At 54.2% G+C, this 57,671-nt stretch carries 38 protein-coding genes (1 of these 38 only partly in view); 31 read left to right on the top strand and 7 right to left on the bottom strand.

What is annotated here, in order from left to right; all coding sequences use genetic code 11:
* From FE783_RS01090 to FE783_RS01075, 4 genes are all read left to right on the top strand, one after another.
* Positions 1-803, top strand: the 3' portion of a protein-coding gene (locus tag FE783_RS01090; RefSeq protein WP_138877465.1) for an adenylosuccinate synthase. Its footprint begins 475 nt before the window's first position; only the last 803 of its 1,278 coding nucleotides appear in the window; the start codon falls outside the window, past its left edge; it ends in the stop codon at positions 801-803.
* Positions 800-1,033: an HAD family hydrolase gene (locus FE783_RS01085; protein ID WP_158301560.1), complete on the top strand. Its 234-nt coding sequence runs from the start codon at positions 800-802 to the stop codon at positions 1,031-1,033. Before FE783_RS01090 ends, FE783_RS01085 begins: the two co-directional genes overlap by 4 nt.
* 535 nt (positions 1,034-1,568) lie before the next feature.
* A complete protein-coding gene (locus tag FE783_RS01080; RefSeq protein WP_138877463.1) occupies positions 1,569-3,500 on the top strand; it encodes a ligand-binding sensor domain-containing protein in 1,932 nt (643 codons plus the stop codon).
* A gap of 15 nt (positions 3,501-3,515) precedes the next feature.
* Positions 3,516-6,551 (top strand): FIMAH domain-containing protein, encoded by a 3,036-nt coding sequence (locus tag FE783_RS01075; protein ID WP_138877462.1) that lies wholly within the window; start codon positions 3,516-3,518, stop codon positions 6,549-6,551.
* Between the two features lie 69 nt (positions 6,552-6,620).
* On the opposite strand, the gene FE783_RS01070 is transcribed toward FE783_RS01075, so the two are convergent.
* Positions 6,621-8,030: an extracellular solute-binding protein gene (locus tag FE783_RS01070; protein WP_238402816.1), complete on the bottom strand. Its 1,410-nt coding sequence runs from the start codon at positions 8,028-8,030 to the stop codon at positions 6,621-6,623.
* Positions 8,031-8,227: 197 nt separating this feature from the next.
* Here FE783_RS01070 and FE783_RS01065 point away from each other — a divergent pair, with 197 nt between their 5' ends.
* Positions 8,228-8,776, top strand: a complete 549-nt coding sequence (locus FE783_RS01065) for a DUF3862 domain-containing protein (protein WP_238402815.1) — start codon at positions 8,228-8,230, stop codon at positions 8,774-8,776.
* A 144-nt stretch (positions 8,777-8,920) separates the two neighbouring features.
* Here the strand turns inward: FE783_RS01065 and FE783_RS01060 are convergent, their stop codons facing one another.
* A complete protein-coding gene (locus tag FE783_RS01060) occupies positions 8,921-9,685 on the bottom strand; it encodes an AraC family transcriptional regulator (RefSeq protein ID WP_202916106.1) in 765 nt (254 codons plus the stop codon).
* A 348-nt stretch (positions 9,686-10,033) separates the two neighbouring features.
* On the opposite strand from FE783_RS01060, the gene FE783_RS01055 reads away from it, so the two are divergent.
* Positions 10,034-10,231 (top strand): phytanoyl-CoA dioxygenase family protein, encoded by a 198-nt coding sequence (locus FE783_RS01055; RefSeq protein ID WP_138877459.1) that lies wholly within the window; start codon positions 10,034-10,036, stop codon positions 10,229-10,231.
* A gap of 160 nt (positions 10,232-10,391) precedes the next feature.
* On the top strand, positions 10,392-10,604 hold the full coding sequence (locus FE783_RS01050) for a hypothetical protein (RefSeq protein WP_138877458.1): 213 nt from the start codon (positions 10,392-10,394) through the stop codon (positions 10,602-10,604).
* Between the two features lie 489 nt (positions 10,605-11,093).
* On the opposite strand, the gene FE783_RS01045 is transcribed toward FE783_RS01050, so the two are convergent.
* Positions 11,094-12,029 (bottom strand): AraC family transcriptional regulator, encoded by a 936-nt coding sequence (locus tag FE783_RS01045; RefSeq protein ID WP_158301559.1) that lies wholly within the window; start codon positions 12,027-12,029, stop codon positions 11,094-11,096.
* Between the two features lie 126 nt (positions 12,030-12,155).
* Between FE783_RS01045 and FE783_RS01040 the strand changes: the two genes are divergently transcribed.
* From FE783_RS01040 to FE783_RS00980, 14 genes are all read left to right on the top strand, one after another.
* Complete coding sequence (locus FE783_RS01040) at positions 12,156-13,544, top strand: ABC transporter substrate-binding protein (protein ID WP_158301558.1); 1,389 nt, start codon at positions 12,156-12,158, stop codon at positions 13,542-13,544.
* 162 nt (positions 13,545-13,706) lie between these two features.
* On the top strand, positions 13,707-15,242 hold the full coding sequence (locus tag FE783_RS01035; RefSeq protein WP_138877455.1) for a glycoside hydrolase family protein: 1,536 nt from the start codon (positions 13,707-13,709) through the stop codon (positions 15,240-15,242).
* 140 nt (positions 15,243-15,382) lie between these two features.
* Positions 15,383-16,918: a glycoside hydrolase family protein gene (locus FE783_RS01030; RefSeq protein ID WP_138877454.1), complete on the top strand. Its 1,536-nt coding sequence runs from the start codon at positions 15,383-15,385 to the stop codon at positions 16,916-16,918.
* Between the two features lie 15 nt (positions 16,919-16,933).
* Positions 16,934-17,710 (top strand): alpha/beta hydrolase family protein, encoded by a 777-nt coding sequence (locus FE783_RS01025; protein ID WP_138877453.1) that lies wholly within the window; start codon positions 16,934-16,936, stop codon positions 17,708-17,710.
* Positions 17,711-17,778: 68 nt separating this feature from the next.
* Positions 17,779-18,789: a D-2-hydroxyacid dehydrogenase gene (locus tag FE783_RS01020; RefSeq protein ID WP_138877452.1), complete on the top strand. Its 1,011-nt coding sequence runs from the start codon at positions 17,779-17,781 to the stop codon at positions 18,787-18,789.
* 25 nt (positions 18,790-18,814) lie between these two features.
* Positions 18,815-20,032, top strand: a complete 1,218-nt coding sequence (locus FE783_RS01015; RefSeq protein ID WP_138877451.1) for a mandelate racemase/muconate lactonizing enzyme family protein — start codon at positions 18,815-18,817, stop codon at positions 20,030-20,032.
* A 36-nt stretch (positions 20,033-20,068) separates the two neighbouring features.
* On the top strand, positions 20,069-20,524 hold the full coding sequence (locus FE783_RS01010) for a NanQ anomerase/TabA/YiaL family protein (protein ID WP_138877450.1): 456 nt from the start codon (positions 20,069-20,071) through the stop codon (positions 20,522-20,524).
* A gap of 78 nt (positions 20,525-20,602) precedes the next feature.
* A complete protein-coding gene (locus FE783_RS01005) occupies positions 20,603-22,546 on the top strand; it encodes a hypothetical protein (protein WP_138877449.1) in 1,944 nt (647 codons plus the stop codon).
* A gap of 67 nt (positions 22,547-22,613) precedes the next feature.
* Positions 22,614-23,423, top strand: a complete 810-nt coding sequence (locus FE783_RS01000) for a helix-turn-helix domain-containing protein (RefSeq protein ID WP_138877448.1) — start codon at positions 22,614-22,616, stop codon at positions 23,421-23,423.
* Positions 23,424-23,619: 196 nt separating this feature from the next.
* Positions 23,620-24,993: a glycoside hydrolase family protein gene (locus tag FE783_RS00995; protein WP_138877447.1), complete on the top strand. Its 1,374-nt coding sequence runs from the start codon at positions 23,620-23,622 to the stop codon at positions 24,991-24,993.
* Between the two features lie 129 nt (positions 24,994-25,122).
* Positions 25,123-27,045 carry a hypothetical protein gene (locus tag FE783_RS00990; RefSeq protein WP_138877446.1) on the top strand — a complete coding sequence of 641 codons (1,923 nt, stop codon included), beginning with the start codon at positions 25,123-25,125 and terminating at the stop codon, positions 27,043-27,045.
* 31 nt (positions 27,046-27,076) lie between these two features.
* Positions 27,077-28,420 (top strand): glycoside hydrolase family protein, encoded by a 1,344-nt coding sequence (locus FE783_RS00985; protein ID WP_138877445.1) that lies wholly within the window; start codon positions 27,077-27,079, stop codon positions 28,418-28,420.
* A gap of 213 nt (positions 28,421-28,633) precedes the next feature.
* Positions 28,634-28,783 carry a hypothetical protein gene (locus FE783_RS37345; RefSeq protein WP_158301557.1) on the top strand — a complete coding sequence of 50 codons (150 nt, stop codon included), beginning with the start codon at positions 28,634-28,636 and terminating at the stop codon, positions 28,781-28,783.
* 555 nt (positions 28,784-29,338) lie between these two features.
* The gene (locus FE783_RS00980; protein ID WP_138877444.1) at positions 29,339-30,664 is read left to right on the top strand and encodes an ABC transporter substrate-binding protein; all 1,326 of its coding nucleotides are present in this window, start codon (positions 29,339-29,341) and stop codon (positions 30,662-30,664) included.
* A 22-nt stretch (positions 30,665-30,686) separates the two neighbouring features.
* Here FE783_RS00980 and FE783_RS00975 read toward each other — a convergent pair whose 3' ends face one another.
* Positions 30,687-31,583: an AraC family transcriptional regulator gene (locus tag FE783_RS00975; protein WP_158301556.1), complete on the bottom strand. Its 897-nt coding sequence runs from the start codon at positions 31,581-31,583 to the stop codon at positions 30,687-30,689.
* Between the two features lie 130 nt (positions 31,584-31,713).
* Here FE783_RS00975 and melA point away from each other — a divergent pair, with 130 nt between their 5' ends.
* From melA to FE783_RS00955, 4 genes are all read left to right on the top strand, one after another.
* Positions 31,714-33,012: an alpha-glucosidase/alpha-galactosidase gene (gene melA / locus FE783_RS00970; protein WP_138877442.1), complete on the top strand. Its 1,299-nt coding sequence runs from the start codon at positions 31,714-31,716 to the stop codon at positions 33,010-33,012.
* Between the two features lie 15 nt (positions 33,013-33,027).
* Positions 33,028-34,104, top strand: a complete 1,077-nt coding sequence (locus tag FE783_RS00965; protein ID WP_138877441.1) for a sialidase family protein — start codon at positions 33,028-33,030, stop codon at positions 34,102-34,104.
* 38 nt (positions 34,105-34,142) lie between these two features.
* A complete protein-coding gene (locus FE783_RS00960) occupies positions 34,143-36,245 on the top strand; it encodes a glycosyl hydrolase family 28-related protein (RefSeq protein ID WP_238402814.1) in 2,103 nt (700 codons plus the stop codon).
* 201 nt (positions 36,246-36,446) lie between these two features.
* Complete coding sequence (locus FE783_RS00955) at positions 36,447-37,304, top strand: glycoside hydrolase family 43 protein (RefSeq protein WP_138877440.1); 858 nt, start codon at positions 36,447-36,449, stop codon at positions 37,302-37,304.
* 83 nt (positions 37,305-37,387) lie between these two features.
* Here the strand turns inward: FE783_RS00955 and FE783_RS00950 are convergent, their stop codons facing one another.
* On the bottom strand, positions 37,388-37,840 hold the full coding sequence (locus FE783_RS00950) for a NanQ anomerase/TabA/YiaL family protein (RefSeq protein WP_158301555.1): 453 nt from the start codon (positions 37,838-37,840) through the stop codon (positions 37,388-37,390).
* Between the two features lie 125 nt (positions 37,841-37,965).
* On the opposite strand from FE783_RS00950, the gene FE783_RS00945 reads away from it, so the two are divergent.
* The 4 genes from FE783_RS00945 (at position 37,966) to FE783_RS00940 (ending at position 50,520) form a co-directional block, all read left to right on the top strand.
* A complete protein-coding gene (locus FE783_RS00945) occupies positions 37,966-38,310 on the top strand; it encodes a hypothetical protein (protein WP_138877438.1) in 345 nt (114 codons plus the stop codon).
* A 7-nt stretch (positions 38,311-38,317) separates the two neighbouring features.
* A complete protein-coding gene (locus tag FE783_RS38640; RefSeq protein WP_274381423.1) occupies positions 38,318-38,449 on the top strand; it encodes a hypothetical protein in 132 nt (43 codons plus the stop codon).
* A complete protein-coding gene (locus FE783_RS38635; RefSeq protein ID WP_274381422.1) occupies positions 38,434-38,562 on the top strand; it encodes a hypothetical protein in 129 nt (42 codons plus the stop codon). Before FE783_RS38640 ends, FE783_RS38635 begins: the two co-directional genes overlap by 16 nt.
* Positions 38,563-38,934: 372 nt before the next feature.
* Positions 38,935-50,520 (top strand): fibronectin type III domain-containing protein, encoded by an 11,586-nt coding sequence (locus FE783_RS00940; protein WP_138877437.1) that lies wholly within the window; start codon positions 38,935-38,937, stop codon positions 50,518-50,520.
* Between the two features lie 123 nt (positions 50,521-50,643).
* On the opposite strand, the gene FE783_RS00935 is transcribed toward FE783_RS00940, so the two are convergent.
* Positions 50,644-52,521, bottom strand: coding sequence for a hypothetical protein (locus FE783_RS00935; protein ID WP_138877436.1), 1,878 nt, complete (start codon positions 52,519-52,521; stop codon positions 50,644-50,646).
* Positions 52,522-52,847: 326 nt separating this feature from the next.
* Here FE783_RS00935 and FE783_RS00930 point away from each other — a divergent pair, with 326 nt between their 5' ends.
* Positions 52,848-55,013, top strand: a complete 2,166-nt coding sequence (locus FE783_RS00930; RefSeq protein ID WP_138877435.1) for a Sip1-related alpha-galactosidase — start codon at positions 52,848-52,850, stop codon at positions 55,011-55,013.
* A 6-nt stretch (positions 55,014-55,019) separates the two neighbouring features.
* Here FE783_RS00930 and FE783_RS00925 read toward each other — a convergent pair whose 3' ends face one another.
* A complete protein-coding gene (locus FE783_RS00925; RefSeq protein ID WP_138877434.1) occupies positions 55,020-55,916 on the bottom strand; it encodes an AraC family transcriptional regulator in 897 nt (298 codons plus the stop codon).
* Between the two features lie 202 nt (positions 55,917-56,118).
* Between FE783_RS00925 and FE783_RS00920 the strand changes: the two genes are divergently transcribed.
* Positions 56,119-57,444 carry an ABC transporter substrate-binding protein gene (locus FE783_RS00920; protein ID WP_158301554.1) on the top strand — a complete coding sequence of 442 codons (1,326 nt, stop codon included), beginning with the start codon at positions 56,119-56,121 and terminating at the stop codon, positions 57,442-57,444.
* Positions 57,445-57,671 lie beyond the last annotated feature (227 nt).

Raw genomic sequence — 57,671 nt, 5'->3', positions numbered from 1 at the left:
GGCTGGAAACGGCGCTCGAAGCGAAAAACGTGCTGCTGCGGCAATTGTATGGCAAGTCGGAGCTTGATGCGGCGTCTGTGGCGGAGCAGCTGCTCCGTGATGCGGAGCGGTTAAAGCCTTACGTATGCGATACGACGGAGCTGCTGCAGTCGGCTTGGAAGCGCGGCGAGTCGATACTGGTGGAAGGTCAGCTGGGGGCGCTCCGCGACCCGGATCACGGCATATATCCATTCTCCACGTCCTCCTCGACATTGGCCGGTTTCGCTTCGGTCGGAGCGGGCTTGCCCCCCTATGCGATCGATCGCGTCGTCGCCGTGACGAAGGCGTATTCGAGCTGTGTCGGGACCGGTCCGTTCGTGACCGAGCTGCACGGCGCGGAAGCGGAGGAGCTGCGCAAACGGGGCGGGGACGCGGGCGAGTACGGAGTAGTGACCAAGCGGCCGCGCCGGGTCGGATGGTTCGACGCGGTAGCGACCCGATACGGCTGCATGGTGCAAGGGGCGACCGAGGTTGCGCTGACGAATCTCGACGTGCTCGGCTATTTGGATGAAATTCCGCTGTGCGTCCAATACCGGACGGAAAGCGGAACGACCGGCTCCTTTCCGGTCAATGCGCAGCTGGAAACGGCGCAGCCGGTGCTGGAGAAGATGCCGGGCTGGCGAACGGCGATATCGGACGTGCGCTCGTTCGACAAGCTCCCCCGTGAAGCGCAAGCCTATGTGCTGCGGATCGAGGAATTGATCGGCGTACCGGTGCGCCGGGTATCTGTCGGACCTCACCGGGATCAGATGTTCGAGCGGTGAGCTGGGGGTGCCGGGAAGCGGGCTGCTGCGGCTTGGCGCCGGAGGATGCGGCCGTGATCGGCGACCTTTGGGACGTTGACATCGCGGGGGCTCGCCATGCGGGAATTCGCGCGATCTGGTTAAACCGCCGGAACGACCCGATTCCGGACCCGACGCTTGCCGAGGTTATTACTGAACCGTTGGCGGCGTGGCCTCTGCTTTTTCCCGGTTTATGCGCTATCGGCCGGTAGCAGTTGTATGAGAATGACCGTCCCTTTTTGCAAGGGGACGGTCTTTTTGCTGCTCAAGCATATATGGGTATCTCGTTGACATGGATAACAGTCTTTACAAGCTCGTATTTGCCGCTTTCCGCGTCCACATTCGCAATTCACGCATCCTCCAAGGGCAAGCTGCACAAGTGGAACGCTCTTCAAAGTCGAGTCCCGCTGTTCGTTTAATAGTATCCTTAGGTGTATAAATAAACGAATGATCAGATTGATTAAAGCTTATTAAATATGGATTGACAATAATTTCGGCCGTACTTATACTTTTTGTATACCAAAGGATACCAATACACAATCGCGTCATGAACTCATTTAGCCCGAAAGGAGGTGGCCGGCGTTAACGAGACGCGTGATCGCACGACCGGATAGCTGTCGGCAGGCAGCCTTCGGTTCAGACGATTCACCGCGTTCATGCTGTGGAATACATGGATATTCGTACGAATATCCGGACAGAACGCTTAACTAGCGTTAGCTCTCATTTCTTACATCGGAGGATTCGGGTATGGGGACTTTAGTAGACCTGGGAACGGCGCTCACATTGGTGATCAACAACGGAAGCGAGATCGGCCGTGACCAGAGGGGCAACGTTGTGATCTATACCGTTATTAAAGGAGGGAACGACAGCGCGGCATTTGCAGTAGTCGACGCACTAAGCGCGGAAGTATTGACGTCGATCGATATGCCCGGGGTCAGCGGGTCTTGGGGGTTAAAGGCGGCGAGTGACGGATCGGTGTATATGGGAACATACGGAAACGGCCGGATGTACCGGTACGTGCCGGGCAGTGACCGCATCGAGGATTTGGGCCGGCTCGGCGAAGAGACGTTCGTCTATTACTTGACGGAAGGCAAAGACGGCATTCTTTATACGGGGACGTATCCGAATGCAACCCTATTCGCCTATGATCCGGCCGCGAAGCAAATTCGCAATCTGGGGCGGGTGCACCCGACGGAGAAGTATCTCGATTCCCTCGTCTACGATCCGATCCGGAATGTGCTCTATGCGGGTTTGGGCAGACAAACGGCCAGATTGTTCCGCATCGATCCCGCCACCGGAGAGCGGGAGGAGCTGCTCGCCAAGCTGCTTCCGGACGACTATGCCCGCTACCAATCGGTATTTTGCATGGGCTACGGGCTCGGAAAGCTGTTTATCCGGCTGAGCAAACCCGATCATCTGCTTATTATCGATACGGCGACGGAAACGGTCGAGTATTATGATCCGGGCGGCGGCCTCGGACTCGGCTGCAAGACGGTGGCGGTCATGCCGGGAGACGACGAGCATATTTATTTCGGCGGTAAAATGCTGCGTTCGTACAACGTGAAAACCCGGACGTTTGCCGACAAGTTCCCCGCCGATCCCGTGAAAGCGCTTCATTATCAGGATGCGAAATTTATGGAGCTGCATCATTCGCAATGGCCCGGCTATACGATGGTTTCCGCAGCAGAGGGCGGACGGATTATGCTGTTCAATAAGGACACGGGACGAACGGCCGAGTCGCGCTTCCGTCATAACGGGACTCCGGTTCAGGTTCGCAGCTTGTGCGCCGCGGCGGACGGCCGTGTGTACACCGGCGGATATATGATGGGCTTCTCTTCTTACAGCGACGTTGACGGTACGTTCTCCGAAACGCATGAATTCGGCCAAGCCGAATCGATCGCCGACTTCGGAGGGAAAGTATACGCCGGGATATACGGCAATGCCGGGCTATACGAGTACGATCCCGCCAAGCCTTGGGGGGGCGGCAACCCGCGCAAGCTATGGGATTTGATGAAGGAGGGTCAGGACCGGCCGTTCGCGATCGTCGGCGCGGAGCGGCTGAACAAGCTGTTTATCGGTACCGTGCCCGATACGCATTCGCTTCAAGGGGCGCTGGCGGTATATGACTTAACGACAACGGAGCTGCAAGTTTACAAAAATATCGTCCATAACCAAGGAGTCGTCTCTCTTCTGTACAAAGACGGCCTTCTATACGGCGGTACGACGATATACGGAGGTTTGGGCACGAGCGGTCCGACGGAGACCGCGGGCAAGCTGTTCGTCTTCGATCCGGCAACCGGCGAGAAAGTGTTTGAACTTGCTCCGGCCGCGGGCTGCGGAACCGTAAGCGGTTTAATCGACGGTCCGGACGGCTTGATTTGGGGGATTGCGGAAGATTGCGTGTTCCAATTCGACCCCGGGTCCCGGAAAATCGTGTACTGCGAATCCAAGCTTCTGCGTAACGAAAAGAGAGAGACGGTATGGGCCGACGCCTCGCTCGCGATCGGCAAAGACGGCAACGTATACGGAACGAATGTGGCCAGGCAGTTTTTCATGATCCGCCCGGCTACGATGGAGCTGACAAAGCTGGGGAACGGGCTGCGCTATTTAACCGCTGACGTTAACGGCACCATGTATATGTCCGATGAAACGAATTTGTGGAAATATACGCCGGAATGAAGGAGTGAGCAACCTATGGCGGCAATTCGGAGCAGGTACGGCAAAAGCGCGAGTCGGTTGGCCATCCTGTTGACGATGGTGTTGGCATTCTTGACGGTTCTGAATGTTTCCTATCCGGGCATTGTCCGATCCAACGGAAGTTTACTGGCAAACAGAGGCTTCGAACAACCGCTTGGACCGGCAGGAATACCCGGATGGACGCCGTATATCGGTACGGAAGCGTCTCTGTCGAGCGCGATCCGGTTCGAAGGCAATTATTCATTGCGAATCCAGGATACTTGGAGCGACAAGGGCGGCGGCGTATACAGCGATAAAATACCCGCGCTGCCGGGGGAAATATTCCGGGCCACGGTAAATGTCAATGTAGTGACCGGCGGCGGACAGCTGTATCTGGAATATTTGGATGCGGCGGGCGCAAGAATCGGCAGAGACGGCATGTACACCCCGGTGACGAACGGAGCTTGGTATACGCTGCAGACGGATGGCACGACACCGGAGAGGACGGCGTATATCCGCGTGAATATGATTTGCGGAACGAGCGAGCTGTGCGACGCATATTACGATCAAGTCGAGCTTGTCCGGAGAGACTCGAGCTTTCGCAGCAAGTTCGGCAGTCCCGTCGTCATTCCGGATGCCGTTCCTCTGCAGCTCGGTCAGGCCGCCGCTATCGGAATGACCGCGGAAGGCCGCATGGAGACGTACTTTTATTCCAACGGCTCGCCCGGCACGTTTTATGCGCTCGATGCATGGACCGGGGAGAAGTTGTTTTCCAAGCAAGTTCAAGGAACGAACATCGTCTGGGCCATGACGATCGGCAGCGACCGTAACGTTTATTTCGCCAGCTCCAACAACGGCCGGTTGTACAAATACGATCCGGCAGCGAAAGCATTGACCGATCTCGGCGTCAATCCGTCGGGCAAATTCGTCTGGTCGCTGCAGCCTTCTCCGGACGGCAGCTTCTTGTACGGCGCTACTTATCCGGGAGGCAAAGTATTCGAATACGCCGTCGGCACGGGCGCGATTCGCGATTTGGGCAATATGAAGCAAGGGAAAGAGTACGCCGAAGGGGTAGGCGTGACGGATCGGTACTTGTATGTAGGCGTAGGTCCTTATACAGGCACCGAGACGAGGATGCTCGTCCGATATGACCGTCAGACGGGTGAGAAGACCGAAATTCCGACGACGAGCAAAGGGACTTTCATTCAGGATACCCGAATATACGGCGGCAAATTGTTCGTGGAAAGCAGCAGATTCGCATTCGTCCTCGATGAAGCGACCCATCGGACAATTGGCGGTTTCCCGTACAGCGGGGAAGTATCGCCCCCGTACCCTCTCGACAGCCGGTATTTGTATTACAAATACACGGATAAAATGTACCGCTACGATCTCGTTACGGATACGCGCACGGAGACGGCGACTTTGCCCGATTATATGCAGGATTCGGATATTAAAGCGTTCGCTTGGGGAGTTCCCGAGACGGGGCCTTTCGCGGGGCAAACGGTGCTGCTCGGCATTACGCTCGACGGCGAATATTTCATATACGAGCCTCGGAGCGGGCTGGTTGAAACGCCTAAGCTGGATATGTCGGCTCAAGGGGTTACGATCCAGTCGATGAGCTACGGACCGGACGGCAGCTTGTACGCAGGCGGCTATCATAAAGGGTTGTCCGTGTACGACACGGTATACCGGCGCTTCGACGTGCAGGAGCAGGGGCTGCATCAAGTGGAAGGCGTCGGCTATTTGAACGGCAAAGTATATTTCGGCGTGTACGCCGGAGCGCGCATCTACGAGTATAACCCGGAGCTGCCATGGAGCATCGGCGGCAGCGCCGCCGCGAACCCGCGTCTTGTGCGCACCGTTGCCGGGCAAGATCGTCCGTTCATCTTCGAGCCGGGCGGCAATAAGCTGTTTATCGGTACGATTCCGGCATACGGCAAGCTCGGCGGAACGTTGACCGTATACGACGGCGGCACCCAGTCGTGGAAGGAATATGATCATAGCCGGGTTGTTCCGAACCAAAGCATCGTCGGTCTTGCGTACAAGGACGGCAAACTTTACGGCAGTACTTCCATATTCGGAGGACTCGGAATCGATCCGACGGAAGCCGCCGCGAAAGTATTCGTATGGGATGTGGCGGGCGAGAGGAAACTGATCGACAAGACGCTGTCCATACCGGGAATAGCGAGCCCGATCGTCATCGGCGATTTGGAGTTCGGCCCTGACGGCTTGTTATGGGGAGCCAGCGTCGGCACGATATTCGCCCTCGATCCGGTTACGCTCGATGTCGTCAAAAGCCGGGTGATCTACAATATCGCTCCCGACAAAAGCCAGTGGCGCCCGATCTACTTATATTTCGGCGCGGACGGACTGCTGTATACGAATGTCGGCTTGACCGTAACGGTGATCGATCCGCAGACGCTCGATTACGAGCAACTGGCCAAATCTACGACGCTGCTGTCGATGGATCGCGAAGGAAGCTTGTATTACGCATCCGACTTGAAAAATATCGGATATTTGCCGATCCGGCTTGGAGAAGTCGCTGCCGAAGCCGGTGACGGCGTTGTCGAATGGGGAGCGAGCAGAACGGTTCGGCTGACGGCAACCTGGATGAGCGGCCGCCCCGTCGATTTGGCGGAAGCCGAGACGCGATGGGTCGTAAGCGATCCGAGTGTCACGAGAGTCGTCTACGGCAAGCTGGAGGGACTTACTCCTGGCAGAGCGACGGTGTATCCGGAAGTAACGGTACGGGGTCAAACCGTACGGGGCAACACGCTGGAAATCGTCGTGCAGGCGTCGGTGGATAAATTGGAAGACGAGCTCGAGAAGCTGCATGATCGCGGAGTCGTATCGCAGCCGTTGTATGTACAGCTGAGAAACGACTTGCGCCAAGCCGACCATTTCGCGGATAGCGGGAAGATGGAGAAGGCAGGCGAGTTTATGCGCAGATTCAAGGAGCTTGTGGAACAGGCCGGTTTAACGGGAACGGCTTGGACGGAAGCGAAGCGGATATTGCTTGCGGCATCGAACGATTTGCTGGAACGCTGGAAGTAAGGGCAAACGCGGTGACGGGAAAGGCTTGCAGGATGCGACAGACGCATCCTGCAAGCCTTTTGTGTTCCATCATGATCGCGCGTCATTGCCGGCGGAAAACTTCGCCGCAAGCTTCTCCAGTATCGGCTCCAGCTCTTCCAGCCGGGACCAATACAGCTTCAGATCCTGGCCCATTTGGAGCAAGTAGTCGGTAGGCAGCCCGAGAGTAGAGGCAAAGCGGAAGGTCGGGATAATATCGCGGTACATGTGAAATCGGTAGGGACGGTTCGCAACGCATTCGCCTTCTCCTACCCATTCCGCCGCGCGTTTCAGGCTTGGAATGCTGAGCGTATTCAAGCGGATGAACATCTGGTTCCGATGCGACAATAAATAATCGATGAACAGCTTGGCTGCATGCTTTTTGTCGGAGCGGGCGTGCATGGCGAGCGCGATGGCGCCGAGCAGCGTCCTCGATTCGCGATAATGCGGCAGCGGCGCGATGTCGTAGACGAACGGGGCGCTGCGGAAATCGTTCAAACTGTCGTACGTACACAAGATCATCGATACTTTCCGGTTCAAAAACAAAGCATGGGCATCGCTGTCGTTCTCCGACAAGAAGACCGGAAAAAGCTGCGGATCGCGAACAAGATCCCTGCAAACGGACAGTGCTTCTTTCAGCTTCGGATCGTTCAGGACGTAGCCGCCTTCCCCGTCCTTGCGGAAGACGATGTCGTTCTGCAACAAGAAGATCGGCCATCGGTTGCCGGAAGGAAGATGGAAGTAGAAGCCGAAACGGTCGCTGCCGTTGGACAACGCCCTTCCTGTCGCGCGCAAATCTTCCCAGGTCCAGCTGCTGTCCGGCTCGGGCAAATGTTGTTCCAGAAAGTGCTCCTTGTTGTAGCAAAGGATGACTGGAGTGAAGACGAGAGGCAGCGCATACAGCTTGCCATCCGTACGGAACGGCTGCGCAAGAAATGGATAGAGGCCGTCGTTCGGCGCAAGAGGCTCAAGCGGACATGACTCTTGTTCCGGAGCGGCAAAATATTCGAAGTCATGTGCGTTTATCGTAACGACGTCCAGATTGTCGGTCCGAAGCCGTTCCGCATTGAACGCCGGATCGTACCGGTGAGAGACGGGAACCGCTTGAACGCGTATGTTCGGATACTGCTGCTGGAAGGCGTCGATCATGTCGAGCAAGTTGATTTCACGCACCATTTTCGGGTAATAGCCGAACTTCAATACGACGGTTTCGTGATGGACCGATCCGATAATACGCGCGCCGATCCTCGGGACTTTCTCGATATAGCCTTCGTCCACGAGCACCTCCAGTCCTTTGCGGACCGTTTTTTTGCTTAGCTGAAACTGTTCGCACAGCGTCAGTTCGGGAGGAAGGTAATCGCCGACGCTTCTTGCGCCCGTTATGATTTCATCTCTTAATGTTCCGATCATATGCTCCAGTCTTGTTCTGGCGCCGGACCGTTTCGAGCTCGAACTCACCATGATCACTCCGCAATGTAAGTCACCGATAGATTTTGTGGCTAATTATACCTGATACGCAACCGGTTGTCATGCCGGCCGACGGGGTTTCTCTGCTTGCTGCCGGGATCTTTTCGTTTTCTGGAACTTTTCAACCACGAAATCGTAAGGAGATGATACAATCGTCAAAGGTGCAATTTACCAAAAAGGGGGAGCATTACTTGGCACACAAGGCAGGAAAGGTATTTTCCTATATACTACTCGGTCTCATCGCTACCGTGGGGGTATCGTCACTTGTTTCATCGCGTGAGAACATGGCTGTAAGCATTTTTACAACGTTATGTCTGTTGTGTATAGCAATGCTGATTTTAGGCTTAATAAGCCCGTCAATCATACCGGGTAAGTTCAGGTCAAGAGCAAAAGTCACTGCTATTTATTTGACGGGCAGCATCCTCTTTTTTGTTGCCGTAGGAATGGTTTCAAATACGACAATCAGTACAGAGGTTGGAAATCAACCTAAACCGGTTGTGGAGAATAAGCCGACAATCAATAAAAAAGAATTCAATAAAATAAAGACAGGAATGACGTATGACCAAGTTAAAGAAATGATCGGCAGCGATGGAGAGGTAATGTCTGAAGTAGGGGTGAAAGGGGAAAAGGATCATACAATTGTTTACAAGTGGAAAGGAGTAGGGGCTATCGGAGCAAACGCGACAATGACATTCCAAAACGGTGTACTCCAAGCTAAAGCGCAAATCGGATTAAACTGACTCGAAATCCTCCCGAAAGGAGGATTTTTCTAATTGCACTTTTTCGACTGTTCGATTTATAACGAGAACAAATGTTTGTGCGGACGGAACAGGATATACGTTTACGTGGCGACAAAGCGAGAATCCGGTCCGCGTCCCGCCTTGCTATACCCGGTGAGAACTGCGATAGCGCGAAGGGCTCATATCCATCTCCTTGGAGAACACCCGACTTAAATAAAACGCGTTCTGATAGCCGCACTGCTCGGCGATTTTCTCCAGTGGCTCCTCGGTATCGGTCAGCATCTGCTTAGCTTTCTGCATGCGGAGTTGCGTCAAATATTTAACCGGAGAGATGCCCATTTCCTTTTGGAATTTGCGGGTAAACTGCGACTGGCTCAAGCCGGCGCGGGCGGCGGCGCGCTGCATGGAGACGTCTCCGAACGCTTGCCCGTCGATGTATCGCAATGCTTCCAATATACCGGCGTCCTGCGGCGCCGATTCTTTTCTCCGGGCGGCGCACTCTTCGATGTATTGGTACAGGATATCGTTCAGCAAATGCTCTGCATAGGTGCGGGACACGTTCAGCCGAGATTCTCTCAAACAGGCCAATGTATGCAGAAGACGGGAGGAGTTTCGGAACGTCAGCTTGCCCGTATATGGAAAATCCGTCGGTTCTTTACCCGAGAATGCCTGCAAATGGAAATGCGCGAAGTGGAAAATGAGCGGAGACAACGCTTTTCGGCGCAGCACTTGTCCCGGCGGACAAAGGACGGCTTCCCCGACCCGCACTTCTCCCGACTGATCCCCGATCTCATAATGGAACCGTCCTTCTTCACATACGAGCAGCGCCCATCCGACGTATACTTCTTCCGCGAGCTTGAAGGTAGCCCGCTCTTTGGAATAATAATGCACGAGCAAGCCCGTGCTCACCTCTCCTATCGTCTCGATCCCCGCCGCCTCCCGCCTTAATAACAAAAAAGTATATGTAGAACGATAAACGAATGCATGTCATTTGTAAATAGAAAGATGTACGATACATACAGAACAACATCAAACATAACAAAAAAGTGGAGGTTGAAATCGGATGGACGCGATTTTATCGTATGAGCAGTTGGAGAGCTACAACCGGAAAGGGTACATGGTAGTGAAAGGAGCTTTCACCAAGCAGGAGGCTGCGGTATGGCAGGCGGAATGCGACAGGCTGCTCAGCCTAGACGACGACATCGTCAATCCGCTTAATGTGCGAGTTGGTTTCCGCCAACTAAACGGGGGGACTCGGTGGAGAAATTCGACCCGCTCGTCGACATTTCTCCGGTATTTGCCGCACTGGTCTGGGACGAAAGCATATTGTCTCCATTGCGCGACATTTATCTCGACGAGCCGCTTCTGTTCAAAGATAAACTCATCTTCAAGCTGCCCGGCATGAGCGGGTATACGATGCACCAAGACGGTGCAAAAAAAGCGTTTACGTCGTGAGTGCTAATAAACGCAACTAAGCATCTCTATGCAAGGACGATCAGTACAACTCGTTCCCGAGTATCGACCAAGAATATAAGCTACCGCTAAAACACGAATGAACTTCATCGAGAAGGCTTCGATCAGAAGCTTTTCTTAATAACCGGGGGTCTCATCCAATATGAAAAGCAAAACAATCGGTTTGACGGCGCTGATCGCCGCGACTTCAATCCTCGTCTCCGCCTGCAAAACGGAGAAGCCGACCATCCTGTCGGACGACAAATGGAAAACCGTTTACAATCAGCTGATCGCGATCAAAAAAACGACGGACAACAAAAATTTGGATGCGAACAACTTCGTGAAGGACCGGAATTGGAAGGAAATACCGACTTGAACACCGCTTTCCGGCAAATAGACGAAGAAATGAACAAAATGATCGCCGCAGAAAAGGCGAAATAAGCTGCAATGACGATCGGACGGCTTGAACCGGGGGCAACTCGCGGTTCGGGCTGTTTTTGTTGACAGGACGCTCCTGGTATGCGAAATAAGAGTTGTTTGCAGCTCGTAACCGTCTATCGTTGGGCGGGACCGTTGCCCTACCTTACGGCTGCCGATCATCCGGCGGCGGATGCGGGGATAAGCGGCACGGCTATAAAAAGGCGGGGAGAAACATACGTTCCGTTATAAGCTGTTCCTGTATAAAGACAACATCCGAAGAAAGATGTCCGTTCAGCTTGTTGTTGCATATGGTGATCCTCCAGTACACTTGTTGTAACGTACTCGCGAAAGAGACCAATCCAACTTCGTGAAACAGCGATAGAAACCGAAAACGTCCGCGAGTACTGCAAAACGAGGAGGTGACGAATCATCGTCCATTGCTGCATCAGGTGCTGCTCTGCGTATTATTTCCACTTAGTTCCATGCGGTATTCCGAGGGGGTCATGCCGGTCTTTTGTAGAAACAGGTGGCAGAAGTATTGAGTCGAGGAATAGCCGACATCGCCGGCGATACGCTCAATAGACAGCCTGCTCGTGCGCAGCAAATCTTTGGCTACTTCCACCCGTGTGTTCATGAGCTTATGCTTGAATTTTGTATTGAAATGTTTCTTAAGCAGCCGGTGCGTTTGCTTCGTACTCAAGTTCAGCGTATCGGCCAACATCTCGAGTGTCAAATTTTTATGGCAATTGATAAAAAACGCATCGATAAGACACGACCACTGATCGTACTTGACTTTGCGCGGCATCGTAGACGCTCGATTCGTCTGATGTTCCAGCTGAATGCCTCTCACCAATTCGATGATCATCTGGGCAAACAGGCTGAGTACTTTCGCATAGGAGCCTACCGAGGGCGTCTCAATTTCCGATCGTACATCGGCCAGCAGGCGGAAAATAGCGCGATTCCGGGTTGAATCGGTCAGTTGGCAGTAAGTCAGCCGGGACAGCGCAGCCTTGATCTGATCCGCTTCCTCCTGCGGAAAGCCGGGATCAAGTGTCGGACTGTCCTGAAAAGTGAAGCGAATCGTAGAGCGCTCCCCGGGAAGGACGGGGTCCGGCTCGAACGAATGAAAGATGTGTTGCCCGATAATATGGATGGAACCGGTTTCAAGATGCTGCTCGCGATCTTCCATGACGAGCGTCCCGGTGCCGGAATCGATGAATTGCAGCTCGATCGCCGCATGGTTATGTTTCTTGTTGCGGACGATCTTCATCGGGTAAATGTTGCTGTCGAGCAACATATCGAACAGCAGCGAGCCGAAACGGACTTTAATGTCCAACTGATCCCAGGCGACAGAAGCGGTTCGAATTTGCGAATTCGTCAAGAGGTTCCCTCCTATACGATCAAGTTCGCATGTAAATTTTCCTCATTGTACCACAGGAATTCACCAGATTGTCAACAGCCGGATTCGCGTCGCTTGCCCACTATTCTCATGAAAGGAATGGTTGAAGTGAGGAAACAGAAACAAGCAAAAATCAAAACGTACAAACCTTGGATGTATGGCGCCGTCACGCTTGCGTGTATCGCTTTCGCAGCGGGCTGCAGCGGCAAAGGATCGACAACGGATTCGGGGAACGGCGAAGGAGGAGCGGGAAAAGTCTCTGTGGTCGAGCAAAAGTCGGAACCGGCAGAGCTTGTGTTTTATTCCCAGAACGGGTCGTCGGAGGCCTTTTTCAACGAAGTTTACGGCGACAAAATCAGAAAAAAATTTCCGCAATATACGATCAAGTACATTCAGCGGACGGGTCCAGGAACATTGCTTGCGGATATGATCTCCAGTAAAACCCATTTTGATTTCTACTTCAATTCCGTCTATGGATTTTTGTACGAAGTGCTGCCCGTTGAAATTCAGTACGATATGACTGATTTGGCCAAAAAGCACAACGTCGATTTGAGCAGACTCGAATCGGCGACGATTGACGGGTTCAGAAACGATGTGGGCGGCAAGCTGTTTGCACTACCGATTCATCAGGACGTTATGGTTACGCTGTATCACAAAGACCTATTCGATAAATTTGGTATTCCTTATTTGAAAGACGGAATGACGTGGGACGATCTGTATGCAGCATCGAAACGGATTACGAGAAACGAGGGGGGCGTAAACTATGTCGGGTACGCGCCAATGGTCGATTATATAGTGCGGATGAACCCCTACTCGATTCCGAACCTCGACAAAGACACGTTGAAGCCGACGATCAATACGGATGCAAGATGGAAAACATTTTTCGAAAAGCTTATCGTTCCGCCGGGCGAGACGGCCGGAGCAGCCCGAGGGGAACTGCCCAAGGATGCCGGACAAGTTCTAGAGAAGTTTATTGCCGGGCAACAAGCGATGGTCGTCTATATTCCGCAGGTCGTCAAAAGCTGGGCGGACCGTTTTCAAAAAGTCAACTTCGATTTCGTCTCCGCCCCGACGCTAACCGAGCGAAAAGGAGTAGGATCGATGCCGTATCCGGTTTATCTCGGAATTACGCAGATGGCCAAAAATAAAGATGCGGCGATGGAAGTGCTGAAATATTTAATCTCGGACGAAGCGCAAACCGATTTGGCGAAAAAAGGGCTAATGCCGGTCGTGAAAAGCGAGAGCGTCAAGAAGGCTTACGGAACGGACACCGGGTTTAACAAGCTCAACTGGGGCGCGGCGTTCTATAACCAAATTGCGCCGGTTCCGTATAAAGGCCCGATGGACGGGATGGTAGGGGACATCTACCGTAAGTATGCCTACGAGGTCATGTTCGGCACGACCGATATGAACACGGCGCTTCGCAAGGCGGAAGAAGAAACGATCAAGCAAGTGGAAGCTTTCCGTGCTAAAGTCAATCCGAACGTATTCAAGTAGCATACGCTGGCGAAATGGCGAAGACGTATCGGCATTAGCTGGAAAACCGGTCCTGGTCCGATTTCTGTTGTTTGGTTATTCAATTTATTACTCGAAATTCAAAACAATGTAAATGGATGATTGGTACCAAACTACATATCTATGAAAAGGTGGTTTCCACACATGTTTCAATTTAAAACGATTGGAGTCGTATCCAAACAACCGGTATTATTCGCGATGGACGATCATTACTTTCCGCTGAAAAGAAACGTTTGCCATTATTTGAGCAAACCGGAAATTATCGAGCAGCCTGTTTTGACCCGATCGGATCGTGTTGACGCTCCCGATTCGTTAGCCGCCCACTTTTACGGAACGGTGTTGTACGACGAAGGGAAATACCGGATGTGGTATCTCGGGATGTCGCTCGGCCTAAATCCGGATATGCCTGCCCAAGAGCTTGAGCTGCACCGGAAAAAAACGAACGCATCGCTAGGAGGCATTATGTCGGGGCCGATCTGTTATGCGGAGAGCGATAACGGAATCGACTGGGTTAAGCCGAATTTGGGTCAACTGCTCTATAAAGGAAACCGGAATAATAACGGAATCGACTTGCCGGATGCGTTCGTCCAATTGCCGACCGTTATCAAAGACGAGGACGATCCCGATCCGAACCGGCGCTATAAAATGGTATATACGTATATCTATGACAACGGCAATATCGGACGTTCACATACGTCACGCACGGCTACGAGCCCGGACGGCATTCATTGGACAGCCGGCAAGTATGGGATGACTGAAGAAGCGTTAGAGCACTCGTCTTTATATAAAGTGAATGGACTTTATGTCATTAACGGTCAAGCGTTAAGCGGCAAACGGAGAAGCGAGGGCGGCGCTGAGTTAGGGAGACAAGCCACCGCATGGATTTCAACGGACTTCGACAACTGGTTAAAGGAAGGCATCGATTCTTTCCGGCTTCTCGAAAATCAAGCCCCTTCCGAACGCGGAACACGGAAAAATTACGATCAGGTGCACCTCGGCGTGGCTCCGGTCGTGTATGACAATGTGTCGGTAGGCTTGTACGGCTTGTGGCATCACTGCGAGAAGCCGTTTATGGATACGTCGTGCGATTTCGGCCTCGTTATTAGCAACGACGGGCTGCTGTTCCGGGAACCGGTGAAGGGACATGTGTATATCAGCGGGCAAGAGAGCTGCGCCACCCCGGTGCCGGGCAAGCATTATCATACGAATTTGTGTCAATCCAACGGGATATTGAACGTAGGCGACGAGACGCGGATCTATCACGGGAGATGGCGGAATGCGTGGGTTCCGGAAGGAGTGACGGACGATTATTCCGGAGAAGTCGGGCTTGCGATATTGCCGCGCGACCGCTGGGGGGCGATCGGATTAAATCCGAACCAGAAGGAAGGCTCGCTGTTGTCCATACCGATCACGTTTCCGGAAGGAGACTTCTCGTTGAAAATCAATGCCAACGGAGCCGAAGGAATACGCGTGGAGTTCACCGACGAGCATTTCCGTACGATTCCCGAGTTTTCGGGCGAGAACAGCGGCATCGTATCCAAGGACGGCTTGGATCAAATCGTCGAATGGCCGATTAATCAACTGCTCAAGCTGGCCGGGAAGACGGTCCGGATGCGGTTGAAGCTGGAGAAAAAGGATCAGATTGATCCCAGAGTGTATGCCGTATACCTTGTGAAATAGCACATCTCTCTGCCATCTATGGCTCCGAAAGCCGGCACACCAGCCGCCGTTTCGCATCACCCGGCTGGCTTCGGAGCTGCAACATTGTAAATCATTTATCAGCACGATCTACTAATCATTGAAAAATGGAGGTTTCACACATGTTTCAATTCAAAACGATTGGAGTCGTATCCAAACAACCGGTCCTATTCGCAATGGACGATTATTACTTTCCGCTGAAAAGAAACGTTTGCCATTATTTAAGCAAACCGGAAATTATCGAGCAGCCTGTTTTGGCCCGATCGGATCGTGTTGACGCTCCCGATTCGTTAGCCGCCCACTTTTACGGAACCGTGTTGTACGACGAAGGGAAATACCGGATGTGGTATCTCGGGATGTCGCTCGGCCTTAATCCGGATATGCCTGCCCAAGAGCTTGAGCTGCACCGTAAAAAAACGAACGGGTCGCTCGGAGGCATTATGTCAGGACCGATTTGTTACGCGGAAAGCGATAACGGAATCGACTGGGTGAAGCCGAATTTGGGTCAGCTGCTCTATAAAGGAAACCGGAATAATAACGGAATCGACTTGCCGGATGCGTTCGTCCATTCACCGACCGTTATCAAAGACGAGGACGATCCCGATCCGAACCGGCGCTACAAAATGGTATATACGCATATATACAATACGGAATTCAACGGCGGATTTCAAACTGCGCGCGTTGCGACAAGTCCCGACGGCATCCATTGGACGGCGGGGACGAGAGGACCGATTCCCGAGTTTGTCGAGCATGCCTCCTTTTACAAATATAACGGGCTTTACGTGTTGAACGGCCAATGTTTATGCGGCTTTCGCAGAAGCGAAGGCGGCGCCGCAGCGGGAAGACAAGGGACGGCTTGGATTTCAACCGACTTTGACAATTGGATGAAGGAAAGCGCGGATTCGTTCTGGCTCGCGGAGCCTCACGATCCGACCCAGAGAGGGACGTACTTTGCTTACGATCAAGTTCATCTTGGTACGGCGCCGATCGTTTACGACAACGTTGCCATTGGGCTGTACGGGTTGTGGCATCATCAGCAAAATCCGTTTAAAGAAACGTCTTGCGATTTCGGCCTGTTGATCAGCAATGACGGATTGACGTTTCGCGAGCCGGTGAAAGGACATGTGTACATCAGCTCGCAGGAATCGCACGCGACCCCCGTGCCCGGCAAAGAATTGAAAACGAATTTGTGCCAGTCGAACGGCATTATTAATGTCGGCGACGAGACGCGGATCTATCATGGCAGATGGCGGAATGCGTGGGTTCCAAAAGGGGTGACGGACGACTATTCCGGTGAGGTCGGGCTTGCGATATTGCCGCGCGACCGCTGGGGGGCGATCGGATTAAATCCGAACCAGAAGGAAGGCTCGCTGTTATCCATACCAGTCACGTTTCCGGAAGGAGACTTCTCGTTGAAGATCAATGCGGATGGAGCCGAAGGAATACGCGTCGAGTTCACCGACGAGCATTTCCGTACGATTCCCGAGTTTTCGGGCGAGAACAGCGGCATCGTATCCAAGGACGGCTTGGATCAAATCGTCGAATGGCCGGCGAATCAACTGCTCAAGCTTGCCGGGAAGACGGTCCGGATGCGATTGAAGCTGGAGAAAAAGGATCAGGTTGATCCCAGAGTGTATGCCGTATACCTTGTGAAATAGTTTGGAGCGAAAACGATGAATGATGAGCACGAAGAACGCCTATCCGAGCACTGGGTTCAAAGCTGCGGCGAAAGCCTGAAATATGTGCTGAGAAATCCTACCAATGCCCGCCTACATGAAAAGCCGCTGCTGCTCATTACGGTCGGGGCGGACTGGAAAACGCCTTTGTTGACTAAGCCATATCGCACTACAGCCGACGGCTTTCTAGCCAACGGCCACTATGCGCTAAGCTTCGATATCCCTTGTCACGGCGAGCGCGTCGAGCCTTACGGGGAAGGCATTAACGGGTTTCGCAACGCCTGGCAAGCCGGTGACGATCCATTCGAACGATTCGTACGCGACGCCACCGCAGTCATCGACGACTGTATTCGTTTGGGCTTTGCGTTCCCCGGCAAAATCGTCATTTGCGGAGCTTCCAGGGGAGCGTACTTGGCTTTCCGGCTGCTTGTCGCCGACTCGCGAGTCGCTTGCGCGGCGGGATTCGCCCCGGTAACCGACTGGCGTGCTTTGAGCGAATTCGATTCGATTAAGGAAAGGCCCGACGTGGAAGCGCTCAAGCTCCACAACTATGTTGACCGCTTGAGCGGGAAACGATTGTTTATCGGGATCGGCAACGACGACAGTCGCGTCAGCACATTAAGCTGCTGCAAGCTGTACACCGAGTTGACCGAACATAATTTGTCGCGCGGCTACCCCGCGTCGTTGGTCGAGTTTTATTGTACGGACGATCGCGGCCATACGATGGGCGACTACTGGTACGACAAAGGAACAACTTTTTTGTTGAATGGGTAAATAAACGTTAGGGGTCCCCCAAATGGCAAACAGATGAGGCTTTTGGGGGACCGGCGAGGGAGATTTCAATGCTAAATATCGTAATCGATATGCCGGTAGACGACGAAAAGCTGCAGCTGCTTCAAAGCTTGCCCGGCGTACATGTTACAAAGATCGATCCGCGCGAAAAGCCGGAGCGTTTGCCAGACGAACTGGCGAAAAAGGGAAACGTGTTGTTTTGCACGTTTCCGCCAACCAACATCAACGATTGCACCGCGCTTCGTATGATCCAGATCAGCTCTGTCGGTTATAACCAGATTGTCAATATCGGTTTGCAGGAAAGAGGCGTGCAGGCATGCAACGCGCAGGGCGTGTTCGACGTTCCGATCGCCGAATGGAATATCGCGATGATATTCCAACTTGCGCGAGACATGCGCGGGATGTTTCGCAATCAGGAGCACAAAATATGGGACCGCTCGGCAAAGTTTCAGACGGAAATACGCGGCATGAACATTGGACTCTGGGGCTATGGCGGAATCGGACGAGAGACGGCGCGCCTGGCGAAGGCGATGGGCATGCATGTTCAGACGCTCGTGCGGGATCGTGTCAAGGAGCGCGGCCATACGTACTGCGTGCCCGGCACTGGCGACCCGCAAGGCGCGCTTCCGGACCGGGTGTTCATTCGCGGTCAGGAGACGGAGTTTCTGCGCGATTTGGATGCGCTGATCGTAGCCGTCCCTTTAACCCAGCAGACGGAAGGCATGATCGGGGAGAAGGAGCTGCGGGCGCTGCCGCCTCATGCTTTCGTCCTCAATCCGTCCCGCGGGCCGATCATCCGTGAGGAAGCTTTGCTTCGGGCGCTGCGCGAGCAATGGATCGCCGGCGCCGCATTGGATACGCACTACCATTACCCGATGCCGCCGGAACATCCGCTATGGGATTTTCCGAATGTGATTATGACGCCGCACATTTCCGGGTCATCGCAAAGCACGCATTTTAAAAGACGTATATGGTCGATTTTTATAGAAAATGTCCGCCGGCATATGAACGGTGATCCGTTATGGAACGAATTGTCGCCAAGCCAGTTGGCTGGGCAGTAGCGCCGGAGAGAGGAGCGCAAGCGATATGAAAATTACCGATGTCCGTACAGTTTTGCTGACAGGACCGTGCACGAACGATCCGTTTTTAAGCGAGTCGCGCAAACTGCGCAGCGCCACGTTTGTTGAAATTGAAACCGATACGGAGCTTGTCGGCATCGGCGAGACTTACATCGGATACTTTTTTCCGGAAAGCGTGCCGACGATCGTCGATTTTTTCAAACCGATTTTAATCGGACAAACCGTCGACAACATCGCCGAGCTTTGGCAGCGCATGTACCATAGCGGCAACTTTTGGTGCAGAGTCGGCATGGGTCTTTCCGTGCTGAACGGCATCGAAGCCGCGCTTTGGGATTTGAAGGGGAAAATGTACGGACTGCCGGTCTACGAATTGCTCGGCGGAAGGAAGCACAACCGTCTCCCATGTTATGCCACAGGAGGTCCGAGCAACTATCCGAAGGAGAAGCTGGCGGCGAAGCTCGATCATTATTTATCGCTTGGCTTCAACGGGGTGAAGCTGGGCGCGGGCTGTCTCGATACGAGCCGGGGCGGCTGGCATATGCCGAAGTCGAAAGGGGAAATCGCCGAATTCGAAGCCGATAAGCTGGAATTCGTCCGCAAGCACGTCGGGGGCGACGTCCACCTTATGCTCGACGGTCATATGGGAAACAGCCCGACCCATACGTGGGATCTTGACACGGCCGTTACGGTGCTGAAGGCGCTCGAACCTTACGATCTGTTGTTTTTCGAAGAGCCGCTTCATTATACGGACGCTGAGGGCTATGCGGAGCTGCGCAAAAAAACGACGATTCCGATCGCCGGCGGAGAATGTTTGACAGGAAGCTGCGAATGGAAAATGTTTGACGATCTGAACTGTTTCGATGTCGGGCAGCCGGATGCCGCATTTACCGGCGGACTCGTCGAATTTATGAAAGTGGCGGCGATGCTGGAAGGAAGCGGACGCAAAATTGCGACCCATGCTTGGGGAGCGGGCGGCTGCCTGATGCAAAACATTCATTGCGGCTTCGCAAGCGGCAATACGCTCATTTTGGAAATTCCGCCCGATTTCGCAGGACTTCATAGCGACATTGTACGCGATTCGTTCCGTATGGAGGGCGGCTTCATATGGCCTCCGGAGCGATCCGGCCTTGGCATTGTGCTGACCGATGAGATTAAAAATAAATATCCGTTCGTTCCCGGCAGCGGCGAATTTAATTCGGTCCCCGGGAAAGTGTTGAAGACGTGAGCCGACTATACAAACCTATAAAGGGAGAGAACCTTCATGATTACAGATTCGTTACCGCATATCGGACAATATTCAAGCGTGAACTCCAGGTTGAAGCTGGCGGCGCAATTTCTCGAAACTCATGATTGCAGAGCTTTGGAGCCGGGCAAATACGAAATAGACGGCGATCGTGTGTATGCGCTAGTTCAGCATTACGAGACGAAGCCGAAGGAGAAAGGGCTCTGGGAGGCGCATCGGCAATACTTGGACGTGCAATATATGGCGGAGGGCAGCGAAATGCTGGGCTATATTCCGATCGATCGGACGGAAGTGACTCACCCCTATGACAAAGATGGAGATTATGCGCTGTTCGCGGCATCGGGCGATTTTTTCACGCTCCGGGAAGGGCACTTCGCGTTGTTCGCCCCGCATGATGTGCATATGCCCTGCATTCAGCTTGAAACGGCCCAATCCGTCAAAAAAATCGTAATCAAGGTGTTGATCGAACCGTGAGGGCGAGAGCGGTGAACGCGTATGATAGAGTGATCGTTCTATCTTCTATTCCCACTAAAACAATAGGGAGAGTGTGATATGATAAATCGAATTCATTCCGAGGAAAAAGTGAATATGGATCAACGGGTGGAGTTGGACCGTACGGGACAAGCGCAAGCCGAGACGAAGATGCTCAGCCGCCGAAAGCTGCTTGCCTCGATGGGCATAGCCGGTGTGGCGATGGCGGTGACGGGCCCGCTTATGGCGGCGAGCGAGCGGGGCAAGCCCGGAACGGCTATAGGCAGTGTTCCTTCATTTTTAGATGGATTGAATGAAACCGTAGTCAGATCCGTTAATTCTATATCTGCATTAATTCAGCAATCAGATAGGTTCGATGGTCAGATATTTGAAGTTGTTTCCTTTCATGCTGATCAAAAGATTGGCGGCGATTTGTTCATGTGGTCTGCAACGATTGACAAATCATTGCATGATGGCGGCTATATTATCGACCCTAGTGTCCCTTTTCCCAACATCATTGTATTTAACACTTACTACACTGCACTAAATACTGGCGGCGGCGTATTCGTTCGCTTGAACAACGAGAGCCATGTTGATGCTGAAAACTACGGTGCAATTCCTCTACCATCAATGGTTTGGAACTGTGCAGCCATTCAACAAGCGCTATACAAAGCAGCGACATTTACAACGCCCAAACAGGTGCATGTAGGCGTTGGCGTTTATCTAACTACAAATCCTATCATCCTTTCAACTTACCCTGCTTACGGCAATACAATTCGTGTACCTCAATTAATTGGGGCTGGACGTTTTAACACTGAAATATGGAAAACGGCAAACAGCACAATTCCCAGCGGTATTTATCGCGCCGGCGATCAAATCGACGCTGTAATCTTTGCATCCGGACGTAAAGATAACGCCTCTGAAAACTTGATGGGCGAGGTCGTAAAAGGCTTTCAACTCATGCGCATTAGTGTGGCAAAAGGGCAGGGGTACGGATATTTCAGTTATAAGTCGATTTACGGCGAGCGTTCGGATTTGAACTGCATTCAATGCAATATCGGCTACTGGCAGGATGATTGCTGGATGAGTCAAGCCAATAACATCAAGGCTACCAACTCGGTAACAACCGCAATTGCTATTCGTGGCGGCACGTCTGTCACGGGCCGGAATCTATATGCGGACAGTTGTCAAGGCGTTGGCTTTGATTTAACAAACTTAACGTACAGCGACCTCGGTATTCACGCTGATCTTTGCGGCAGCGGCAGCGCAAACGGGACTTATGCAATCAAATGTGATCGCACAATTGGTACAAGATTATTGGCGTCTACAGAATTTCACAAGGGGACAGAGTTCTACTTTAAATCATGTGAGGGATTAATCATCACCGGCCGCAGCTATGGAACGGCGGCTATAGCAAAAGGTGTTATCCCTAAAATCGAAGCTTCCGCATCATCCGTTTTATTTGAGGGGTTCAGTTGGAGAAATTCACTGAATCAGCTATCGCAGGCAGAAGCCGACAAATACAAGCTTGTAACAAAAGATGCGGTTGGCACGAATATTGCCTTCAGAGCATGCATGATGTCCCCTTCATTCAAAGATTTCCCCGTCTATGTTGCTGATTTTCGATTTATGGGTGATTTGCAATATAGCACCTATTCGGAAATCAATCGTGTTATTTCGTCTCAGGTTAAACTGCAGAGCGGTTCGTTTAAAAAGCTGGCGTATGTTGGCGATACGACGCGGTTTAAGATTGTTTCCGCCATTTGCACGGATGCGGCTCATGACCGAATTTATACTTTCCCCGATATAGGGATAGCAAAAGCGTCAATATCCGCGAACAGCGCGAGCCCGACTAAGTTGAGTACAAGTCTGTACATCAATGGAGTCGTAGACAGCGCAGATAGCGGTGTTACCGAATCACAACGCTATGCACTTTACGGCTATGTTGATGCAAACGGCTGGTTGCTTGTAACTGTGCAAACGGCTGGCAATAACCTTGAGTTTGGTTTTGTTGTTAATAAATAGAGGGAACGTGCGAAAACCACATTCGCAGCGGTTTTCTTGCGACGGCTAAAGGGGAGGAGGAACATGGATGGAACAGCCGGCGTTCCATATTCGCAGCTCGATCGGAACATACAATGAAGACTGGTACGATGTCGGCTTTCACCAAAACACGACTCTAGAGATTGAGATTGTGCTGGAGGGCCGCGGTTTATTCGAATGGCCGGAACGCAAAGTTTATGTCGAAGCCGGCCACATCGTCGTAATTCCGCCGGGCATCCTTCACCGCTTTGCCGCCGTAACGAAAATCCGCCTCGGGGTGCTTCATTTGCAGCATATGCCTTCTGCGTTGGAGGAAGCGGCGGGACAGCTGGCGCGCGGATTCGGCCAGCCTCGCATTTATGCAATGTCCCGAATCGACGGCGACCGGATCGGGAAGCTTTTTCGCGAATGGCTCCGCGTCATCGACTCACCGTTTAAAATTTCGCAGCGAACGCATGCCGTATGGGCCGAGCTGATGTTGCTGTACTTGCATGAGTATGCGCAGACGGATTTGCAAGCGATGACGATCACGAAGGCAGCCGACTTTCTTCGCGAATCACTGCGCGAAAATGTCCAGATGGCCGATTTGGCGGAGCTGACCGGGCTGACGGTTGCCGGCTTCCGCCGGACGTTCGAGAAAATATACGGCCTGAGCCCAAAGCAGTATCAGCAGCAATGCCGAATGGAGGAAGCGAAATGGCTGCTCAGCGCTACAGACAAAGACTTGAACGAAATCGCCGTGCAGGTAGGTTTCCACCGGCTGCACTCCTTTTCTCAATGGTTCAAAAGCATGGAAGGCGCCTCCCCTTCCCTTTGGCGAAAAAGGCAAAACTCGCACTTGTTCAAGGATCAATCTTAGCCTCGGCCGTTTACGACCCGATGAACGGAATGGTAGGGGACATATACCGATAGTACGCCTACGAGGTCATGTTCGGCACGACCGATGTTAACACAGCGCTTCGCAAGGCGGAAGAAGATACGATCAAGCAAGTGGAAGATTTCCGCGCCAAAGTCAATCCGAACGTATTCAAATAGCGGGAAAGCGGTGAACTTGGATGAGAAGCAGCAAAGCTGTCGCACATATCGGCTCCAGAGTCGAGATGTTTATCGACAATTGGTTGATCGACGAGCGGCAAGGAATCGAACTGCGGGCGACACCGCCCACAAAGCGTGAAGTTGTCCTGAAGCTCGACAAGCCTTGGGAAGGGAAAGCCGCTTGTTACTTCTCCGTCATCCAGGATGAGGAGAAAATCCGGCTTTACTATAGAGGGAACGCGCCTGCGGACGATCACGACGACCAGCAGGTGACTTGCTATGCGGAAAGCGAGGACGGAATTCATTTCGAGAGACCTGTTCTCGGACTGTACGAGCATGACGGCGCGAGCAACAACAACATTGTATGGCGCGGCCTTGAATCGCATAACTTCGCGCCGATGAAAGACGTTTCACCTTTGGCAGCCAAGGAATCTTTGTTCAAGGCCGTAGGCGGTGTCGCTCCAAGAGGAACGCCATGGGAGAAAGGAATGCTGAATGCTCTGCATTCGCCGGACGGAATCCATTGGTCGAAAATGGAGGCGAATCCGGTTATCACCGATCAGCCGTTCGACTCGCACAACGTCGTCTTTTGGGACCCGGGCCTTAACGCTTACCGCTGTTACGCGCGTTACTGGACGGATTCTAGAGTGAGAGCCGTTCATAGCTCGATCTCCCCGGATTTTCGGGAGTGGCGGCCGTTTACGCCCAATCATTACGAGACGGACGTTCCGATCGAACAGTTTTATACGAATGCAACGGTTGTGTGTCCGGGAGCCGAGCATGTGTACTTGTCGTTCCCGAAACGATTCGTCGAGTCGCGGAAAAAAGTTCCCGAGCATCCATTCGGAGGGCTTTCGGATACGGTATTCATGTCCAGCAGGGATGGGATCCATTGGGACCGGACGTTTCTCGACGCCTGGCTGCGGCCGGGCCATGACCGGAAAAATTGGACGGAACGCAGCAACATGATCGCGCACGGCATCGTGCAGATCGAACCGGAACTATTCTCGCTGTACGTCACGGAGCATTACCGTTGGGACGACATTCAATTGCGGCGGTTGACGGTGAGGAAGCACGGCTTCGCTTCCATCCATGGAGGCTATCGGGGAGGCGAAGTAAAGACTTGTCCGCTGATCTTCTCCGGAAATCGGCTGTTGTTGAATTATGCGACGTCGGCCGCCGGCTCGATTCAAGTAGAATTGCTGGATGAATCGGGGCGGCCGCTGGATGGCTACGAGGCTTCGGATATGGAGCCGCTGTATGGGGACGAGCTGGAGGGCGTCGTGCGCTGGCGAAATGGCGAAGACGTATCGGCATTAGCCGGAAAACCGGTCAGAATCCGATTTCTATTGCATGATGCCGACATTTATTCCATGCAATTTAAAACCTTGTGAATAATGTGGGGGCCAATCTGTTATGCGGAAAGCGATAAACGGGATTTGCCGGATGCGCTCGTCAGCGATAACCAGCTTTGGCCCTTGCAGGTATATGTGCGCAATCTAAAACGATAGGGAGTGTATGATGTGAATAATCGAATTCATTCCGAGGAAAAAGCGTACATGGATCAACAGGAGGAATTGGAACATTCGGGAAAAACACCAATAGAGCCGAAGACGCTCAGCCGCCGGAAGCTGCTTGCCTCGATGGGCATGGCCGGTGTGGCGATGGCGGTGACGGGCTACTCGCTGGAGGCGGCAAGCGAGCGGGGCCAGCCCGCATGGCCGGGACAACCGGGGCAGCCGGGCAATGTTCAAGTATTAAATGAATGGAATGAAACCGTAATCAGAACAGTTCATTCGATATCCGAATTAATTCAGCAATCCGGCATGCTCGATGGGCAAATATTTGAAGTTATTTCATACCACGATGGAATGAACATGGGCGGCGACCTTTTTATGTGGTCGGAATCACAAAGTAAATCGTTGCATGATGGCGGTTACTTTATTGACCCGACAATTGCCGTTCCTAATTTTGCGACATTCAATACTTACTATGCCGCCAAAAATTCAACAGGCGGTGTGTGGGTTCGTTTGAACAACAAGTCGGAAGTTGCGGCAGAAAATTACGGGCTTAGCGATAATCTTGCCATGGTATGGAACTGTGCCGCTATTACTGCTGCATTAAATAAGGCTAAAATGTTATCTAACGGGCTATCGACGCCCAAAAAAGTAATTTTACCAAGTGGTCTATTTCATACAACAAACGCTATTGAACTAGCATTAAGCAGTTTAAACACTCGTGTTGTTCCTCTGATTGGGCAGGGTAGATTCAAAACAGAGTTACGCAAGACAACAAATCATGTAATTTCAAACAATTACCCTATTACTGGTATTGATGCAGTCATTTTCGTCCATCCAACTACAGCGATGGGTGCATCCGGGTTATTCGGCGAGTACACAGAAGGGATGACGTTATCAAGAACTAGCGCAATCAATAAAACGGGCTACGGTTACTATGCGAAAGGTTCACCAATCGCTACTCGTAGAGATATAGGTTGTACGGGGCATGAACAGGGATACTGGCAAGATGATTGCTGGATGAGCCAAGTCAATCAAATCTATGCCGTAACCTGTAAAAAAGGAATTGCTATAAGAGGTGGAACATCTGTTAATGGTGCAAACATCTATGCGGACAGATGCGAGCAAATTGCCATTGATTTACGCGGTCTTACTTACAGCAATCTTACCGTGCATGCTGATGGTTGCGGTACGGACACGACGTCTAACACGGGGTACCCTGCAATTAATTTACAGTTTGTAAAAGGTTGTACGCTTACAGCATCTACAGAACGACATAGAGGTACAGAGTTCTATATTCAGTATTGCGACGGTTTGGTTGTTAACGGCGGTCGCAGTTTAAATGCCGTGGCTGTCGGCGCTTCTACACCGAGAATCTTTATTCAAGATGCAGTAGTGCAATTCAACGGATATTCTTGGCGTTATGTTCTTGATAACTTAACAGCCGCTGACAAAGCTCTTTACACATTCTTACAAGAAGTTGGTATAAATAGTGCGTGGAGCTTTAATGAATGTCAGGGAAATGCCCAGTGGAGCGATTTCCCTGCACAAGTTGCCGATACCGCTTACATAGGCAGTTATAAAAAATCACGATATTCGGAAGATAGCGGACTTGTCAAAGCAACCGTACTTCATAATAGCGGAGCTTGGAAAAAGTTGTGTTATGTAGCTAATACGACACACATAAAAGTGTTAAGTTGCATTTGCCCTGTTTCACCACGCTATTACGATTTCACCGCTGTTATTCGTAAGGCTGCTGTATCGACCGATTCTGCTAACCCGACGATTTTGACGGCACAGCAGTATACGAATGACGTTGCCGACAATGGACAGCCGTTACAGGCGTATATGGGAACAGACGGATGGTTGTACATAAAACCTTCGGCTGGCGGTGCTAACTATGACTTTAGATATGTTATAGCCAAGTAGTTTGAAATGATAAGTGCAGGGAGGCAGTACGGTGAAATCTGTAGTCGAAATTGGCACGAGAGTAGAAATGTTCGTGGACGAATGGCTGATTGAAGAGAAACGGGGGGTATCCCTGATGCTCCATCCGCCAAGAAGGGAAGAGATCGTGCTTTCATTCGATCGGCCATGGGAAGGAAAAGGAAGCGGTTACGCAACGGTCATTCAAGAGCGGGATAAACTACGCTTGTATTACCGGGGGATCGGGTCAAGCAATGAAAATACCGATCACGGTCAGGTTACCTGTTATGCGGAAAGTATCGACGGAATTCATTTTGTGAAACCGGAACTGGGATTATTCGAATATGAAGGAAGCACGGCCAACAATATCATTTGGAGAGGGCCGTTATCCCATAACTTCTCTCCGTTCCTGGACCGTTCTCCCCATGCTTCCCCCGAGCTGCGATACAAGGCGGTGGCCGGAATCGATGAATTGGTTGCGTTCGGCTCCGCCGACGGCATACACTGGCGGAAATTGCGGGAAGAGCCGATTTTAACGGATGGGGACTTCGATTCGCTAAACGTCGTTTTCTGGGATGAAAGCGCGCAAGCCTACCGCTGCTATTCCCGGATTTTCCAGGATGCGGCTTATCGGGCCATTCTTATGTCCACCTCTACCGATTTCGTCAACTGGGGCGAGCAGCAGTTACTTCGATATAACGATTTGAAACCGATGCAGCAGTATTACACCAATTCGGCCATGCTTTGTCCGGAAGCGGAGCACATCTATATGGCGTTTCCTATGCGTTTCGTGCCGGAACGCAAAAAACTGGCGTATCATTCCGAGCCAGGCATTAGCGACACCGTCATGATGACGAGCCGGGACGGCTTACACTGGGATCGTACGTTCATGGAAGCCTGGTGCCGCGCCGGACTTGATCCGCTTAATTGGTCGGATCGGACCGGAATACTGAGCACCGGCTGCGTGCTGCTGAATCCCGATGAAATTTCCTTCTACATACAGGAGCATTACCGAATGGACGACAGCCGCTTGCGGCGAATAACCGTCCGTAAACACGGCTTTGGCTCCATACATGCAGGATTTGAACATGGGGAATGGGTATCGAGACCGTTCATTTTGGAAGGCAACGAGCTAGTGGTCAATTATTCAACGTCGGCGGTCGGTTATTTGCGATTTGAGCTGCAGGACGAGCACGGCCGCCCACTCGATGGTTTCCGGTTGGAGGACATGGCACCCATGTACGGGGATGAGATCGAAGGAGTGGTTAAGTGGGGGCCGGAAGCGGATTTGGATTCATGGAGAAGGCAACCGGTACGGATCCGCATGCAGATGAAGGATGGGGACTTATTCTCCTTGAAATGGAACGAAAAGGCGTAATCATACGTCTGTCCACTAAAACGATAGGGATAGTGTGATGAGTAATCGAATCCATTCCGGGGCAAAAGCGTATGTGGACCAATCGGAGGAGTTGGAGCGTTCTACAATCAGCTGATCGCGATCAAAAAAAACGACGGACAACAAAAATATGGATGCGAACAACTTCGTGAAGGACCGGAATTTGGCGATGCTCGATGCGCTGGCAATCTGTTCTTGAACTTCGATTTGACGTCGCTGGGTTGGGATATGGTCGCGTATCCCGGATATAAAGAGGCGCCGGGCACCGGGCCGCAGCCGCTTCCGACGCTTTTCGGCATTACGTCGACGAGCAAGCACAAGGACGAGGCGATGGAAGTGCAATGACGATCGGACGGCTTGAACCCGGGGGAACCCGTGGTTTATGCCGTCTTTTATTTGCGTTTTTTGCTTACTATTTGCAGAATGAACCAAAGATGGTATAATGGAACCAAATTTTATTGATACATTGTAACATAATATGAGACGAATATATTCCGATATATGTAATGTTGATTTTGCGTCCTAGCGTTTTTTCCAATCGCTTAGGGCGTATTTGGCTTTCACTATTTATGAAAGCGCTTCACAACCTCGGTCGTATGACAGCAATAATTTGAACTCCAATCAAAACAATATCCTATTTCTATACGAACGGGATTTTCCTATAATCCAATTATCAGCACATGAATCAGGTGATTTGAAGGCCCGCCGAGTTCATAGGAGAAATGTTCCCATAGCAATAATATGCGATTTTATAATTTGAAAGCGGTTCCCCGAAAAGGGCGGGAAAGAGGAGGAGTGTGCGGATGATCAGGCGAAAGGAGGTGATGCCGCGTATATTTTCGAACACATGTTCCCCGGTCGTCTTTCATTAACTTTATCTATTATAAGGAGGTCTTTTCTATGAAAAAATGGGGTCCGGCCGCACTGCTCGGCCTGACGATGATCGCGCTCACGGCATGCGGAGGAGGCGGCAATACGGACGGGACGCAAAATAGTGCGGACACGTCGAAAACGCCGGAAGTAAAAAAAGATCCGATTACGCTGTCCGTCTTCGGGCTGGGGGTGAAAGAGGAGGAATTCAACGACCGGTTCAAGGGTGTCCTGGAGAAGAAGTTTCCGTACATTACGTTCAAGTACGTTGCGCCGGACAAAGGCAATTCGCTGCCGGAGCTTGTCGCCCGGGGGGAAATCCCCGATCTGATCCGGACCGACGTGCCCAACTTGAAAAACAATTATTTGGACTTGAAGCTGGGCACCGATCTGAACGAGCTGGTCAAAAAGCATAAATACGACCTGACCCGGTTCAACGCCCCGTTCATTCAGGAGATGATCGACGCCGGCCAGACCGGCGCGTTGTACGGGCTGCCGTATCCTCCCTATTTTCCGCTCGTGCTGACGTACAACAAGAACGTGTTCGACAAGTTCGGCGTCCCTTATCCGAAAGACGGCATGAACTGGGACGATGCATACGAGATCGCCAAAAAGATGAGCCGGACGGAAGGCACGAACGTATACCGCGGATTCAGCGGCAACATTATGGCGATGCTGCGCGACAATACGTACGGATACCCGATACTCGATCCGAACGCCGATCAGCTGTACGATATGGAGAAGTGGAAGCCGCTTTTCAACAACCTTAAGCGGTTCTACGATTTGCCGAACAACCAGATCGCGGCCACCCGTCCGGCGGAAATCAACGACGCCTTCAACAAAGGCAATGTCGCCATGCAGGCGAACCAGTACAGCCAGTATGCGCCAATTCCGAAAGAAATCGAGTGGGATATCGTGACATATCCGACGCTGAAAGATGTGCCGAAGAAGATGGCATGGAGAGGCCCCGCCTACTGGTCGATCTCCGCGACGAGCAAATACAAGGACGATGCGTTCCAAGTCATTATGGCGATGGTATCGGACGAAGTGCATCTGGCCGATTCGAAGAAAGGCATGCTTCCGGTCGTCACGAACAAGAGCATCCAGGACGCGTTCGGACAAGACCGGCCGGATTTGGTCAGCAAAAACATGAAGGCGCTGTTCTATTACCAGGAGTGGGCTCCGTATTCGCCGAAGCGCAAGCCCGGAACGGCCAACGTGCCAACGGTCGTCCAGCAGGACTCGATGGCGCAGACTTTCCATGACGTCGCTTCGAACAAGGTCGATGTCAACACGGGGCTGAGGCAACTGGACGAGAAACTGAAGGCGGAGCTTGCGAAGGAGAAGAGCAAGTAAGGAGGGGCAGGCGCCCCTCGCCTTATTTCTCGATGCGCAGCGCATGCACCGTTTCGTCTCCCAAGCTGAGCCGGTATTGGTTCGGGGTCATGCCGACGATCGATTTGAACACGCGGATGAAGTAGTTGCTGTTGTCGAAGCCGGTTTCCCGGGCGATCGTTTCCATCGTTTTGTTCGTCTGGCTGAGCAGGGCGGACGCTTTCTCGATGCGGATTTTGCGCAAATACTGCATCGGCTGTATGCCGGTTTTGTTCAGGAACACGCGGCTGAAATGGTACTTGGACAGTCCGGCGTTCGCCGCGATATCGTCCAGCGTGAGCGGGGAGGCATACTGCGACTGGATTTGCCGGATCGCGGTGCGCACCGGTTCGGGCGAGTCCGAGTACTGGACGATGTTGTACCCTTCCGAGAGCCGGTTCAGCTCCATGACGAACCGGTATAGCTGGGTGGAGACGTAATATTTATCCAGCTCCGTATTGTTGTAAATCAACGAGTACAGCTCGCTGATGCATTGAATCGGCTCGAGCTGGTTATCGAAAGGGACGACCGGACCGAACCGTTCGATGAGGGAGAGCCAATGCCGGATCGCGTCCTCGCCTTTGACGGCGATAAACAGAAACTCCCAATGCCCGTAAGCTTCGTCGAAATAGTAGACGTGGTCGCTCGGCAGCGTGCACAGGAAACCGCAATGCTTCGGTACGGCGAATTCGCGGCCGCCGTATCGGATCATGCCTTGTCCGGAGAGCGTAAATTGAAAAATGACGCCTTCCCCGTCGGTCCTCTTGATTCCGTCCCAGCGATAGGAGGAGGAGTTGACGTACTCCCAGCCGATGCCGCCCAGGCGCATGCTCAGCGTAGTCGGGGTCAAGTAGCGGAACGAGAACGTCTTCCGGGTGCATGGCTCATGAGGAAACAGCAATATTGTCCACCTCGATCGAAAGAATATGCTATATATATCGATTATTATAGCAGATATCATAGGGAATGTAAGAGCGTTATGATTACATATATAGAGCAATAATATGACATTTTTTTCGGAGGGAATGGAAGTGAACAAAATTACGTTTATCGGGGCGGGCAGCGTGGCATTCGCGAAAAATGTGCTCGGAGACTGCATGCTCGTTCCGTCGCTCCAGCAATTCGAATTCGCCCTGTTCGACATCGATGCGGAAAGGCTTAACGATGCGGAGCGGATGCTGACCCATCTGATCGGCAAGCTCGGCAGCAGCTGCGTCGTCAAGGCTTACGCCGACCGCAAGGAAGCGCTCCGGGGAGCGAAATACATCATCAATACGATTCAGGTCGGTGGTTACGATCCCTGTACGATTACCGACTTCGAGGTGCCGAACAAATACGGGCTGCGTCAGACGATCGCCGATACGGTCGGGATCGGCGGTATTTTCCGCAATTTGCGCACGATTCCGGTTATGCTGGACATCGCCCGCGACGTTAGGGAGGTATGCCCGGACGCGCTGTTCTTCAACTACACGAACCCGATGGCCGTGCTGACGAACGTGATGAACACGTATGGCGGGGTAAAGACGGTCGGGCTGTGCCACAGCGTGCAAGTATGCGCGCCGCGCCTGCTGAAGCATCTCGGCATGGATGCGACGGGGGTGCAGTGGAAAATTGCCGGCATCAACCATATGGCCTGGCTGCTGGAAGTGACGAAGAACGGCGAAGATCTGTATCCCGAGATCAAGCGGCGCGCGGCTCTGAAGCAGCAGGAGAAGCACAGCGATATGGTCCGCTTCGAGCTGATGAAGCATTTCGGCTACTACATTACCGAATCGTCCGAGCATAACGCCGAATACCATCCGTATTTCATTAAACGGAGCTATCCGGAGCTGATCGAGAGATTCAACATTCCGCTGGATGAGTATCCGCGCCGCTGCGTCTGGGCGATCGACCGGTGGAAGACGATGCGCAGCGAGCTGGTCGGCAACGACGGGCTGACGCATATGCGGTCCCATGAGTACATCTCTTATATTTTGGACGCGATCGAGACGGATGTTCCGTTCAAATTCGGCGGCAACGTCATGAATACGGGCCTGATTACCAATCTGCCACGCGAAGCTTGCGTGGAGGTAGCTTGCATCGCCGATTCGAGCGGCGTGACGCCTACGTATGTCGGAGATCTGCCACCGCAATGCGCCGCGCTCAACCGGACGAACATCAATACGCAGCTGCTGACGATCGAGGCGGCGATTACGCGGAAGAAGGAATATATTTACCAGGCGGCCATGCTCGACCCGCATACGTCGGCGGAGCTGTCGATCGACGATATCGTGTCGATGTGCGACGAGCTGATCGAGAGGCACGGGAGCTGGCTGCCCGCTTACCGCTAGAGGAGGGAAGACAAAATGGTTGCTTATCAATTTCGCGCAAGCGAGCCGTTTATCGTAGACAAGGCGGAAGGGGAAAGGCTTTGCGCGTTTCCGGCGGCAGCGGCTTTTCCGTTGGAGAAGGACGGTCGGCATTCCACGAGGTTGTTCGTCTTCTTCAGCCAGACGAAGGATGACGCCAACATCCCGCCTTCGGTAGGCTTGCGCATATCCGATGATATGGGAGCCACATGGCCGGTGTACCAGTCGCACAAATGGTTTCCGATATCGCTTGTCAAAACGGCGGCGGGGACGATCGGCGGCCCGTCGTTCGTGACCGAAATGATCGGAGGCGAAATATCCTCCGAGCAGCGCATTCGCTGGGTGCAGTCCGCCGACAATGGCGATACGTGGACGACGACGAAAGGCAAGTTGGTCACGCCCGTGCCGATGAAGTGCATAGTCGCCGGATCGGGCAGGGGAGGCTTCGCCTTCACTTGGATGCTCGACATGGGGAACGGTACGCTGGGAGCGGCTTTGTACGGCTATTACGCTACCGATTCAAAATACCGGACGGTATGGGCGGAGTCGGTCGACGGAGGCGTCAATTGGACGATTGTCTCAACCGTTGGCTACGATCCGAACGTCGGTCCGGAAGGCTATTGCGAACCGACCGTAGCCCGAACTTCCGACGGGGCGCTTCTATGCGTCATGAGAATCGGCAGCAATAAGCCGTTGTACCAGTCGCGATCGGCGGATGAAGGGCGGACGTGGAGCAAGCCGGTCATCGTGCCGGGACCGGCGCCGGAGCTCACCTACAGCGTGCTCCCCGCATTGCGCATGCTTCCCGGCGGAGCGCTCGTGCTAAGCTACGGCAGACCGGATACGCGCATGCTGCTGTCGGCTGACGGGACGGGGCGCGATTGGACTTCGTTCGTTACGACCTATGAAGGGACGACTACGGGTTATACCGGCATCGCGGTTACGGGGGATAGGCGGTTTTTTCTGACAGGGGACAGCGGGGCGAATTGGCACTATGATTTTTCCCGAGGATTCCCTAGCCCTAACCCGTTCACAATCTGGGGCAAGCATATCGAGATTGTCGACAGCAAGTAACCGCATACGAATTCCATTTGAAGCGGGAGGCGGCGTAAATGACGGAACGGCGAGAAATGAATGGAATGCAAGAAGAGAAGGGGTTGGATGCCGGTGACAAGCTGCCGTTGCTCACGAGAAGGGCGATGCTGTCGTCGCTCGGCATAGCCGGGGCGGCCTTGGCCGCGGGCAGCGTGATGGGAGGAACGTTAGGCACGTCGTTCGCTGCTGGGGGACCGGTGAGCGGGGAAGTGTATGGCCGCAAAGGGCCGCCCGATTTTTTGACGGCGGATTCGCTCGATTCGAACTGCTGTTTATCCGTCACGATCGCCGAATTACGTTCCTGGACGACCCCCGATCCGGCTATCGTTTATTTCGTTAAGGACGGCAAGCAGGCCGGACCTTTCGTCTATGACTCCGCGGACACGACTTCCGCCGACAACGGGGGAACGGTGCTCGTATCCTCGTCCGGAGCCCGCTTCAAGCGGTTGTTTGATGGTTCGCTCAACGTCAAATGGTTCGGGGCCAAAGGGGACGGCGTAAACGACGACGGCCCGGCCATCCAAAGCGCGATCAACGCGGGCGGCGCCAGATGCAACATTTATTTCCCGCAAGGAACGTACCGGATCACGCAATCGCTCGTCATCAACCAGCCGGAAGTAACGCTTTATTCCGATTTCAAAAGCGAATACACGCCGCGTCTCATTTGCACCGCCGCCAATACGTGGATGATCCGAGTCAAGCATTACGCGTTCTGCATGAAAGGGCTCCAGCTCGAGGGCGACGGGAATTTATCGCAAAATCCGTACGTGCCTACGGTAAACGGCATCCTGTACGACCGTTCCAACGGCTCCGGGCAGGAGACGCTTTCCAATTTGGACGGCGATATCCAATTTTGCGGGTTTTTCAAGCTGAATACTTGCTTCCAGTGCATTGGCCGGAACGTCTTCTTCAATTACAATATATTCTCGAACAGCGTCAAAGCGGTCGTCGTCGATCAATATCCAAACGCGGAATGCCGCGGCTACCGGTTTGTCCAGAACCGGTTCCATTCGATGGGCAAAGATTTGTCCTCGCTTGCGCCCGGCGTGGAATCGTGGTGCATCGAGTTTACGTCGATCCGGGCATACGGCAATCAAATGCTCGGCAATATGGCGGATTTTTGCAAAGGGTTCTACAAAGGCCCGGTCGACCGATGCTCGATCAACGACAATCAGGTGTACAATTCGTTCGGCGACGGCGTCAGGATCGTCAATTCGGACGGCACGACGACGTTGTTCCAGCAAGGCTACGAGATTTGCAACAACATTTTCGTAGGGGCACAAAATCTCGGCTGGAACAAGCAGATGAGCGACGCGACCCAGCAGATGAACTTCGGCATCGTAGCGGAAGGCCCGCTGCTGCAGAACGGGTTTATCGGCAATAACGTCATCACGTTTTGCAACAAAGACGGCATCTTCGTCAACAACCTGAGCACGGCGGTCATCCAGGACAACTACATCTTGTCCCCGAACAAAAGAGCGGATATCGACGGTTCCCTCTACGCCGGCATTCGTATTACCGCAGGCTCGCAAAACTTGATCTCGGGCAACATGATCCGCTCGACGGTCCCTAACGGAGCCGCGCACAAAAACGGGATATACAACGGCGGAGGCAACTCCAAGCTGATCGATAACTTCGGCTTCAATCAGTCGGGAGACTTCGTCGTCAATCTGGTTCCGGACACGACCGATGTCGTCGAACCGGGGATACCGAGGTATACGGAGACTTATAAGCGGGATAAAGCTGCCGCAACGTTCGGCATGAAAATGTATACGCACAACGCTTCGGCGCAGAAGACGCTGTTCGCCGAAGTGGTGGCCACGCAGCAAAGCTCGGCGACGGGAGCGGAGAAGGCCGACCTGCTATTCAACGGCATGTCGAACGGGACGGTGAAGCCGCTCATGCGCGCATCGTGGCAAGGTGCCTTGTCCGTCGGCGACAGGACCGGCAAGGAGACGCTGCAGAACGGCTATGTGAACGCCAAAGCGCTAAACGGCGAATACATATCGCTGATCCCGGGCGCGGCGTCGGCCATTCCGAACGGGTCGATCTTTATCGATACGGCCGATTCGAAGCTGAAGTTCAAGGACGGTGCCGGCAGCGTAATCGTTTTATCGTAGAATTCCGGTGAATAACTCCACTGCGGGTCTGAAATATGCTTCCGATCGCCGTTGTTTCCAGATTTTTTGATTCAATAAGCCCATAATCGGTGGAAATCCGGAAACAAATGCGACCGCTGACGCTTCTCCAGCATCATTTCAGACCCTCCGTTCATTTAATCACCGGACTTTAATTGCTTGGTGATAGGAGGCAACCCGATCATGATAACAAGGCAAAATCTCAGAATACGCGATCCCTATGTGCTGACAGACGCCGATGAAGGGCTCTATTATTTGTACGGAACGAATCATTTGCTCGGCTTCGACGTGTATACGAGCGCGGATTTGGAGCATTGGGAAGGTCCGTTTCCGGCTTTTCGACCGGAGGCGGGCTTTTGGGCGGACCGCGATTATTGGGCGCCCGAGGTGCATCGGTACCGCGGCCGATATTATATGCTTGCTACGTTGAAGGCGGAAGGCGTTTGCAGGGGGACGCAAATATTCGTCGCGGACAGCCCTCTTGGCCCGTTCCGTCCATGCGGCGACGGTCCGGCCACTCCGCCGGACTGGGAATGTCTCGACGGTACGCTCTATATCGACGACGACGGCAAACCGTGGATGGTGTTTTGCCATGAGTGGCTGCAGGTTCATGACGGCGAAATGTGTGCCGTTCCGCTGACGGATTCGCTCGATGCTGCTGCAGGCGACCCGGTGCTGTTGTTCCGGGCTTCGGAGGCGCCATGGACCGTTGCCCGCAATACGGGCATCGACTACATTACGGACGGTCCGTTCCTATTCCGCTCCGGGCGGCAGCTGCTCATGATGTGGTCCAGCTTCGGCCGGGACGGCTACGCGATAGGCATATCCCGTTCCGTCTCGGGCTCGGTCCAGGGGCCGTGGACGCATGACGAGCGGATGCTGTTCGGGAAAGACGGGGGGCACGGGATGATTTTCCGCAGCTTGCAGGGCGAATGGATGCTGACTTTCCATGCCCCGAACAAAGGGCCGGAGGAAAGAGCTGTGTTCGTTCGCTTGGCCGATGCCGATCCTATACTAACCGCGCAGCCGATAGAGGTTTGACCGTAAACGGTCGACCGGATACAACGCCACAGGCCGCTCTCTTCCGAGGAGGAGGGCGGCTTGTTTATGTCGATCAGACCGAATCAGATTTCCACTTTGATGACGACCTTCTTGACCGGACTCGGCTTCTCGTTCACGGCAACGCAAGGCATATGTACGTCCTGAGGCGCGAAGAAAGCGAAATAGCCTTCCTGGAGCGTGAAGAAATGGCCGTTCGCCGAGAATAGCGCGTAGTCGGAATCTTCCTTGTAAGCGGTCGTAACCTCGGTCAGTCCGATCGGCGAATGTCCGAGCGTCTCCTCGCCTTCGGCCACGATCTGGATGTCGAAATATTTGCGGTGCGCTTCCCAGATGCTCTGCTCTTTCAGTTTCGTCTCGTAATGCTGAACGAGGGCGAAAATGTGCGAGCCGTCGATTTCATATTTTCCCGGCTCCAGCTGTTTCACGTCATGCGTGTTCAGAAACTCGATCGCTTGCTTGAAGCGGGGGTGCACTCCGGCATATTGGCCGAGGTTAGCGACAGAATCAATAATCAACTCGATCTCTCCCATAACTTAAAATGTGATGAGCAATTTGTGACACGATTCGAGACAGCGTGTTTCCCGTGAACATTGTAGTTGTTATTTGCTGGAATGTAAAGACATTTAGGTGGGGGAGCAAAATGAAAGCAGCGGTATCGATCGGCTCAAGAATCGAAATGTTCACGGACGATCGCTTAATCTCGGATATGCGGGGAGTCCGGCTCCAGATAAACCGGCCGGAGCGGAAAGAAGTGGTGCTGACGTTTCCGGAGGTTTGGGAGGGTCCCCAATCCACGTATTTTACCGTCATTCAGGATAGCGACAAGGTGCGGCTGTATTATCGCGGCAATTGTTCGACCGATGATTCGGAAGAGCAGGTGACGTGCTACGCGGAAAGCGCGGACGGCATTCACTTCGTCAAGCCGGAGCTAGGATTGTTCGAGTTTGCCGGCTCGAAGCGGAACAACATCACAGTTCACAGGTGATCGCCTTATGCTGAATTACGCCGCATCGGCGGTCGGATTGATCCAAGTCGAAGTGATCGATGAGACGGGCCGCATCGCGGAAGGGATGTCGTTTGACGATATGGACCCTTGTACGGGGATTCCTTGCACGAAGAGGTGAAATGGAAGTCCGGAGCGACGCTCGGCGCGCTGGAGGGCAAGCCGGTCCGTTTGCGCTTCTGGATGAAGGATGCGGACTTGTACGCGTTCCAGGTTCAAGAATCGGGGACATAGATAAGTTGAACTAATGATTTTGACTGTCGGGGGCATCATCAGGGGGTATCCATCGGGTACCCTCTTTCTGCTTTTCCATAAAAGGGATCCTTTGGTGTACCCCTGAAATCGGTCTGATTGCTCCCTTCGGGTAATGGGAATGAAATTTGGATGATGATGGTGAAATCGTAATCACGGATGTGAAAGAGCCGACGAAGAAATAATTGTTCGTGCATACGTGACTGATTTGTGATACAAATTGTATTGTAATTTCACTAGCCGATACGAAGTGTATTCACGAAATGAAGTTTCGTGCGGGCGCCAAGATTCCGGATTATTAAGAAAGCATCATGGGCGCCAATCGTGTCGCACTTCAACCGGGAGGGACCCTTTATGATTCCGAGTACGTTCAAGCTCAGCAAGTTGAACAAAATGAGCAAAATGATTCACCCGCTATTAATCTTACTTCTTGTGTTCGGCACCGTCGCTCCTGTTCTGCAGGCCACGGCCGCTTTCACCGGCATGGAAGGGCGAAGCGGGCTGCTCGATCAGCTGTTTGACAGCATCCGCTCGGGGAGCGCCGGAGTAAATCCAGCTGCGGCTTCCGGCGGACAGGATGCGTCGCAGCGTTCCATGCCTGTCGCGATGGTGACCCCATCGTCGGGCGGGCCCGGGGCTATGCGATCCGGAGTGGTGAGCGGCTCCGTTTACGGGGCGGTTTACGGCGGCCCTTCGCTGTTGCCTAACGATCCGCTTTATAACCAGCAATGGGCGCTTCAGGTGATCGAGGCCGAAGCTGCATGGGAAACGGTCACCCGGGCAACATATACCACGGCTCCGGTCGTCGTGGCGGTTATCGACTACGGCATCGACACCGGGCATCCCGATTTGGCCGGTAAGCTGTACGCTGCCATCGACTGTACCGGTTCCGGTGAAGTGCCATGCGAGAGCCCAGGAACAGGCGGAGGATCCAGCGATTGGCCGCCGGATACGGGTAACGGTACGCACGCCGCCGGCATCATAGCGGCGGCAGCGAACAACGGAATCGGCATCGCGGGCGCCACCGGCGCGCTGCCTGTCAAGATTTTGCCGATCAATACGGCAGAGGATGAATTCAACGTCGCATCTGCCGCGCGCAAAGCGATCGATTGGAACGGACCGTCCGGTGAACGCGTCGGCGTCATTTACATCGGTTACGGATACCGTTCAAACTACGCTCACGGTTATTTGTGGGAAGTGCTTGCGGCGGCGCAAGAAAGAGGCATTGCCGTTGTAACGGGCGCAGGGGATGACGGTTTGCCCATCCTCAACGGAGAAACAGACTCTTATTTCCCGGCGGCATTTTCGGAAGTCCTTTCCGTCGGCGCTGTCAATCAGGCTTCTGCTCCGCTGGCCGGCTCCAATCCGGGAGCGAACGTTTCTGCGCCCGGTGAGCAAATTGTAAGTACGATGTCCGGCGGCGCGTACGGCTCCAAAAACGGTACGCCCCGCGCTGCCGCGTACGTGGCAGCAGCTGCGGCACTGCTGAAAGTGATGAACCCGACGCTCACGGCGGAAGATGTGCGTCAAGCGATCATCGCGGGAACGGGCGCCTCGTGGAGTATGAACCGGGCACTGCAGTCCGTCGCCACCGATCCGGACGACAAAACCGCTCCGGTATGGACGCCTGGAAGCGCGCTTCATGCCGAGGCTGTCGGCCACGATTTCGTCCGGCTGGCATGGCCCGCCGCAACGGGCGAAACCGGCCTTATCCGTTATGTGCTGCTTCAGGACGGCCGGCAGCTTGACGGTTATGCGCAGTCGCCGATTACAATAAGCGGCTTGACGCCGGCAAAGTCGTATGCTTTTAAGGTTGAGGCGATCGATAGGTCCGGAAACCGCACAACGGATGGTCCGTCCGTGACGGTCAAGACACTGGATCCGATCGTGACCGAGAAGATCAGCGTCGGCAAAGATGGGGGAAGCGCATCCGACAGCAGCCGCTATTCCTCCGTAAGCGAGGACGGGAGATGGGTTGCTTTTGCTTCGGCTGCTTCAAATCTCGTCGATGGAGACGCAGGCGGCAAGGAAGATATTTTCATCCGCGACCGGGCTAGCCGGACTACGAAGCGAATCAGCGTATCGCCGAGCGGCGCGGAGTCAAACGGAAACAGCTATGCTCCGATTATGAGCATGAACGGCAGATTCGTCCTCTTTTCTTCGCAAGCGACGAATTTGCTCGATACGCCGGAAAGCGATGCGGTCGAGGATTTATTCATGTACGACAGTTTGACGGGGAAGATCGAGAAAGTAGCCGAAGACGTCAGCGCCGGCTATATGTACTTGAATGACAGACCGTACGGGATGAGCGAGAACGGCCGATACATCGCCTTCGCTTCTTACGGAGGCAACGGCGTGGCGGAAGACGTCAACAACAACTGGGACGTGTTCGTCAAGGACCGGTGGAGCAATAAGGTAACGCGGATTACGGACCGTGTTTACGGGACGGTCAAATATCCGCAAACGACCCGGATCTCCATAACGCCGAACGGGCGATATATCGCTTTTACTTCGGATGAGACGGATTTGGTTCCGGGCGATACGAACGGCAACAAGGACGTATTCGTATACGATGTAAAAACGGGCTTGACGGATCGGGTAAGCGTGTCGGGAACCGGGGAACAAGGGGATTCAAGCAGCGAAAACGCCGGCATCAGCGCCGATGGCCGTTACGTGGCATTCGCTTCCTATGCGAGAAATTTCGTTCCCGGCGATACGAGCTACAATCTGGACATTTTCGTCCGTGACCGGATTGCCGGAACGACGGAAATCGCAAGCGTCAAAATGTCCGGCGAACCGAGCATGGGGGAAAATGAATCGCCGTCGATCAGCGCGAACGGCAGATGGGTCGTTTTTCATTCCTACGATAATTTGCATCCTGACGCTTACGGCAGAAACGTATATATGTTCGATCGATTGAGCCGGCAAACCGAGCTGTTGAGCGCATCCTCGGCAGGCCAGCCGGGCAGCGGGGACAGCCTGAAAGGCTTCATAAGCCAGAACGGGAAGTACGCGGTCTTTGAATCAGTGGCGACGAATTTGCTGATGGCGCCCGAGCCGGACGACAGCGCCTCCGACATTTATTTCCGGGAATTGCCCGTTAAGGAGCAAACGGACCGGAATCCGCCGGTGTGGCCGTCCGGAGCCGCCCTGTCCGCCCCTCTCGTCGGCGGCAGCTACGCGGCTTTAAGCTGGACGCCCGCACTCGATGAGGCGAGTCCGGCAATATACAAAGTTTATGTGGACGATGCGCTGTTCGACATCGTATCCGAGCCCCGTTATTTGGTGACCGGGCTGGCGCCCCATTCGTCGCACAGCTTCAAGGTCGAGCCGGGCGACGCCGCTTACAACTGGAACGCATCGGCTTTGTCGATAACGGCTACAACGCTGGCAACGGCGGAAACTAAGCCTCCATCGAAACCCGGCGGCATTATGCTTGAGCCGGCGCTTGGGAGCATGAGCGTACGTTGGAGCGATCCGACTGATCTGGATGCAGTCGGCGTTAAAATGCAGTGGAGAAAGAAAGGTGCGGCCGATTTCAAGGAAACGCCGTTTATAGCTGCGGGAGTGCAGAGATGGAACGTAAGCGGATTGACTAACGGAACCGACTATGAAGTACGTATTATCGGGATCGATGCCGACGGCAACAGCTCCGTGTCCGATACGGCAGCCGTCAGACTGCCGGCCGGGCAGCGCATAGCGAGAGTCAGCGTATCCGGCGGCGGGGTGCAGAGCGGCGCGGAAAGCACTCGATCGGATATTAGCGATGACGGCCGGTATATCGTATTCGATTCCGACGCCGGCAATATCGCCGGGCAGGACTTGAACGGCAAAACGGACGTGTTCTTGTATGACCGTCTAAACGATCAAGTTCAACTCCTAAGCCGGAACGCCAGCGGCGCTTCGGGCAACAATCTCAGCTTTGAGCCCAAAATAAGCGGGAACGGGCGGTACATCGTGTTTACGTCTTATGCCAGCGACTTAGTCGCGGATGATGCCAACGGATTCGAGGTCGACGTATTTTTGTTTGACCGGGAAACGGGCGAGTTGACGAAAATCAGCCGACCGGTCGAGGGCGGCTCCGATGACGATGAAAGCTACAGGCCGTCGATCAGCGACGACGGATCCCGAATTGCCTTCGTCTCCTATGCGAAGCTTGTTCCGGGCGCACCGGACCATAGGAACGTCTACTTGTACGAAAGGGAAACAAAATCGCTGTCGCTTCTTCAGCTTGTGGACGGAACGGTTCCGAACGACGATGTCGGCGCGCCTGCGTTAAGCGGCAACGGGCTATATGTCGCTTTCGATACCGAGGCTGGCAATCTGGATCGGACCGATACGGATCGTATGCTCGACGTGTATTTGTATCACATTCCGAGCAAAACGGTTATGCTCCTCTCGGCATTTCCGGGTGATGGGAACCTATCGCGCGATCCTGCCATAAGTGCGGACAGCCGATACGTCGCATTCATTTACGAAAATTATTCGGCAGGCGAGAACGCCGTCGTTTACGTGTATGACCGGGAGCTGAATGAGGTTATGCTGGCGAGCCGTTCCTTGTCCGGCAAGGCCCCTAACGATTACAGCGAATCGCCGGCCATAAGCGGGGATGGCCGCTATGTAGCATACGCGACGAGAGCCGGAGACATCCATCCCGAGGACCGGAACGGCGTGACAGACGTGTATGTATTCGATCGGCAGACGGGCGAGACGAAACCGGCGAGTCTTACTTATTCGAGCGGATGGGGGAACGGAAGCTCCAGGATGCCTGCGATCAGCGGAGACGGAGCGTATGTCGTGTTTCAATCCGAAGCGAGCAATTTGGTTACCGGTGATACGAATCATACGGCCGACGTGTTCGTGACGCTAACCCAAACAGCTCTCGCGGAGGATACGACTCCTCCATTATTCCCGGAAGAGAGCGCTGTAACGGTTAAGGAAACCGGGGCCGATAATATTACGCTTGCTTGGACGGCGGCTCAGGACGATCGTTCCGTAGCCGGATACCGGATCTATTACGGCGACCAGCCTTACGTATCGTTCCCGGGAACGGGCACGACAGGAACCGTATGGGGGCTGAAGCCCGGAACGGAATATTCCTTTACCGTGAAAGCGGTAGACGGCGCCGGCAACGAAAGCGTCGGCGGCATTAAGGCGGTTGCAACGACGAAAACCGTAATCGACGTCCGGTTGACGGATATTCGCACCGCGATCGATTCGGGCAAACACGGCCATGCTGCCGTCGGAGGGAAACTGGCCATTGAGGCGGAAGGAAGTCCGGGCGGCGAGGCGACCGCTCGCATCGATTATGTAAGAGCGGACGATACGTCCGGCAGCGCTACGGTCCGGTTGACGCCATCCGGTGCTGCGAGTCCGATCTATGCCGGCGAATTTATCGTTCCGGAAGGCGTTAAGCTCATTCGGAACACGTACGTAAGCTTAAATGTGAGCGGCGCAGCCGCCAATATGGAAAAGGCGGCGGACGTTCGAATCGGCGCATCGTTTAAGCTGCGAATTCAGTCGGAGGCGGGCAATCAAGGCGCCATGTTGACCGTGGCGGACAAGAGGCAAAACGTTTCGGAACAGTTGACGCTGTCTGGCAGCGGCTTGTATACGCTCAGCGGTCTTCCTGCTGGAGATTACGAGGTTGCGATCCGATTGAACGGCAAGGAGCTTCAGCGGGAGGCAGATCGGTCCTACAAGCTGCGCCAAGGGGTAACGTCGGAAGCGACGGTGCCTTTGAAAGTATCTCTATCCGGCGGTTATATGTCCGGGGGACGTGCGGAGCTGAAATGGACGATTCCTGCGGACGAAACCGATGTTGCGGGCTTCGTTGTACTCCGGCAAGCGGGGATTGCCGCACCGGTTGAAGCGGGAATCATCCATAATCCGTCTGCGGCATCGTTTACGGATAGCGGACTTGCGAACGATACGACGTACTTGTACTATGTGCTCAAACTGACGGCATCCGGCTCCAAAGTCCCATTCTCAAACGAAATTAGGGTTACGACGGCAAGCCTGTCTATCGCGGACCCAACCTGGACTTTGGATACGATCAAGGCCAGCGGAACGAAGTTTGCCGTGTCGGGCAGCACTTTGCACGTTCAATTTAGCAGTGAAGCGAATCGCGCCGCCAAAATGACCGTGGAGTACCAATCGTGGTTCGAAGACGCCGAGAAGCTGCTGGATGAGCCTGTTTGGCGGACCGAAGCGGTAACGATGGAGCCGAATCCGGATGTCCCTAACGGCTACAAGGGCTCCTTCCAGCTGAAGGAAGGCATCTCGTTCATTCGCAAAGTGACGCTTAGCGTAGCGGATGCATCCGGCCGGACGGCGGAAAGAACCGTCGACGAGCTGACCATGCCGGTTTCCGGCTTGCTTAAGCTAAAGGTTCATCCGATTCATGACGATTTCGGGACCGGCTCGGGTTATATGACCGTGTACGGAAAATCGTACGCGACAGCCCGCAATGTGAATAACGCCGGCGAGGATGTCACGATTCCGCTTCCTGCAGGAACGAACTATTCACTTGGGGTAATCGGAAGCACAACGAGCGTAGTATGGAGCAAGACCGGTATTGCGATCAAGAACGGGCTTCAAGCCGAAACGGTTCTTGAGCCGTTCGCCCGATTGTCCATCAAACTGCTGGACCGCAGCGGCCAGCCGCTCCAGAGCGTTAAATATACGCTGCGCGGAAAACGCGGAGAATTCGACCGCGGAACGACGGGGCCGGATGGAATCATTACGACATCCAAAGCCATGTTCGTAGGCGAAACGGTAACGTACACGACCGATATGATCGATCAGCCGGCATACATGCCTGTTACCGAATCGGTTTTGCTGGAGAAAGAAATCAATGAAGCATCCGTTTCTCCGAAAGTAAAGCCGAGCGGAACGCTGCAAGGGAGCGTGCTCGATCCGGAAGGCAAGCCGACATTGGATGCAATCGTCCATATTTACAGCGAGTCGTTCCGCAGTGTTGTTGCCGTGGATGGGGCCGGCAAATACTCGGTCAGCGTTCCAGCGGGCTCCGTAACACTCGAAGCGGTCGGCAAGAAAAATGCAAACATCCGGTCGAAGCCTGTCCGTCTGGACATCGCCGAAGGCAAAACGTTGGAGCAGGATGCGAAACTGCTGGACATGGACGCCAAAGTAGCGATCAATCTGTACACGAGACTACCCGGCGGTAATTGGCAAGGGCCGATCGACATCGATCGTGTCGTCGCGATTCATTTCCGTCTCGTAACGTCCCACTCGATTATGGAGTATGGCAATCCGGCACGGATGAGGGCTCAAGAAGGCGATGTCGTTAAAGTATGTGTGGACGGTATCGAAGCCGGACTGCCGAAAGGCTGCGGCGAAGCGACGATCGATGAAAGCAAAAAAGGAACGATCAACGTGTACCTGGAAAGCTCCGGCGCAGCCGTTACCGGCTCGATCGCGGCACCGGAACAACTGCCGAAACAAACGACCTACCGCGCAGAACTATACCGAATCGGGGAGAACGGACTTTCGAGCTATGTACGGACGATGTGGCTGCCAGTCGATAAGTTCCGTATCGATGTAACGAACCCCGGCAACTACAAATTGTACGTAAGCGACAATCCGTACCGTCCTGCGGTTGCCCAAACCGTACCCTTTCAAATTGGGGCGGGCGAAGAAAAATCGCTCGGCGCCATCCAGCTCCAGAGCGCGGGCAAATTCCGCGGTCGGGACGGATCGGGCATTCAAATCATGTCCGCAGCCGCGACGCCGGGAAGCCTTGTTCAAGCTCGCGTAACGTATGCGAATAAGGGCGAGCCTCGAGGACCGGCCGATCAGGCAAAATTGCTTATCGAGCTGCCGGAAGGAACTAGCATTATTGCCGGTAGCGTAGCCGTGAACGGTCAAACGGGTACGGTTTCCATGCAAGGTAACGTGGCGGAAATCGGGCTTGGCACGATTGTCGACTATGCATCCGGCAGCGTGCAATTCCAGCTGTCGCTGGATAACGTGGTTTCCGATACGAATTTGGGATTGTCCGCGATGATTCGGTATATGAGCGGAGGCGCTGAGCGAGAAGAATTGCTCGGAGCCGCCCAGGTGGAGATGGTTGCCGTTTCGATCGAAGCGCCGCCCACCGTTACGTCTCTGCAATTCAAGGCGAGCGGAAGAGCTCCGGCCGGCAAGCCGGTAACGGTGTTCGACGGAAATACGCCGCTTGGTCAAGCGATCGCATCGTCCACCGGTCTTTGGGTGATGTCCGTTCAATTGGAGGAATCCGAAACGTCCGTGCATCGATTGCGGGCGGAAACGAGCCTGAACGGGCGGCAAGTAACGAGTGGCGAGGCTATCGTGAAGGTCGATCCGGATGCCGCGCTTCTCGAGGAAATGTCCATGATGCAGGCGAACGGACGCAAAATAACGTTCCGCCCGTCCGAAGGGCAAGCCAAGTTTCCGTACGTGGTCGTGCCGAACGTTCCGTTTTTGTTCGAGATGACGTTCAGTCAGCCGGAGCGGATTAGCGACGTTGCCGTGCAGATGGGGAATAACATCGCAAATGCCGTGCTTGTGGACGGCGTATTCAAGGCGACGATCGCGACTACGAATGATCTGGGCCCGGTATGGGTCTCGTATCGCGCCAAGCCGAAGTGGAACCCGGCAACCGCCGAGAAGAAGCCGACGGAGGAGCAGTTCCGCAGCCGCCTGCCGTCCAGCTTGCAAAATTATGTGATCGATTCGGTTACCGTTTCGGACGCCGCGTTCGATGCGGTGCTGAACGGTACGGCGACTTCGGCCCGAACCGCCGAGGTTCAAGCGCGCGCCTCCGAAGATATGAACGCGAGGGCGCAAGTAACGGCGGAAAGGGTTCTGGATTACGAGCCGACGCCGGAGGAACAGCAATATGCAGTCAATAGAGGACTTCCGGTGTATGGATCGTCGGTCGGCTATTCGAAGAAAGGCAATTCGTTAAATATCAGCTTCAGCATCAACATCCCGGCAGAAGCGCTTCGCGAAGGCGGCGGCTTTGCGGCCGGATTGCGAATGATGGAGCAGTCGCTCGGCGGCAGCGGAAACGGCGAAGATTTTAGCAGGCTCGTGACGCTATCCACGAAATCGGAAATGATCAAAATCGCGTTGAATTTGACCCTTGACGCCTTACTGGAAAATGTGCCCGACATTATGTCGCTCATCGACAAGCTCAAAAGCGCAAAGGACATTGCCGGAGCGTCGGGGCTGTTCAAAAAGGCGGAAGAGCTGCTGATCCGCGCGCAAAACTTGTGCGATCCGAGAGCGGCGCAATATTATGTAGATTGGGCGGAAGATATCGGCTTAACGATCATGATTAACGAGAGCATCAAGTGGGCGCTTCAGCTTGTCGGCGTCGCACTCGGTCCCGAGACGCTCGGCCTGGGCACGGCTTTTGCGTTCTGGCTGAGCGGGCTGCTCGCGGAGAACGTGCTCGATTCCATGGTGGAGGACGAACTCGGCAAACTGGAAAAAGCGCTGGACCAGTTTAAGTGTAAGCTGAAGCCGTATCCGGAGAAAAAGCCGCAGGCGGATCCGAAAATCATTTGGGACCCGAGCGGATATGTGTATGAGGGAATTCCCGCGAATCGCGTACAGGACGTGAAGGCTACTGCTCTGGAGCAGGATCCGGTATCGAAGCATTGGAGCGTCTGGGATGCCGAATGGTATGGGCAAAAAAATCCCCAGTATACGAATGGCGATGGCCGTTACGGTTGGGATGTGCCGCAGGGAAGATGGCAGGTCATGTATGAGAAGGAAGGATACGAGACGGCATACAGCGATGAGCTGGAAGTACCGCCGCCGCATTTTGACGTGAATATTCCGCTCGTATCTTATGCGCCGCCTGAGGTTACTTTTGTAGTAGCCCAGCCGAAGGGTGCAGCGGTCGATCTTTATTTCTCGAAGCCCGTATCGGCGGACCTTCTGACTGCCGATATGGTCGCAGTCGTCCCGAGCGGGGGCGCCGGATCCGTTACCGGCAGCGTATATGGAATCGATATCGTATCCGCAGGGGACCGCCAATTGGCGAAAGGCATCAGGTTCACACCGGATACGGCGCTGAACGTTGGCGGGACATATGAAGTGACGGCTAGCCGTGCGATTGTAAGCTACGCGGGAGTACCGCTGCAAGCCGAGACTCGCCGTACCATTACGGTGACGGCGGACGACAAGGCAGCGCCGTCCGAGGTAACCCGAATCGTCGACAGCTTTACCGACAATTCGGCGACGATCGTTTGGACCGATCCGGGTGACCCCGATTTCCTCACGGTTCGCACGTATTGGAAGAGGGCTTCCGAACCGGCTTACACGAATCATGCCGATGCGGCGAAAGGAACCCAATGGACATGGATCGGCGGGTTGAACGCAAATAGTGATTACAGGTTCCGTATCACCACTATTGACAAAGTTGGGAACGAATCCGCGGGGGTCGAATGGACTCGCGCAATCGCGACCCGGGAGGCGGTCGATATTTCTCCGCCGCTTCCTGCGCTAGACCTTAGAGCGACTAACACGGAGAAAGATCGTATCGGGGTGGTTTGGACCGATCCGTCCGCTCCGGATTTGGCAAAGGTGAAGCTGAGCTGGAAGCCTGCAAGCGGCGACGCAGCAGCCAAAACCGTACAGCTTGATCCCGGTGTAGGGAAGTATACGATTACGGAATTGGCGCCTAATACGGTTTACGACATTATGCTGTCGTCAACGGATCATAGCGGCAACGAATCTGTGCCCGTGACGATTTCGGCTCAGACGAAAACAGCCGGGCAGGGCGGCGACGGAGGCGGCAACGGAGGCGGCAACGGAGGCAGCAACGGAGGCAGCAACGGAGGCAGCAACGGAGGCAGCAACGGAGGCAGCAACGGAGGCGGCAACGGAGGCGGCAACGGAGGCGGCAACGGAGGCGGCAACGGAGGCGCCGACGAAGGCGGCAATGGAGGCGGCGGTAAAGACCGGATCGAGTGGAGTATTAGTGAGAAAGGCGGAACGTTTACCGCCTACGATAGAATGCTGGAGCTTGTAGTGGAGGAAGGCGACTTGTCTGCAGCAGGCAAAATGACCGTTACGAAGAACGACGGTACTGCGCAGGCGCCGGCATCCGAATATAGGCTCAAATCCCCGATCTTTACGTTGGTTTTCGGTACGTTGACGATTAACAAGCCGCTCGAGCTGTTTATCGACTATGATGCGGAATTGACGAAAGGCTTGAATGTCGGACGTCTCGGCATTTATAAGCGGGATACGAGTGTGCCTGCGGGCTGGAAATACGTCGGAGGTGTCGTTCAGCAGAAGGACCACCGGGTGCGTGCACGCATCAAACAATCCGGACAATATGCCGTTATGATGTACGATCACGAATTTGCCGATTTGCAAGGACATTGGAGCCGGCCGGATACGGAAGTGCTTGTCAGCAGGCATATCGTAAGCGGAACGGCAGCATATCGATTCGAACCGGATCGCGCCATTACGCGCGCGGAAATGACGAAGCTGCTTGTCGAGGCTTTGGTCGGCGCAGGTTCGCTCAAGCTGGATACAGCGGGTGCAGCGTCGTTCCGCGATGTACAATCGGAAGTGTGGTACTATGGCTATGTGGAAGCCGCTTCTAAGGCGGGTATCGTAGAGGGAGCAGACGGACTGTTCCGCCCGAACGACCACGTAACCCGAGAGGAAATCGCCCTGCTCATCGGCCGGGCAGCGAAACAGCTCGGTGGAGCTGCTGCCAGTCGCGAATCGGACGATGCGGTACTGGCCAAATTCGAAGATTCGGATCGCATATCGGATTGGGCACGTGCCGGCCTGTCATGGGCCGTAAACGAAGGGTTCATTCAAGGAATGACGGAGCATACGATTCAGCCGCAAGAGCAAGCGTCCCGTGCTCAAGCTGCCGTCCTGCTGCTTCGATTATTGAACCGTTATCACTATATTACCGAATAGTACAGATGCGCCGTCCTTTGCAAAAGGGCGGCGTTTTTCCATTCGTTTTCCTGCGAGAGATTTTGTGTCCGAATACGAGCAGCAATGGCAAAGCCGCTTCCTTCCGGAAGCGGCTTCGCTGTTTCAATTATGAACGACGACGGTTATAAAATGAACTCCGAGATCGTCGTAGGCGGCAATTTTCACGACGCCGTTTCGGTTCCCCGTCAACACCCCTTGCGAATCGATCGAAGCGATCCCGGAGTCGAAGGAGATCCAGCGGATCGCCGGGCTCGTTCCGACGACATCCGCTGCCGCTTTCTTCAAATCGACCGCGGCTACCCGTTCGGCTTGCAAACGCAGCAATGTGCCGTTTCCCTGCCTCATCGGGTCTTCCGCTTCGGTCAGGATGGCCCCGATCGATTGCAAAATGCCTTGCATACGTGCGGAGCGTTGATTCAATCCATTGATATGGTCTTGTACAGCCGGTTGATTGGATGCCGGCAATGCGGCGATCACGCTTTGAACGTTCTCGCGTATATCGCGGACCTTCTGCAACTCGGACCGCAGACCGGCGAGCGCTTGCTCGCGTTCCTTCGGGTTGGCGATCGACAACTCCGCCTGCCGCAACGTCTGTTCGAATGCTCCGGCTGATTGCTCCGCCGCCGACATTTTCCCGGCCGCCGCAATGACCGCCTGAATGGCCGCAAGCCTTTGCAGCAGCGCCGTTTTCTCCGCACTATCCGCCATGGCGTTGACTACGGTCCGGGCTTGATCCACATGCGATTGAAGGGCTGTCGTCTCGGCTTGAACGACGGCAATCTCGTTCGGAACCGCATCGGGGCTTCCCGCAGCGAAAAATAATCCTAACGGAAGCGAAGCCGACGGCATGACCATCGTTCTTAACCGATACGCTCCGGTCGTTGCGACAGGCACAACTGTGTTCGTACTGAAGTGATAGTTGAGCACCGGCGCCCCGTTTACTTGATAATTGACGAACCCGGGATTCGATCCGTTGCTTCCGTACAACGTATGGACGACCGGATAACGGGTCTCGTTCGTAATGCTTACATCGATGTTATAGTCCGTATACCAGTAAGCAAGCCGCAGCTTGTTCACCGTCGGGGTAATAAAGCGTACTTCGCGCTGTTCCACCGCGTTACCGAGCACGTCCCACCGCGTCATCAGCTTCTCTTGCTCACCGGCATAGCCCAGATCGGAGATCCTCAGTCCTGTAAACGGGTTGGCGTCCGTCAGCGTCAGGTTGACCGCCCCGACTCTTCCCCAGTGCGCCAATAATCCGCGGTAGTCGTCGGACCGGTCGGCGGTCGCATTCGTACGGGCGATCGTAGCTGTCGTGGCATAAGGAGTAGGGTCGATAACCGAGTCCGTAGTGACCACGTGCGACACCAACACGTTCGCATTCGCACCGTCGTCCTCCGCAACGGCGTTAAATTCGGCAAAATAAACCATCGATTCCCCGATGCTCACATGATCCGCATCCGATATAGCGAAATAGTAAGATCCGCCTGCCGGAATCGTCGCGAGCAGTGTCGGACTCGGCGAAGCGTTCATAAACCGCTTCGTCACATTGCTCGCTGCGGCCGTTACGCTGGCATCGTCGTAAGCTTCTATTGTTTTGTAGAATCGGATCGGCTTGCCGGACACGTTTGCCACGTGCAGCCAAAACTTCAGCTTATGCGTCGTTTTGTTGTAGTGCGATGCCCAGAAGCGGAACGGTCCCGTTACCGTGTCCCTGTACAGGGTGGCGTTGTATTGTCCGGTAATTTCGCTGCCGTCCGGACGCTTCGCGCCGTTCTCGTTAATCGTTTCCGGCGCGTTGGAGACGAGGACCTGCCCGCCTGTAGGCGTAAAGTTGACGTAAGGAGTATCGTACGGCAAATAACGTTTCGGAAAATTGATTGGGATTTCCTGCCCCGGCGTATACGCGAATGAGGCAGCGGGAGTCAAGGCCAGCGCCAGCGCCGATACGAGTATCACTTTCATCCATGAACGGACCATACCTATACCCTCCTAAATCGATCGAGTTTTCGAATATTTCCGCTCAACCCTCCTTTCATCGTTGTTCCAGGGTGCTCCGCGTGAATGTTACCTGCATTATAGCCGCTCTCGTATCCGGCCGACAGGGGACGCTTATTGCTACAGTCGGTACTCTTGTGACTATTTGGGCATAAGTCGGACGCCATGAGCAAAATCGTTCCATCCGATCGAAATTTCGTGCTATTGTCGGCCTCCGCCGCAACGAATATGGTTAATTTGTCAACGATGGGCAGCATTCGTCTGGAACGCCGCGCTTCGATTATTGCATAAGGGAGATTATACAAGCCATGTTCGTATTCGAACGAGAAACATCATCGATCGCATTCGCCGGCGAGCCCGCCGTCGTTCTGCACGGACTCGGCGTCCGGGCGTTCGTCGCGGGCGAAGGGGAAATTGAATTGCCTTTGAAATCCGCGAACCCGGCAGAACCGGGAGCAATTACCGATGCTCAAACGGAGGAGTACAGGCTCCTGTTCGAGGATTTGCAAGGGAGAATCCGGGCGGAGCTGCATTTGTCGGCGCAAGGGCCGTTCATGACGGTGCGCGTGGAGGCCGCCATCCGCAACGATACGGCCTACCATGCCCAGCGCACGTTCGCGGCCGAAGGCGGCATCCGCATCGTGTTCCGGCAGTTGGCCGGGCTGCAAGGATTGCTGGCCGCCTCCCGGCATAAGGAATGGTGGACGCGTCCGCATTTCGATACCGATCTGCGTCTCCTCCCGCCTCGGACCCAATCGCTGCTGTGGAAGACGGATGAAGGATACGGCTATATGCTCCCCGTGTGCGACGAGCTGTACCGGACCGATCTGACCGGATGCGAGGACGGGCTGGCCGTGCAAATATCCGCCTGCGAGAGCGGCCATGAATCGATCCGTACCGTTTCCTTCGTTCTCGGCGCAGGGACAGATCCGTACCGTCTTGCGGCCGATGCCGCTGCCGTAGGGTTTGCCTGGCGGGATGCCGGCGGGGCTCCGAAGGAAGGCAAGAAGTACCCCGAAATTTTGGAGTATTTGGGCTGGTGCAGTTGGGATGCTTTCTATGCCGATGTGGACGAGAAAGGGCTGGAGGAGAAGGCTGCGGAGCTCGGCAGACTGGGGCTGCCTGTTCGCTGGTTCATGATCGACGACGGCTGGTCGGAAGTCAAGGATCGCATGCTGGCCTCATTCGGCGCGAACAAGGAGAAGTTTCCCGGAGGGCTTGGCCGAACCGTACGCCGCTTGAAGGAGGACCACGGAATACGCTGGGTAGGCGCATGGCACAATATAGCCGGTTATTGGGGAGGAATCGATCCGTCCGGGGAGGCGTTCGCCGAGGCGAGGGACTACGTGCATCTCACGCGCAGCGGAAGATGGATTCCGAGTCCGGAGCTGGCGCGTAATTTCGGATTCTGGCAGCTATGGCACTCCCGTTTGCGGCGGCAGGGCGTCGATTTCGTCAAAGTAGACAACCAAAGCTCGCTGTATGCGTATATAGGCGGCGAACAGTCGATCGCCAAAACCGCCAATTCCGTTCACACCGGCTTGGAGGCGTCGGTCTCGCTTCATTTCGGGGGCTGCATGATCAACTGCATGGGCATGGCGTCGGAGAACGTTTGGCACCGCCCGATCACGTCGGTATCCAGGAGCAGCAACGATTTTTTGCCGAAAATCGCCGACGGGTTCGGGGAACACGCGCTGCAAAACGCCTATAATTCGGTATACCACGGACCGTTCTATTGGGGCGATTGGGACATGTTCTGGACCGGACATCACGATGCCGTTCCGCATATGACACTCCGCGCCGTCAGCGGGGGGCCGGTCTATTTCAGCGACGTACCGGGTCGAACGAATGCTGACATTATCCGGCCGCTCGTATACGGGGACGGCAAAATCATCCGCTGCGAACGGGTCGGCCAGCCTACGAAGGAATGGCTGACGGTCAATCCGCTGCTTACGCCCGGTGCATTCAAAGTATGGAATACGGCGGGCGGGGCGGGCGTAGTAGCCGCCTTTCACGTGTATGACGGCGATCGGACAGTTGAAGGGGAAGTAGGCCCGGGAGATATTCCCGGACTGGCCGGGACGGAGTTTATCGTATACGACTCGTTCCGCGGAACGGCGAACCGCTTGCGGCGGGGAGAAACGGTACCGGTCCGTCTAGAGCGGCTCGAAGCCGCACTGTACTTGATCATCCCGGCAGCCGCAGGTCCGTTTACCGCAATCGGACTGACCGACAAGCTGGTCGCTGCCGATGCCGTATTGGAAACTGCATGGGAAGGCGATGCCGTGCAGGTGAGGCTGAAGGACGGCGGTACGTTCTCGTTCGTCTCGGAGAGGAAGCCGCTCGGGGCTTTCGTCGACGGCAAGCCGACCGATGTGGAGACGGCGGACGAAGAGACGGGCTTGTACCGGGTGTTCTGTCCGGCGGGAACTGAACCGTCCCGCCGGGAAACGGTGATCCGCATCGAGCTGTAACAACGTTCATTTCTCGATGCGCAGCGAATGCGTCGACTCCGTGCTGCAGCTTTGGCGGTATTCGTTCGGCGTCATGCCGACGAGCAGCTTGAATACGCGGATGAAATAGTTGCTGTTGTCGAAGCCGGTTTCGCGGGCGACGGTCTCGACTGTTTTGCTCGACTGGCTGAGCAGCGCGGACGCTTTCTCGATGCGGATTTTGCGCAAATATTGCATCGGCTGCAGACCGGTTTTCGCATGGAACGTGCGGCAGAAGTGGTACCTGGATATGCCGGCGCAGGCGGCCAGCTCCTCGAGCGTAAGCGGGAGGGCGTATTGGGACTGCATCAATTGGATCGAGCGGCGGATCGGCTCGGGCGTATCGTGGAGATGGACGACGGTGCTGCCTTCGGCGATCCGCTGCAGTTCCATGACGAACCGGTACAGCTCGGCGGAGATGGCGTATTTGTCGAACTGCTTATTGTTGTAGATGTCCGCATACAGCTTGCTGATGCAGCGCAGCGGCTCGGGCTGGTCCTGGAACGAAATGACGGGGCCGAACCATTGAATGAGCGAGTTCCAATGACGGATCGCATCTTCGCCTTGAACCGCGATGAACATAAACTCCCAATGCCCGTCGTTTTCATCGAAATAATAGACGTGGTCCCCCGGCACCGTACAGAGGAAGCCGCAATGCTTCGGGACGACGTATTCCCGGTTCCGGTAACGGATAACCCCTTGGCCGGACAGCGTGAATTGGAAGACGGCGCCGTCTTCCGCCTGCCGCTTCAAGCCGTCCCACCGGTAGGAGGAGCTGTTGACGTACTCCCATCCGATAGCAATGAGGCGAAGGCTGTCGGCCATCGGCGTCAAATAGCGGGTGTAGAACGACTGGCGCTCCAGCTCGGCGTGTGGATATAGCAAAATAATGCACCCTTTTCAAAATTTCATTCTATTGTTAACACCCATTGTACCGTATATTCTAAATATATCAATACGGCATTCGCCGATTGAAACCGTTTCCCTTCTATGCAAGAAGCAGCAGTTTTCGTCGGCAAAATAGTATCATTTGTTCAAGCCGAAAGCGCCATACAAATCGGGGGTAAACAAGAAAGGTTGGATGACTATGTTGAAAAAAAGCGCAATATTGCTGCTGTCCGGATCGCTGATTATGGTTGCGGCCTGCTCGAACGGCAGCGGACAAAAAGAGCCGGACAAGGCGGCTAAGCCCGAAGAGAAGGAGGCGGTCGTGAAAAAAGAGCCGGTCGAGCTCGTCTTCTACGATGGGGTGTCCGATTATACGGAGGAGCGGTTCATGAGAGAGATCGGCGAGCCGATCAAGAAGAAATTTCCGCACGTGACACCGAAATTCTCGCCGTTCACGAAGCTGACCCAAGTGCAGGATTTAATAACTGCCGGCCAGCCGCCCGATATCATTTTTGCTTCGAGCGGGCTGTTCAACGACGTTGTCAACAAGTACAGCATGCAAACCGACATTATGCCGCTCATCCAGAAGTACAAGTACGATTTGACCAAAATCGATCCGGTATCCGTCGACATGATGAAGGAAATATCGAAGGGCGGCATGTACGCGCTTCCGACCTTGATGTCGCCGTCCCCGATCTATTACAACAAAGACATATTCGACAAGTTCGGCGTTCCTTATCCGAAGGACAACATGACGTGGGACGATTTGTACGAGCTGTCCAAGAAGGTGACCCGCAAAGACGGCTCCGTTCAATATTACGGCTTCATGGTATCGTTCCAGCATCTGATGGTGCGCAACCAGTTCTCGTTAAATTTGGTCGATCCTGCTACGGAGACGACTTCGTTCGCAGACGCGAAATGGAACAAAATGACGGCCAACATCAGCCGTTTCTACGAACTGGACGGCGTGGAGCCGAATCAGCAGAAGCTGGGAGCGGCGCAGCAGCGGGTCATGTTCACGAAAGAGAAGACGCTTGCGATGTGGATGCCCGTAAGCACGCTGCTGACGGGACAGGAGCTGGAGGGAATGAACTGGGACATGGCCGCGTTCCCCGAATTCAAGGAGCTTCCGGGCGTCGGACCGCAGCCGTACCCGATCTCGTTCTACATGACGACCACGAACAAGCATAAGGATCAGACGTTCGAGGTGATCGCCTTCTTGGCTTCGGAGGAGTACCAGCTGCCGATGGTGAAGCAGGGACAGTTTCCGACCGCGCTTACGAGTCCCGTTCTGCGGACGGCGTTCGGCCAGGACACCGCGATGTATAAAGGGAAAAACGTAAAAGCGATGCTGCCGGCCAAATATGCGAAGGCATCGGCGTTTACGAAATTCAACAATCTGGCGCGCAACCAGCTGCAAGCGGCTCTTGAAGCGAACGTCCTGCAAAAGAAAGATATCAATACGGCTCTGAGGGAAGCGGAAGAAAGAACGAATGCCGCCATCAAATCGGAGAAGGCGAAGTGATCGAAGGGGCTACCGGCGCAGCGCCCGGCGGCCTTCCCATATCGAAGCGCAGCAGTGCGAGAGGAGCATGTCCGTTGTCTGTCAAACCCGTCAAACATATTGCCGCCATCAAATCGGAGAAGGCGAAGTGATCGAAGGGGCTACCGGCGCAGCGCCCGGCGGCCTTCCCATATCGAAGCGCAGCAGTGCGAGAGGAGCATGTCCGTTGTCTGTCAAACCCGTCAAAC

The sequence above is a fragment of the Paenibacillus mesophilus genome, assembly GCF_005938385.1.
Lineage (GTDB): Bacteria > Bacillota > Bacilli > Paenibacillales > NBRC-103111 > Paenibacillus_AB > Paenibacillus_AB mesophilus.
Note: the sequence above shows the minus strand (reverse complement) of the source record. Positions and strands in the feature narration are given on the sequence as shown.

Bases quoted from the DNA above. Each gene is read 5' to 3' on its own strand.
- FE783_RS00920 (WP_158301554.1), top strand. From the start codon at position 56,119: ATGTTGAAAAAAAGCGCAATATTGCTGCTGTCCGGATCGCTGATTATG.
- FE783_RS00960 (WP_238402814.1), top strand. From the start codon at position 34,143: ATGACGGAACGGCGAGAAATGAATGGAATGCAAGAAGAGAAGGGGTTG.
- FE783_RS00945 (WP_138877438.1), top strand. From the start codon at position 37,966: ATGAAAGCAGCGGTATCGATCGGCTCAAGAATCGAAATGTTCACGGAC.
- FE783_RS01075 (WP_138877462.1), top strand. From the start codon at position 3,516: ATGGCGGCAATTCGGAGCAGGTACGGCAAAAGCGCGAGTCGGTTGGCC.
- FE783_RS00965 (WP_138877441.1), top strand. From the start codon at position 33,028: ATGGTTGCTTATCAATTTCGCGCAAGCGAGCCGTTTATCGTAGACAAG.
- FE783_RS01050 (WP_138877458.1), top strand. From the start codon at position 10,392: ATGAAAAGCAAAACAATCGGTTTGACGGCGCTGATCGCCGCGACTTCA.
- FE783_RS01030 (WP_138877454.1), top strand. From the start codon at position 15,383: ATGTTTCAATTCAAAACGATTGGAGTCGTATCCAAACAACCGGTCCTA.
- FE783_RS01010 (WP_138877450.1), top strand. From the start codon at position 20,069: ATGATTACAGATTCGTTACCGCATATCGGACAATATTCAAGCGTGAAC.
- FE783_RS01005 (WP_138877449.1), top strand. From the start codon at position 20,603: ATGATAAATCGAATTCATTCCGAGGAAAAAGTGAATATGGATCAACGG.
- FE783_RS01015 (WP_138877451.1), top strand. From the start codon at position 18,815: ATGAAAATTACCGATGTCCGTACAGTTTTGCTGACAGGACCGTGCACG.
- FE783_RS01000 (WP_138877448.1), top strand. From the start codon at position 22,614: ATGGAACAGCCGGCGTTCCATATTCGCAGCTCGATCGGAACATACAAT.
- FE783_RS01080 (WP_138877463.1), top strand. From the start codon at position 1,569: ATGGGGACTTTAGTAGACCTGGGAACGGCGCTCACATTGGTGATCAAC.
- FE783_RS00980 (WP_138877444.1), top strand. From the start codon at position 29,339: ATGAAAAAATGGGGTCCGGCCGCACTGCTCGGCCTGACGATGATCGCG.
- FE783_RS01020 (WP_138877452.1), top strand. From the start codon at position 17,779: ATGCTAAATATCGTAATCGATATGCCGGTAGACGACGAAAAGCTGCAG.
- FE783_RS00995 (WP_138877447.1), top strand. From the start codon at position 23,620: ATGAGAAGCAGCAAAGCTGTCGCACATATCGGCTCCAGAGTCGAGATG.
- FE783_RS00935 (WP_138877436.1), bottom strand. From the start codon at position 52,521: ATGGTCCGTTCATGGATGAAAGTGATACTCGTATCGGCGCTGGCGCTG.
- FE783_RS01025 (WP_138877453.1), top strand. From the start codon at position 16,934: ATGAATGATGAGCACGAAGAACGCCTATCCGAGCACTGGGTTCAAAGC.
- FE783_RS00930 (WP_138877435.1), top strand. From the start codon at position 52,848: ATGTTCGTATTCGAACGAGAAACATCATCGATCGCATTCGCCGGCGAG.
- FE783_RS00955 (WP_138877440.1), top strand. From the start codon at position 36,447: ATGATAACAAGGCAAAATCTCAGAATACGCGATCCCTATGTGCTGACA.
- FE783_RS00940 (WP_138877437.1), top strand. From the start codon at position 38,935: ATGATTCCGAGTACGTTCAAGCTCAGCAAGTTGAACAAAATGAGCAAA.
- FE783_RS01035 (WP_138877455.1), top strand. From the start codon at position 13,707: ATGTTTCAATTTAAAACGATTGGAGTCGTATCCAAACAACCGGTATTA.
- FE783_RS38640 (WP_274381423.1), top strand. From the start codon at position 38,318: ATGCTGAATTACGCCGCATCGGCGGTCGGATTGATCCAAGTCGAAGTG.
- FE783_RS01070 (WP_238402816.1), bottom strand. From the start codon at position 8,030: ATGGTGAGTTCGAGCTCGAAACGGTCCGGCGCCAGAACAAGACTGGAG.